Source organism: Lacicoccus qingdaonensis, assembly GCF_900101075.1.
Taxonomy (GTDB): Bacteria; Bacillota; Bacilli; order Staphylococcales; family Salinicoccaceae; genus Lacicoccus; species Lacicoccus qingdaonensis.
In genome coordinates this window covers 57,672-115,342 of sequence record NZ_FNFY01000005.1, presented here as the reverse complement: position 1 = coordinate 115,342, position 57,671 = coordinate 57,672, and the positions used below count along the sequence as shown (strand labels likewise).

The following is a 57,671-nucleotide window of genomic DNA, read 5'->3' as shown; positions in this document are numbered from 1 at the left end:
GGGCCGCTATCGTGCCGACCGCCGTTGTCGTCACGCCGTTGGCAAAGCCGTTAAAAAACCTGACGATGAGCAGCATCCAGAAGCTGCCGGCAAAAAAGTAGAGTCCGTATGTAAGGATGAACATGATTGTACCGATATACATGATTTTTCTTGCACCCATCAGGCTCAGTTGATGGCCTGTGACGATTCTGCCGATCAATGATCCAACAATGAAGATCCCTGCAGCGAGACCTGCATTACTTGTCGAGATGCCGAACGCTTCGATTGCGTAGCCGCTGATGGTCACCATCAAAAGAAACATGGCCAGCATGATAAAGAAATTAAATATGAAAACTATGATAAAATCACGGGTCCATAAACGCTCCTGCACGCTGCTTCCTCCTAACTGTCCGTTTCTGAATTACAGCCTCTCCAATATTGAGGCAGTCACTTCTTCCGTTGAAGAATTACCGCCGATATCCGGCGTCATGATACCTTCCCTCAAAGTATCTTCAATCGCTTTCAACAGCCGGCCGCCCAAATCCTCATACCCAAAATGATCCAACAGCATTTTCGCCGTCCATATCTGGCCGACCGGATTCGCAAGGCCGCGTCCGACAATATCCGGTGCCGAGCCGTGGACCGGTTCGAACATCGAAGGATATTTCCCATTAATATTCAAGTTTGCGCTTGGCGCAATACCGATGCTTCCCATGATTCCAGCACCGATATCCGATAAAATATCGCCGAACAAATTACTTGCCACCACGACATCATAACGTTCCGGACGTGTAACAAAAGAGGCGGACAGTGCATCAATATGCTCAGATGTTGTTGAAACTTCCGGATATTCCATTGATACTTCTTTGAACACGTCATCCCAGAAAGGCATCGCATGGTATATCCCGTTGGATTTTGTCGCACTCGTCACCATACCGCTGCGGGATCCGGCGAGATTAAAAGCATATTCCATCGCCTGTGAAGTCGCACGTTTTGAGAATACACTGCTCTGGATTGCGATTTCGTGTTCTTCATGGAACATGCGTCCCCCGACTGAACTGTACTCACCTTCACTATTTTCCCTTACGACGACCAGGTCGAAATCTTTTGGACTGCCGAGCGGGGATCTTACACCATCAAAAACCTTCGCTGGTCTGACATTGATTTCCTGCTGGAATTCCCGGCGTATTTTTATGAGCAGCCCCCACAGCGAAATGTGATCAGGCACTTTATTCACATCTCCTACAGCGCCAAGAAAAACCGCATCACTTTCCTTCAGTTTTTCCAGACCGTCTTCCGGCATCATCTCTCCATGCTCCAAATAATAGTCACAACCGTAATCATAATGTTCGAATTCGAATTTCAGACCGCCATGCAGTTCTGCAAGACGTTCCAGTATCTTCAGCGCACCCGGCACCACTTCATGGCCGATGCCGTCGCCCGGAATTACAGCAAGTCTTATCGTCTCCATCACTTCACTCCTTATCTTTTCATTCATCATGATTCCATTATAACAAGTTCCATTCCTGTATAGGCCGTTGTTAGAAATAAAATTAAATTTTAAATAATCTGAAAACGTATTGCTTTATTAGTGTTTCCTTGATAAAATAAACACTAATTTTCAAATCAAGTAAGTGGCTTGTTTTTAAAGTTAGAAGGAGGGTCCATTATGGGACAAACAATACAAATCGAGAAAGCAAATTCATTGAAAGAAAAACCAGATGTATCAACGGTGAAATTTGGTACGGTGTTTACGGACTACATGTTCACATCGGATTATACACCTGAGCATGGTTGGGAAGAGCCTGCCATTGTGCCGTATAAAAATCTCGAGATTTCTCCCGCTGCAAACGGCATCCATTATGGACAATCTGTTTTTGAGGGTTTGAAGGCTTACAGAAACGGCGAAGATATTCTATTATTCAGACCGGATGAGAACTTCAAACGGCTGAACACTTCATTGGAGCGGCTTGCGATGCCTAAGATCAATGAAGAAACAAGCTTGAATGCACTTTATGAATTGATTAAATTGGAACGTGACTGGGTGCCAGACGGTCCCGGGCAGTCATTATATATCCGCCCGTTCATTTTTGCAGATGAAGCCTTTTTAGGTGTCAGATCTGCGAGAACTTACAAATATAATATCATTTTATCTCCGGTTGCCGGATATTACGGCGGACAGCTGGATCCGACAAGCATCTATGTCGAGGATGACTATGTCCGTGCCGTACGCGGCGGTGTAGGTGACATCAAATGTGCCGGCAACTATGCTGCAAGTATCCTTGCCCAGCAGAAAGCTGCTGAGCTTGGCTATGAGCAGGTGCTCTGGTTGGACGGTGTTGAACAGAAATATGTCGAAGAAGTCGGCAGCATGAACATTTTCTTTGTCAGGAACAACGAACTGATCACACCTAAGCTGAACGGCTCGATCCTTTCAGGCATTACAAGAAAATCCCTGATCCAGCTTGCCGAGTATAAAGGTTATACAGTCAAAGAAGAAAGAATACTTCTTGACGATCTTCGTGACGGCCTTCGTGACGGCAGTATTTCAGAAATCTTCGGTTCAGGTACAGCGGCGGTCATCTCGCCTATCGGCCGCATGAATGTCCACGGTGAAGACTACGTTGTCAATGACAACCAGGTCGGTCCTGTAGCGCAAGATCTCTATGATCACTACACAGGCATCCAGTACGGCACTTTGGAAGATCCTTTCGGCTGGATCGTCAAACTGTAAAACATCAAAAAATCCTGCATCTCCCAAAATTAAGATGCAGGATTACTTTATCTTTATTTCACTTCAAGAGTTACTGTGCCTATATTTTCATATTCCGCCTCATACAGACCTTCTTCCAAATCAAGCGGTAAATTGAATGTGCCTGAGGAAACGATCCATCCAGCTTCAATCTTTTTACCCTCTTCATGCAATTTTTGGACCAGCCATTTCACCGCTTCGGCGGGATGTCCCATGACTTCGCTTGAACGCCCTTGTTTAATCACTTCACCGTTGTATTTCAGCGTCCCTTTAATATCATCCAGATCCTTATAGTTGAAGTACTCACTGTTTCCGAACGTGACACTGCCGGCAACCGCACTGTCTGAAACAACTTCATATTTCGATGCATGCGGGAACCAGTCTTCGTAGCGCCCGTCAGGTATTTCAAGACCCGGGGCAATCATACATTTACCTAAAATATCTTCAACAGTATCTTCAGCTGTCAGATCCTCCTGTACCAGAAACACCAGCTCCATTTCCAGTTTCGGTATATTATAATCCGACAGTGACGCATTATTAATTATGTTCTTCTGAGTATATGCACCATATAACGGTTCGTCGTGATCAAACATCTCCTGTGTTTCTTTACTCGTTAAACTGACCTTGTATCCTCTAAGCACTTCCTCATTATCTTCAGTTTTCAATTTCAGAACTTGATCCTGGATCTGATAAGCCTCTTCAATTGACTGAACATCAATACTGCCAAGTGCTAACGGCACTTTTTCTATATAAGCTTCATACAATTCATCAGCTGTTGACATGGAAATCCTCCTAAAATGTAGTTATATGAATGATATCATTTTATCCTTTAATTTTCACAATCACCAATAAAAAATACCGGACTGTCATCAGTCCGATATTCGGGTAATCATTCTACTTCCTTAAAACTTTGATCAGCACTGCTGAGGCAACTGCCAGTATCAGCAATATTACCGCTGCTATAAAAATAATGTAGTTGCTGTCAAAAGCCGGACTGGCTGCCGTTTCACTTTCTTCATCTGTTTCAACCTGTGAAGTTTCTCCGGTCTCAGATTCTTCCGATGAACCTTCCTCTGCTGTATTGTCACCTTCTGATGATGACTCTTCCGATTGAGTTTCCTCGGCAGTCTCCCCGCCGGTCTGTTCCTCTGACACCTCATCTTCAGCATTTTCATCTTCCGTTGAAGTCTCTTCCGTGGAATCTTCTGATTCAGACTGCTCTTCTTCAGTCGAATCTGTAATGTCTTCTTCAGGTCTCTCCGCTTCTTCCATCGAAGCCTCTTCTATTGCCGTCAGCAATGCTTCTGCAGTTTCATCAACAGATGACTGCTCCTCGACATTTCCTTCATCAGTTTCAGACAGCAATTCCTGTGCATCATCCAGTGCGCCGTTTAATTCGTCTGAACGTTCAGCTTCCGGAATCTCTTCGGCCTGGCTGATCGCTTCTTCCAATTTTGAAACATCAATATCCGGTGCCTCTTCTTCCTCTTCAGAATCATCCGGTTCCGCTGATGTTGCCGCATAACGGAAGAAAGATGTGAATAAAGCATCGCCGTCAGCATTTAACGGTTCAACGTAAAACTCATAGTTCGTATTCGTCTCAAGATCTGTCGCTTCGTATTCACTCTCAGACACATTGTCTACAAGCTCACCATTTTGATAAATATTGTAAGATTCAGCGTTGTCATGTGCATCCCAATGAATTGTCATCGTATTTCCGGTGATCTCTCCGAAGGATACAATCCTGTTATGCAATGTATCAATGTAGTCGTATGTCTGGGGGGCTCTCGACTGCAGTTTATCCCGTTCTTCCCCGCCGAGATAATACATTGCAAACACTTCTGCAAAGTATTCACTCGGTACATCAAAATACTGCGGCACCTCATGGTCTCCAAACAATGCATCTTTTTCAGCCGCCATCAGTTCATTGAATTCCGATGTTGAACTGAATGTAAACCCGGCAGTATAGCTGTCCACCGCATGTGCATATTCGTGCAGTTCCAGATTGATGGTCGAATGTCCATTCCCCGGGTCACTGTATCCTATTCTCGCTGCTGTCGTAAATCCTCCGGCTCCAGGTACATCATCCCAAGTGCTGGCGCTCTGTTCCCAGCCTCTCGGCACCGTGCCGGACAGATGCTGGAATTCAGGCAGGTCGGTCAAAGGCACATCCATTAAAATGATGCTCACTCCAGACCGGTTGGTTTCATATAAAATTCTTGAATCTACATTATTCAGCCTTTCTATCATCTGACGCGCTTCAGCATCATTTGAATCATCCGTTGTCCGCACTTCAATCATATCAGCCAGATTTTGATCCTGAGCCGAAATATTCTGATTTAAACCGATAAAAATCAATAATCCAATAATTAAACCTGTCATCAATTTCCCAGTGTATTTGTGCATGGAACAACCTCCCTTCGGAAGTAATTTTATTTGTTCATAATATTAATATATGAGTATAGAACATTCCCCGGTGACTTTCAAAGAATTTCATGCTCACTTTAAATAAAAAGCTCTATATTTTTCCGTTATATTTTTATTCCCTAAGAAGACGGCAGGTAATCTAAAAGTTTACATATCACAATAAAAATCTGTTAATTATTAATTTCCTTTTTTAATAGTGATATAATCGATGCTAACTAAAGCAAGGGGGTATATAAAATGGATGTTGAAGTGAATTCCTTGATTTCACCGGATCAGACATGGATTTTATGGGCTTTTCTAGTGGGATGGGCAGCAATCAGCATCGTACTTGAACAAAAGTTTACCTGGGCATCAAAACTGTCAGGTGCAATCATTGCTCTGGTCGGTGCAATGCTGCTCGCCAACATGCAGATCATACCGGTCGAATCACCTGTTTACGATGCTGTATGGAGCTACGTCGTACCTTTATCCATACCGCTTCTGCTCTTCCAATCGAATATCGTGAAAATCTGGAAAGAAAGCGGACGTCTGCTTTTGATTTTCCTGATCAGTTCAATCGGAACCGTGGCCGGTGCCATCGCCGGTTTCTACATCCTGCGGTCATTCATACCGCAGATTGACATGATCGGAGCAATGCTGACAGGGTCCTACACGGGCGGAAGCGTGAACTTTGCAGCAATGGCCGCCCGATTTGAGGTGCCTGAGGGAATAGTTTCATCCACAGTGGTTGCAGACAATTTATTAATGGCTTTATATTTTTTAGTTTTAATTTCAATACCGACCATCAGTTTCTTCAGAAATAAATTCGGCACGCCTTATATTGACGAATTGGAAAAGAATGCGGATAACGATAATCAAGCCGCTTCGTACTGGCAGAGAAAAGAAATTTCACTCAGTGATATTGCCCTGGCTGTCGGTACATCTTTTGCGATTGTTGCGGTTTCTTTTACATTGGCTGAATTTTTCACAAATCTGATTCCTGAAGATGCGAATGTATTCCTGACGATTTTAAGAGGTATCATCGGTGATGACTACTTGATGCTGACCACTCTGACGTTACTGCTGGTCACCCTGGTACCCAAGTATTTTGAAAGTATCAACGGTGCCCAGGAAATCGGCACGTTTTTAATCTACATCTTCTTTGTTGTCATCGGTGTGCCTGCATCCATTCCGCTGATCATCCAGAATGCACCGATCATTCTTGTTTTCGCAGCAATCATGGTCCTGGTGAACATGATCATTTCATTCGGTGTCGGCAGATTTTTCAAATTCAACCTTGAAGAGATCATACTTGCAAGCAACGCCAACATCGGAGGGCCGACAACAGCTGCGGCCATGGCGATATCAAGAGGCTGGGTCAAACTCGTCGGACCGATTCTGATCATTGGGACACTCGGCTACATTATCGGCAACTACCTTGGCACGATGATCGGTTTGTGGTTTGGCAGCATGATGTAAAAATTTTAGAAATGAAAAAAGCCTGGGACGCAGTAAAAAATCTGCATCTCCAGGCTTTTATTTATCAAAAATTATTCCTCCATGTTTGCAACTAAACGTCCGGTCACTTTGTTATCTTCCAGCATTTGAATACCTTCCGGTATTTCATCAAATGTGATTTCAGTGATTTTCGGACTGACTTTGCCTTCGGCCATCAGCGTGTACATATCTTCGATATCCTGTTTAGTACCGCCGTTGCTTCCGACAAGCGTCGCCTGTTTCGTAATCATGGAAGTGACATTGACAGTCGTTTCAAGTTTACCCATTCCGACCAGTACGACTTTACCCTGGAATGCTACAGATTCAAGCGCTTCACGTGTTGTGATGTCGAATCCTGCATAGTCGATGATAACTTCAGGTTCAAATTCTGCAATTTCTTTAACATTTTCATAAACGCCCGCTGCTCCTAAATCTTTTGCAAGTTCTCTTGCTTTAGGGTTTGTGTCGATTGCATACACTTCAATATCCTGTGCAATGGCCGCTTCCAGTGCAACCTGGCCAAGACCGCCGATACCGATCATGCCGACTTTCATACCCTTTTTGATGCCGCCTTTGTTGAACGCAGCATGATAGGAAGTCATACCTGCATCCGTTCCGGCTGCAGCAGCCGCAAATGAAACACCGTCAGGAATTCTGACCAGGTCTTCAGCAGGTGCCAGTACTTTTGTACCAAAACCGCCGTCATATGCATAGCCCGGTGCAGTGCCGCTCGGCCCTGTCGGACATACCGCGACCTTATCACCGACTTTATAGTCCGTCACACCATCGCCCACTTCGCTGATGACACCTGCAATCTCGTGGCCCATAATGACAAACAGTTCGCCGAGTAAAGCCTTCCAGCCTTCACCCCTTAAAACACCCACGTCCGAGTGGCAGAGACCCGCCACTTTCATATCGATGACAACTTTTCCGGCTTCAGCCTTTGGATCTTCTTTTTCAACGAGCTCCAACGGTTTATTTGTATCAACAAATTGCCAACCTTTCATTGATATCCCTTCATATTATGTTATTTTTTTCACAATTTAATTATATCAATAAAACCTGAAAATTACCAATATTTCGGGTTATGAGTAAAATAAAACAGGACACCGGAAATCAGTGTCCTGTTTTATGAATTTATAGACTCTCCAATTTTGTTTTGAACGCCTCTGCGATTTCGGCATCTTCACCTTTAACGGGGAAATCAAATTTTTCTCCATCAATGAACACTGTCGGTACCACTCTGACACCGCGCTCGGCCGCTTCAGCTAATATTTCTCTCGTACGGCCGGCCTGTCCAACTTGTTCAACAAGATCCAATGCTTCCAGTTTCATAAGCGTTTCTTCAAAACTGCCAGTCCATTCAGGTCTTGTTTCGAGCAGCTTCTTCATGTCTTTATATGCTTTTTCAGGCTCATCATAATTTAAATAAGTGGCCGCCACCGTACCTTTCAGCAATGCTCCATTCGTACGGTCCACATGCTTGATGACATGTTTGATCTTGCCTGATTCAATATACGGTGCATAAATTTCATCGATGACTTTGATATAAGTCGAACAGAACGGGCATCCTATATTGATATAGGATTCTATCGTCGTTTCAGCTTCATCTGAACCTAAAACCAAGTGTTTTACTTCATTTGACATAATCAATTCCTCCTCATTAATTCAAATTCTACCTATATACAAGGAATTATTGAAATTAAATGCTTGCCGTCTACATTTCATCAATCATTTTTGTCACTCTTAAAAATTCGTCTATATCTTCAGCATTGTGAACATGAACCGGGGAGACTCTTACAAGTGATTTAAGGCCTACCGCTTCCAGAATACGTTTCGAATAATGACTTGAGGCTTCTCTCGCAAATACCTGGATATTATTTTTTTTATATATTTCAACTGCCCTGTTGTTGGATATATTGCTGAAGGACATCGCTAAAATCAAATCCTGATTGATGCCATTCGCTTCTTCAAAATGAATCGTCACATTGTTAAGATGTTTCGTGCCTTTTATTGACTCAGAACCATTTAAAAGTCTGTTCAATATCGCCTGCTCCTGTAAGGTAATTCTTGTCATGCCTTCTTCAATCAACATTCTTCTGTCATCACTTTCATTGAAATAAAAACCGATCTCACAAATGTAATCCACAATCTTTGAGAACGATGCATAATGTGCAGGTGTCGCACTGCCGAGATCCCAGTTTGTTTCATCAGTGGCTAGAAGCCTGTGATGCGGCAGGCGCGCGAGCCTGTCCGACAGCCAGGCAAAGCCCACGCCGCGCAGTCCGAACATTTTGTATGGCGCGAGATTGATGCCGTCCACATGGCATCTGCTTAAATCGATCAGTTCATGCGGTGCACCCTGTACAGCATCCACTATGATGATTGCTTCACTGTTTTTCTCATGAATCGCTTTTGTGTACTTTTCTAAATCATGCATGGCACCTGTGATATTCGATGTCAGTATTAAAGAGACGATCCTTGTATCATCATCAATATGTGACAGCAATTCCTCTAAAAATACACTGCCTGTACTGTGATCCGCTTCAGCCACTCTTAACTCATGGCCGTACTGCTGCGATGAAAATTCACATGCATCGTAAGAAGATGGATGTTCTATCGCAGTCGTCACGATATTGCCCTTTGGTAAATCCATCGCTGCCACTGTAATCATTTCAAAAATGATTTTTGAAGCGGTCAAAGAGATTGCGATTTCTCCACCTTCTGCGTTCAGCAGTAAACGGATATCCTCCTTGCCGTCAGTGATATCCTGATTGATCTTCTGAGCAATATCATAATCTCTGACAGGAGAATCCGGTATCATTGATATCTCTCCGTATTTTTCCAGTGTGGATTTTAACCTTAACGCACCACCCGCATTTTCAAAAAATATTCTTCTGTTTCCATTTATATCATCATTTAAATAATAGAACTGCGCTCTTAATTTATTCTGCAGCTCATCCGGGAAAAATTTGGTGTTTCTCTTCTTCATCATTCCATCCCCTTTTTCATTTTTAATCCGCCCTTTATAAAAAGTTTATCAATCTGTCCAAATATAGTAAAAGTCGGATATTAAATATTTATTATTAACAAAATTGATATTATAATTGAATTTCTAAATTGGTTCCCTCATCGTTCAACTGGATTTTATTTTCAGTCAAACTTTTGTAGTTCAATATATCTTTATGAATGTTTCCTGCATTTTCATTATTTTGATCATAGATTATATAACAGATTCTATACGGTTTATCCTGACTGAATCTAATGATTTGCAGATTACTTTCCTTAGTAAACTGCTTTGCCATCGAGACAGGAATGATTGCCCAATATTCCTCTGATTTTAAAAATTCATTAATCAGTATACCTGTGTGGGTTTCTACACCCAACGTTCCGCCGTATCCGAAATGCTTTTCATGCCATAAGGTAAATACGTGCCCCCAATTTATATACAGTTCTTTTGTTGTATCGAGAGAATCCAAAGTAACTGACGTTCTGCTCCCCAGCTTTCTATTTAAAACCAATACCAGTTCTTCTCTGAAAAACTCTTCTTTAATTATTGATTCAGACACTCTTTCCTGAAGAATAAAACCCATATCTACAGTATTATCTTCCACTAATGTATAAATTTCATTGGACTGGTGAGTTCTGAAAAAATAGCTGATTGATGGATGATCACCGACCATACTGCGAAATACATCGTTCAAGACAAAATTGTTGATACTATCCACTCCGGCAATAGAAATACTTTGATTATATTCTTTTTGTTTCAGCATTTTTGAATCAGTCATCAACTGCTCCCATTTTAAAGCAATCTTATAAAAATTTTCTCCTTCGTTAGTTAAGTTGATCGAAGTGATGCCTTTTGATCTTTCGATAAGTCTGACTTCAAGTTTTGTTTCCAGAGCTTTTATTCTCTGACTGATTGTAGACTGTGATATAAATAAATTTTTAGATGCTTTTGAGATATTTCCAGATCTGACGACAGCCAGAAAAGCTTCAATTTCAGATGTATTCATTCTACCTCTCCAAATAACGTGTTTTATAATAATTAATTCCATTATATCGTATTTTACATTATATAAACGGTAATGCTACTCTAGTTGTAATAACCACGAAATTATTATTAAGGAGCGTGTCACATGTCTTCAGTAGAGGATCTATTTGATAAACTGAATGCCGATTTAGCACCGGGACAGGAAAAGCGTTTGAATTTTGATGATATTGAACTTAAGGGGGGAAACCTGCCGGGTGAGCCTGTCGATTTTTCACACGGCGATGTGGATGCCTTTGAACCCGTGCCGGGCGCCCTCGAAAACTTCAACTACGGTTTCAAAGAGATCGGTGGGACTCAAGCCTACACGGTTTACCGCGGCCGTGAAGATATTCTGGAAGATGTCGCTGCAAAGCTGGCTGATTACTCTTCAACTTCAATTGACGCTGAAAATGAACTGATCATCACACCGGGCACCCAGGGTGCACTATTCCTTGCGGTCGGTGCCACGATTACACGCGGCGATAAAGTCGCGATCATTGAACCGGATTACTATGCAAACAGAAAGCTCGTCCATTTCTTTCAGGGTGAATTGTACCCGGTTCAGCTGGACTATCTGAGTCATGAAGATAAAGCCGGCATTGATCTGGATGGATTGGAAGCGAGTTTTAAAGAAGGCGTATCGACTTTTATTTTCTCGAATCCGAATAATCCGAGCGGAGTCCTATACAGTAGAGAAGAAATCACGAAAATCGGCGAACTCGTTCGTGAATATGATGTGAATGTCATCGTCGATGAATTATATTCCAGACAGCTTTTTGACAACAAAACTTATACACATCTTGCAAGTCTGGATATCGTACCCAAAGAAAATATCGTGACAATCATCGGCCCTTCCAAAACAGAATCACTGAGCGGTTTCAGGCTGGGAGTCGCCTACGGTTCGAAAGCCATCATCGACAGGATGGAACAGCTGCAGGCAATCGTTTCACTGAGAGCTTCCGGCTACAGCCAGATTGTACTGAAGAACTGGTTCAGCGAGCCTGATGGCTGGATGGCAGAGCGAATCAAGGCGCATCAGGATATCAGAGATATCTTACTCACCTTGTTCAGGGATGCAGGCTTTGAAGTGAGAACAACCGAAGCAGGCAGTTATATATTCCCGAAAATCACAGATCTCTCCATCGATTGTGATAACTTCGTTAAAGTTTTAAAGAAACAGGCAAAAGTGACTGTCACTCCGGGCACGCAATTCGGCCCCCAGTTCACAGACTGCATCAGATTGAATTTTTCACAGGATAAGGAAAAAGCGGTTGATGCGGTGAAGAGAATCATTAAAGTTGCGGGGTATTATAAAAATGGAAAATAAAGTGACGCCAAACGGTAATTATAAACTGGCGACAAGAGATGCAGACAAAGTCTATACATCAGGCATTACACCAAAAATTAACGGCCAGCTTGTGAAGACGGGCAAACTTGATAATCAGACAGATTTGAGTGAGTATGAATCAGTGACACAGCAGGCGATTAAAAATGCGATACAGGTCATCGACCAGGAAATATCCGGCACGGAAGCAATAGACAGGATTATCATGATGACTGTCTATGTCAATGCATCTGTGGATTTTGAATCTCATTCCAAAATTGCAGATTTCGCTTCCGATTATCTGGTTGACCAGTTTGGAGAAACTATTATCGGGTCAAGGGCGGCGGTCGGTGTAAGCTCACTGCCGGACAACGCACCGCTGGAAATCTCTTTAATTGCAAATATTAAATAAAATAGAAAGTTGACCTGGGTCAATTTCTAAATTCCAATTCTCCTGTAATCTAAAGATAAGATAATTATCATATGGGAGAGGACGTAAATAAATGACAAATATAACTTTTAAAAATGTCGTGGCAGAGAATTTTCCAACGCTTAAAAAAATGACGCCTATCGTAGCACGGGTCCATGGAGCGGGACATCCGGAGCTCGCGGAAGTCAGAGATATCTTTCAGAACATAAACAAAAAAGTGCAGACTTCTGAAGCTCCGGATTTGAAAATGGATTTCGAACAGTTGAGAACCGTCACGGATAACTATGAAGTTCCTGCAGACGGCTGCGAGGCATATACTACAACTTATGAATTGCTGGAAGAAGCGGACAAGGTATATCATACTTCATAAAAAAATGACAGGATCCCCCATATCCTGTCGTTTTCTTGATTCTATTAAATTGCCCCGACATCGTTTTCGCACCCTGTCGGGAGAGCGTCCGGATCCTACAAAAACTTATACATATCTCTTCTTCTGCTTTTAAAGATCGGGATATCTTCTCTGACCTGGGCAATGTAATCCAGGTCTATATTTGTTTCCACAACTTCCTCTTGATCTGCACTGCCCTGGCCCAGCACTTCACCGAATGGGTTGATGATGATGCTGTTGCCTGCGAATGTCGTGCCGTTTGGCTGGGTGCCGAATGTATTGGAGCCCACAATATAGCACTGGTTCTCTATCGCCCTTGCCTTAAGCAGTGTCAGCCAGTGCTCCGTCCGTTCCGCCGGCCATTCTGCTACGACAAAGACGACTTTCGCATCATCCAGCGCAAGATCCCTGAACAATTCGGGAAACCTGAGGTCATAACATATGACGAGACCCGCCTTGTTGCCGAGCAGTTCAAATGTATCGGCAGATTCTCCGCCGCCTGTTAAATATTCCGGTTCATTCAGCATCGGTACGAGATGGATTTTGGAGTACTCGTAAACAAGCTCGCCTTTTTTATCCACTACAAATGCAGTATTCAAAACATCGCTGCTTTCTTTGATGTTCGGAACCGAGCCGGCAACGATATTGACTTTATATTCTGCAGCAAGCTCTGCCATCTCCTCTTTGACTCCGCCGAGATTGTGAAATGCCAGTTTTTCTATGTTTTTCAGATCATATCCACTCGTCCACATTTCAGGCAGGACGACTATGCTGTCCTCTTCCAATGCATGCTCCTGAAATAAACTTTGTACTTTGTTTAAATTCTTTTCATAATCGCCTTCCGTCACTTCAAACTGAAATATAACAGCTTTCATTCCATCATCTCCTGATTTTAATTCTGGCAGACATTATTGAATATTCTCATTATACCAAATGTAATATGCATATTAAAACCGTACAGCATATGCACTTTACATTTGACACCGCTTACAATCACGGCTAAGATTATTGGCAATAAGTGAATGACACAGGGAGGTGCTTTAATTGGTATCACTGAATTTAACTGCAGAAACGAATATTTCCTTGAATCACTATATACTCAATTCAATCAGCCTTTTCAAATATACTCCAAAAGAGCTGTACAAATATGTCATCGACAAGTGTAATGAAAATCCTTTGATCTATATTAAAGACGACCACCCCCTGCCCGATCATTCAGGAGTATACGCAGACAATGATATTGTCGACGAAATCACTGCTCATTTCAATTACACTTTAAAAAGCAGTGATAAAAAGATTATGGAAGTCATCATAGGTTCATTGTCCCCGAAAGGCTTCCTCGAATCATCTGCCGAGGATATTGCTGTACTTACAAATGCCGACCGATCCAATGTCCAGCTGTTAATAGATGCATTAAAAGACTATGGTTCAAAAGGCATCGGATGTACGGATGCGGTGGATTTTATAAAGTTCCAGCTGACAACCAATGATACATACGAAGAAACTATGTTCAGTGCTTTTAAAGATAATTTACATGATATACAATCCGGAAGCCTCAAATTTTTGTCCGATTTGGACATCGACCCCGACGACTTCAATTCCTATATGGAAAATGAAATTAAACAGTGCAGTCTTTACCCATTGGACGGTGATGAACAGATCGATATACTGCCTGAAGGTTCCATCATAGTAATCGAGGGCAGACTGCAGATTCAGATTGAGGATTACCTTGCTGAAGATATCGTATTCGAACCGCTTTACCTGACCGGGGAAGAAACCGATTTTTCAAATCAGATCAAGGCCTATCGGGAAGAATATTCAGAACTGGTATCGATGCTCAAGGCTCGTAAAATCTATCTTTTGAAATTATTGAATGCTATTTGTGATATTCAGGAAGAATATCTGACCGGCAATACAGAGTACCTGCGGCCGCTGGACCAGAGCATGCTTGCGGAACTCACCGAACTCAGTCCTGCGACGGTAAGCCGCCTGATTTCAAATAAATATATCTCCACACCGCGGGGCATACTGCCGATTCAAAGCCTTTTATCCAAAGAATGCTGCAAAGGCTTCTCGGTCAGCCAGGTGAAGTACGTTATCGGAAACATTGATGGTTACGACACACTTTCCGATAATAAAATCTCAATGATGCTGAATGAACTCGGCATTAAAATATCAAGACGCACCGTCAATAAATATAAAAATCAGATGCTGAAGCATAATTAAAGACCGGCCGTACGGCCGGTCTTATTGTCAGTCCAACTTTTCCATCAGGCTTTTCAGTTTTTCGGTTTCTTCATCCGTCAGACCGAGTCTCGGCTTTCTTGAAGGTCCCCCGTTCAGGCCTTTGAGGTCCATCGCCTTCTTGACGATCTGGACATACTTGCCGGAATCCTCAAGGAACTCACAAAGAGGCAGAAGATCTTTATTCAGAGTTCTTGCTTCTTCATATTTGCCCTCTTTCATCAGTGCATAAAGTTTTGAAGCACTTTTTGGCGCGATGTTTGCGGCAACCGATACCCAGCCGGTCGCACCCACTGCAAAGGATTCATAGGCGAGATCATCCGAACCGCAGAACATGACCAAGTCCGTGTTCTCCACAAGTGTCCTCACTTTTCTGATATCACCTGTCGATTCCTTGATATACTGCACTTTATCCAGTTCTTTATCTATCTTATAAATCGTTTCATTTTCAAGATCGACATTAGCCGTGAACGGGTTGTTATACATCATGACCGGTTTTGTCACCACGTCATTGACGTCTTTGAACTGGTGGAATGCTTCCTCCTCTGTCGGTGTCTGATAGAATGAGTTGATCAGAAGGTGCCCGTCCGCATTCGTTCCTTCCACGAATTTCGCATACTCGATGACTTTGTCCGTTCTTTCATCCGCGATGCCGACAAGCAGTTTTGTTTCGCTGCCTTTCACCTGTTCACTCACTTGTGTGATGATTTTTTCCTTCTCATCATCATCCAGAGATGCAAATTCTCCCGTACTTCCAACGATGATGATACCTGCGACTTTCAAGTCCAGATAATGCTGGACGTTCTCTTTCATGCCTTCATAGTTTACGCTGTAATCCTCATTCATTGGTGTAATCAGTACCGGGTATACGCCCTCAAATTTGTTGTTCATGTTCTTTATCCCTCTCAATTTCATATTTGTCTTTCTTCATTATAAATAATCCTGCATAACCATAAATCAAACTGATGATAATCACTAAAAATCCATACCAGAAGAATGGCAGATATGCGATGGTCGCCACGCCAAGTGTCGTTGCCATGAACACACCGCCGTCAGACCAGGGCACCATCGGAGTCGTTACCGTTCCTCCCGCTTCAACGTTACGTGATAATAAAGTCCGGCTGACATTTTTACGGTCATAGTTTTCTTCTGTGATTTTCGTTCCTGTCAGCAATGATACGTATGCCGCACCGCCGAAGAATACACCGAAGAATGATGCGAGCATTGTAGTGACAGTCATATTACCTGTATTTGTCGCCAATTTGGCAAACATATCCCCAATGACTCTGAATGCACCGATTGACTGTAATAACCCGCCGACGCCAAGCGCCAGAATGATGAGTAATATCACTTCAAGCATAAAGGTAATACCACCGCGGTCAAGCAGGGTATCGATAAATGAGATGCCCGTCGAGATGCCGCTGCCGGAATACATGGTCTGAATCGCTTCTATAAAGCCGTATCCTTGGAAAAATGTGGCCCACAAACTGCCCAGCAATGCACCGAAAACTATTACAGGTACCGAAGGCATCCTCAAAGCCAGCAGTACAATGACAATAGCCGCCGGTATAAGCATTACCCAGGAAATATTGAACGTTTCTTCGAGACTTGTCATCGTTTCCTGTGCAATCGTCAAATCTCCGCTGCCGCTCTGCAGTGATGCACCGACAATCCAATAAAGAATCGCAGCAATGACAAATGCCGGTATGGACACGAATGACATGGATTTAATATGTCTGAAAAGGTCTACTTTGGATAAGTACGCCGTCATTACCGTCGTGTCTGATAAAGGAGACATCTTATCCCCAACATAACAACCGGAAATAACCGCACCCGCCACTAAATATACAGGCAGGCCAAAACTTTCACCGATCCCCATCATCGCAATGCCCGCTGTCCCCGCTGAACCGAATGATGTTCCTGTTGCTAACGAAGTGATTGCACAGATGATCATTGCAGCCATTAAAAATATGCTCGGACTGATAATATTCAATCCAAAGTAAATCATCGTCGGAACAACGCCGCCTGCAATCCATGAACCGATCAGTGCACCCACTGCGATTAAAATGAGCGTGGCGCCCATACCTTCATGGATACCTTTCAGCAAGCCTTTTTCCATTTCATGATAAGTATATTTCAAATAAACACCGAACCCAATAATGACAAACCATACGGTCAGAAGTGCCAGCTGAATCGGCAATTCCAAAATGACTATGAAACTGAACATTATTATTACAAATAAAACCAGGATCGCTATCAGCATCGGTACACTTGGTAATTTCCCCTTACTTTTCATATACTGTCCCCCATCTTCATTTAATTATAAAACCCTTTGAGTAAATATCTGAGCCTTCGATGTAAAATTGCGAATTTGATATCAGATAATGTTCGAATGAGTATTGGCCGCTGACGATTTCCACTTCTGCAGTATTCAATGCAATGATTTTTTCCTTCTTATAAATACAGTTCAAGACAGAAACCGCTTCACTGACCGGATAGGCAAGAGCGACCTTGTCTTCATTAAACGTGATATGTCTGCCGTCGTTGACCAATATGAGATAGCCTTTAAAAACTTTATAAGCTTCTATATAGTTTTTTATCTCCGTAATATTTTCAATGGACAGTTCGAAGTCCACCGCTTCAACCAATACATTCTTACCGTTTACAACATACACACCGTCCTCACCTTCGACTTCATAAATCTTTTCGATTCCAAGGCTGTCATGCGGATAAGTGTATGTTTCTCCCTTTTCTTTGATTACATAACTGTCATCCTGATTGATCGTGCCGCGTTCAAGCAGCGAACGTATGAAACTTTTCAACAGGATGTCTTTATTGTCCAAAACCGAGTTCGAATAAATTTCAACATCAATTGCTGATTCGTCAGACTTATAGATGATCAGATTGACGTACTTGCTGCCTCTAGGTTCATTCAGCAGGAGGTCGATATTGTTAAATCCTTCCACACTGCCCGTAAGCTCATCTTTTTGTACGATTCTGAGCTGCTGCCCGTCCACATGAATATCATGGCTGTTGATCACTTTTCTTATCACCTGCCCACCTCCTTATATTTCAGGTATCAGCAGATACCCGTGATTAAGCGGATCATCCTCATCCAAATAAAGATCATGACGCCCCATGATCCAGGCAGAACCCGTTATGGAAATTCTGTTGTATGAAATGCCTTTCTCTTCACGCGTACTGAGTAGATGCGCTCTGAACTCTGAACCGGTAATACTTTGATGGATGAATGCTTCATTCAGGCCGAGTACGCCTTCCTTGTGCAGCGTTGATACCTTTGCACAAGTACCCGTGCCGCATGGCGACCGGTCGATGCCGCCAGGCGGTACGACGACGGCATTTTTGGTGATATCTCCTTGTTCATAAAGCTCCATATGCGTCATCTTATCGATGAAGGGAAAGTCCGGATGCCGGATTTCATGCTGCCGGTTGATTTCATCCCGGATTTCCATTGCTGTCGCAACTATTTTCTCCGATTCACCGACGTCAAGTGCGAGGCCGAGGTCTTCGGCTTTGATGATGCCGTAAAAATTGCCGCCGTATGCGATATCACATTTGATATTTTTCTTATCTTTGTAATCGACATGCACCGTTTTTAAATGAAAGGCATCCGTACTGACGAATGTCACTTCCTCAACTTTGCCGTCAGTCACTTTACATTTTGCTTCAACCACGCCGGCCGGAGTATCCAATACGACCGTCGTGTAAGGCTCAACCGTTTCCACATAGCCGAGTTCGACAAGAGCCGTGCATGTGCCTATGGTGTCATGCCCGCACATTGGCAGATAACCGCCGGTTTCTGCGAAAATTACGCTGAAATCTGCTTCTTCCTTCAAAGGCGGCAAAACAATCGTGCTGCTCATGACGTCATGGCCTCTCGGCGGATAGACAAGGAATTTCCTGATATGATCATGATTTTCTTTCATATCCAGCATCTTTTCCTGTATCGTCTCCCCGTTCAGCTCCGGCATGCCTGTCAGCACTGTTCTGGTCGGGTTGCCGCCCGTATGTGTGTCAATCGTCAAAAATTGTCTCGTATTTATGTTCATACAGCCGCCTCCTTAAACCTCGATAAACTGAGCGGGGTGATGTCATCATTGAGTGAATCGGTGATCATTTCACTCATCCACTTGCCTGTAATGGCACAAAGTCCGATGCCGTCACCTTCGTGGCCTGCCGCAACATAATAATTTTTAATCCCGGTATCGGAGATGATTGGCAGATGGTCCGGCGTCCATGGCCTGAGCCCCGCATATGACCGTATAATATTCAAATCCTTCATCTTTGGAAAATACTCTATCGCCCGTTCTGCAATGAGACGGATGATGCCCGCATCCACCTTCGTATCGAAACCGGTAAACTCCCGGCTGCTGCCCATAAGGAAGTTCTGGCTTTCAGTCGCTTCATGGACCAGTGCGATGCCGTAATCATTCATCGTCTTAGGAGCACTTCGTTCTTTGCCGAACTTCGTCATCAAATATCCGAATTCCTGAATTTTACGTGTGCCCATCAGTTCCGTACGGGATGCGACGAGTATGTGTCCTTTACGCGGATGGATCGGCAGATCAATCTCCAGCATTCTGCTGATTTCCTGTGCATATATGCCGCCGGCGTTGATCACTTTATTCGCCGTAAAGGTACTTCCACAGGAATATACTTTAAATGTTTCCGCATCCGTTTTTTTAATATCATCCACAGGTGAATGTTCATATAAGGTGAAGTCGTACTTCTTCGCTTCATTAATCAGCGAAAAGGTCAGCATATATGGATTGACGGTCGAATCGTTCGTACATTCAAGACCCCCGGTCAGATGATCGGCAAAATATTTCGAGTCATTCTTCAAATCTTCCTTCGTCAGTTTTTTGAAAAACCGGTCATCCCCGTTCGCTTCGTTATGACGGTCGACCCAGATGTATGCCTGTTCCAGCTCCTCATCATTTGCACAAAGGAATATACTGCCGGGATGCCTGAACTCGAACGGTATTTCCAGCTCTCCGGACAATTCTTTGATGAGCGCCTGGCTTTTGATCGCCATCCTGCTGTCAAAGCCCGGTTCTTTATCTATCAGCAGGACATTGCCGTCACATTTTGAAGTCGTTCCCGAGGCGACCGTATTCTTTTCAATCAGTCCCACATTCAATCCTTTTTTCGACGAGTAGTAGGCAATGCTTGCACCTATGATTCCACCGCCGATGATCATTACGTCAAAGTGATTATTCAATAACCTCTCACCCTCCTCTCTTACTTGCATATAAGAAATAAGCGTGCCAGCTTTTCTGGATGAAACCATATTATAGTTTGTAATAAAGTGTAAAGAAAAATATAATGATTATATTAAAGTTTACAAAAGGAGATATTATGATTGAGAAAAAGTTAATTGAAATACTGATCAATTTTTATAATCATTCTTTTACGATCATCGACAATGATGAGAAAGTCATCTACTGGAGCAAGCGTGCGTCAGAAATATTCAACTTGAAAAATGAGGATGTTGTCGGAAAAGACATAAAAGAAATTTTTTCGGAAGATCAGCTGCTCATTCTCGATTCCCTCAGAAAAAATCAGTCGTTTGAAAAGAAACGTCATCAGGCGACCCCCGATATTTATGTGGATATAAAAGCGGAACCGATCCACCATGACGGCAAAGTGCTGGGCGCCGTGGTGTCGGAAATCGATGTGACTGCACAGATCAAAAGGGAAAAAGAATTAGAAGACCTTAAAAATAAAGTCAGCATTTTGAGTGACAACGTCAAACATCTTCATAATGACAATCATTTTAAAAACATCATTTATAAAAGTTCCATCATGGAGAATTTAAAGAATCAGATTGAAAAAGCTGCGAAAACGAATGCCAATATTTTAATTACCGGGGAAACCGGTGTCGGTAAAGAGCTGTTCGCCCAGGCCATCCATAACGTAAGTCAGCTTGATGGTGACTTCATCCCGCTCAACTGCGGCGCCATCCCGAATGACTTATTCGAGTCGGAACTATTCGGCTATGACCGCGGCGCCTTTACCGGAGCGAACAAGGAAGGCAACCAGGGAAAGATCGAGCTTTCTGAAAACGGAACTTTATTCCTCGATGAAATCGGAGAGATGCCGCTTGAGATGCAGGTCAAATTTTTGCGTATTCTGCAGGAAAGAAAGTACTTTAAACTGGGCGGGAAAAAGGAGCAGACGACCAACTTCAGACTGGTTTCCGCTACAAATAAAGTGATTGCAGAACTGCTGTCATCGGATGATTTCCGTTCAGATCTGCTGTACCGGATCAATGTCATCAATATACATATCCCGCCCCTTCGTGAGCGTCCGGATGATATTGAATCATTGTTTTACTATTATCTTTTCCAGCTGTCGGAAAAATATCAGACTAAACTGCTGTATGCCGATCAGCAGCTGCTTCAGGAAATCAGGCAATATGAATGGCCGGGTAACGTGCGGGAACTCATCAATGTTGTCGAAAGGCTCGTCATTTTTTCAAGCGGCAGTACTCTGGATAATAATATCTTCCATCAGTATCTAGAGGAAGTCGGTCAGAGCAGGAATTTTAGTACTTACAGCCTGCCGCCGGACGACCTTCAGTTAAAGGATTACATCGATCAGGTGGAAGCGGATTATATCCGCCAGGTCATCGAATCCAATGACAGCAACATTGAAAAATCAAGCCGGATTCTCGGCATCAGCCGTCCGACACTGTATGCGAAGATCAAAAAGTTCAATCTGTAACTGGCACGGTTATTTCTTATCTCATGTAAGGATAATTATTTGGGGTGATCACTATGATGAAAAGCGAAGATTTTACAGTATGCAGATGTGAAAACGTCACATACTCGGAAATATTGGCAGAAATGGACAAAGGCGTTAATGATTCAAGGGAAATGAAATTAAAAACGAGAGCCGGCATGGGATTCTGCAACGGCAGGACATGCGGGCACATGATCAATAAAATTACAGGGGATACTGAAGATGAGTCACCGGTCTTTATTCATCTGAGGGCACAGCCCCCGATACGCACGGTATCATTTGAAGAACTTTCAGGAGGGCTGCTTGATGACGAGAAGAATATTAAACCATAAAATACTCGGGCCGAAAAAGCATCATATTGTCCCGTTCATATGGAACGGCAGGACATACTACGGCGCTGAAGGTGAAAGCATTACCGCTGCTCTCTTGGCAAATGATATACGGACGCTCCGCTACCATGAAAGCGACGGGGCGCCGCGCGGCCTCTACTGCAATATCGGCCACTGCTCCGAATGCCGGGTCACCGTCGACGGCAGAAGAAATGTCCGGGCATGTCTGACACCGCTTCAAAAAAATATGCATGTGGACAGGCAGGGTGCTCTCCCCCATCTGGTGAAAGGAGGCGGCGCAAATGACTCATTATGATGTCATCATCGTCGGTGCCGGCCCTGCCGGGATGAGTGCCGCGAACATATTGAAGGATAAGAAAAGCGTTCTGATTGTCGATGAATATTATCATTACGGCGGCCGACTGCTCGGCCAGCTGTATGAGGAATCGAAAGACAGCTGGTGGAACGGCATGGATGTGGCCCGCCGTCTCCATGATGGATTGGATGAGAAAATAACTTTGAGGCTTGAAACGTCCGTCTTCAATGTCGATCGGAACGATGGGGCGTTTACTGTCTATACGAATAAAGGGAATTTTACATCTGATTACCTGATCGTTGCGACTGGTGCCAAAGAAAATTCCTATCCGCTCCCTGGCTGGGAGCTGCCGGGCGTCATGACCGTCGGTGCCGCCCAGGTTCTGACCAACTTTCACAGAGTCGCCCCCGGTGATGCCGGCGTCATCATCGGCATCAATCCATTGTCGATGGTCATCGGCATGGAGCTCGGTTATGCCGATATCGATGTCAGAAAAATCTGTTTGCCGGCAGAGAATAAATTTAATAAGGTTACGCCGAGGGATGCACTTGAGACATTAATGGGGCTCGGCACATCCGCACCGTCAAAATTTCTGTCCATCTCTGCAGATATCGGCAGCAGAATGTCGATGCTGCACGGACTTGCTCTGAAACTATTTCCGTCGAAAGGCATCAAAGCTCTCGGACTGCCGATCTCCATCAAGGAAAAAGTCGTTAAAATCAACGGGGCAGAAAAGGTCGAATCTGTCACTACCGTGAAAACAAGAGCTGACGGCAGTGTGATCAAAGGAACCGAACAGGACATAAAATGCGATTTTGTCTGTATTTCAGACGGCCTTTCTCCAGTCAGCGAAATCACTTCGCTGTTCAATTTGAAACACGCCTATCTTGAATCCCTTGGCGGATACGTGCCGATTCACAGCGAACAGATGGAAACCGAAATCGATAAACTGTATGTCGCAGGCAATATCACCGGTATTGAAAATGCCAAAGTTGCCATCCTTCAGGGCGAAATGGCCGCACATCACCTGCTGGGCAATGAAGATGCCGTCAAAATTACATTGAAACGCATTGGCGATGAACGTAAAAATGCCAAAGTGAAATTTCATAAAGACCTCGATCAGGCCCGGGACAAGCTTCAGCTGTACTGGCTGGCAAAATAAAAACCACACAGCTGTGTGGTTTTTATCGTTTCTTCAAACATTGTTTTTAACCTCTTCTGCCCATACAAAAGGACCGGCGACATTTACTTTGTCTCCGGTCCTTTTTGTATTACGCAGAACTATCCCGAGTTGGATGATACGAGCAGTATCTCTGTCGTTTCAGCGGTATTGTTATACCATTCATGTTCGACTCTCGAATCGATATGAATGGATTCGCCGGTTTCCAGTGTTTTTTGTTCACCGCTTACAATCACTTCCAGTGAACCGGCCAGGACATAGATGAATTCCTGGCCTCTGTGGGTATACGGTGAATGCTGGGTCTCTCCTGCTTTCAGCTCTACAACAGCAGGGGTGAATATCGGATTCACCATATCTCCCGACAGGTCTTTATACGAAAAATTACCATTCAGAGAGGAAGTGTCGACCGGGTCTGTCCCGTTATCATCAAAGAAGAAATTCACATTGACATCGAGTGCTTCGGAAATTTTTTTCAGCGAAGTGAACGTCAGTGTTTTCAAATCACGTTCAATCTGTGAAATAAAACTGATGGATAATCCGCTCTTTGCACTCAGTTCTTTCAATGTCATCTTTTTATCTTTGCGTAATTTCTTCAGCTCTTCTCCCAGCGTCGCGCTCATATCATTACCCACTCTCTTATGATCTGTCCATGTTAACGAACACACTCTTCACTTCGATGTAGTTTGAAATACCGTAATCCCCGCCCATATCGCGGCCGATACCGGATTGTTTATAACCGCCGAACGGCATTGTTTCAAGTTCCAGACCGAAGTCATTGATCCATACTGTACCCGCCTCAAGTTTAGAGGCGATATAATGACCGTCTTTAATATTCTCGGTCCAAACACTTGCAGCAAGACCGTAATTGCTGTCGTTCGCCCGCTTTATGACTTCTTCGATATCGTCAAACGGCAGGACAGACATCACCGGTCCGAATATCTCTTCTCTCGCAATCGTCATATCATCCGTTACATCAGCAAAGATTGTCGGTTCAACGAAAAATCCTTTGTCACCGATACGCTTGCCGCCTGTGATCAGCTTCGCACCTTCTTCCTTGCCTTTCTCGATATATCCGAGAACAGTGTCCAGCTGTTTTTTGGAAACCAATGGTCCGATATCCGTATTTTCATCCAGACCGTCTCCTACATTAATTTCTTCCGCTTTATTTTTCAACGCTTCGACCACTTCATCATAGATGTTTCTCTGAACATAAATCCTTGTCGTCGCACTGCAGTTCTGGCCGGAATTGTACATTGTCCCATCTAAGATACCTTCAAGACCGGCCTCGATATCAGCGTCTTCCAATACGACAGCCGGTGATTTCCCGCCGAGTTCCAAAGTGATGGACTTGATATCTTCAGCCGCTTCTTTCATGATGTTACGGCCTGTATTTGTTGACCCTGTAAATGCAACTTTCGCCACATCTTCATGAGTGACAAGTGCATGGCCTGCCTTATCACCATAGCCCGGCACAAAGTTGACCACACCGTCAGGAAATCCTGCTTCTTTGAACAATCTGGCAGTATACAGTATTGATAATGGTGTATCTTCCGCAGGCTTCAGAACGATTGTACAGCCTGCCGCAAGTGCTGCGCCCATTTTCCAGGCAGCCATCAGTAGCGGATAGTTCCATGGAACGATCTGGGCAACAACGCCCATCGGCTCGTGTACAGTGTACGTGACATAATTCGGATCAATGTTTGTCGTCCGGCCGAAAATTTTCGTCGCCCATCCGGCATAATATCTGAAATGCTGCACAGTGCCGTCGACATCATCTTCGAGTGCCTGCTGATATTTCTTGCCGTTGTCCAGTGCTTCAAGCTGCGCCAGCTCCTCACGGTTTTCGTGAAGCAGTTCTGAAAACTTATATATCAGCTGAGATCTTGAATCTGCATCCATCTTTGTCCACTCTCCGTTGTCGAATGCATCTTTCGCCGCTTTTACAGCTTTATCCACATCTTTCTCTGAAGCTTCACTGACATTCGCAATGACCTCTTCAGTCGAAGGGTTTTTCACTTCAAATGTCTTACCGCTTTCAGAAGGCACATACTCCCCGTTAATATAAAGGCCCTTGTCCCCTTCTAAAAATTCCCTGACTTTCGGTTTTAACTCAATCAATGACATTCAATCCCACTCCCCATTTTTTTATGTGATATTTTAAGTCTAAATATTCCGTTAACTGAATCATATGTGATTATAAATAAAAAATCAATCAAAATTTCACTATCAGTGAAATTTTGATTGATTTTCTTGTTTTGATCATTCATTTTCAAGTCTGGAAAGTGCGACTTCCCCAAGCACTTTTGCGCTGATCAATAATGATTTCTCATTAATATCAAATTTCGGGTGGTGGTTGATGTAGGCATTTTCCACACCGTCAGGTTTTGCACCGACATTGATGAAAGTACCCGGTGTTTTCTGTAAATAATAGGAGAAATCTTCCGAGCCGCTCGAAGGGTCATGATGGGCAATATTGCTGATGTGTCCGCCTTTACTGTTCTTCAGAATATCTTCTGCAGCCTGTGTTTTCTCCGGGTCATTGTACAAGACCGGGGAGTCATAAATATAGTCCAGTTCGCACGTTACACCGAATGCAGTTTCCAGTCCGTTTAAAATTTTGACCATTTCATCATGGATGGGCACTTTATTCTCCTCTTCCATATAGCGCACCGTACCGCGCAACGTCACTTTATCCTGGATGACATTCTGTCCGCCCGGTGCTTCGAATGCCGTCACCGACACCACAGTGGTATGCTTCGGATTCATTCTTCTTGATACGATCGACTGCACCTGGGTGACGAAGTGTGAACCTGCAACAATCGGATCTATCGTCGTTTCAGGCATCGCGCCATGGCCGCCGCTGCCCTGGATATGAAGATTGAAATTAGAACGTCCGGCCATCGCATTCCCTTCGACAAGACCGACTTCACCTGTTTCATACATCGGGAACAGGTGGATGCCGTAAACTTCATCCAGATCATCCAGTATTCCGGAAGCGACGATACTTTTCGCCCCGCCCGGCGGCACTTCCTCTGCGTGCTGGTGAATCAGTTTGATCGTACCGTCCCACTCATCTTTAAGTTCAATCAAAGTTTCGCCAAGCGTCAGCAGGTAAGCTGTATGTCCATCGTGGCCGCATGCATGCATCACCCCGTCATTTTTAGATTTGAAAGGCACATCCGTTTCTTCCGTAATCGGCAGCGCATCGAAGTCCGCACGGAGCCCGATTGTCCTGCCCGGATTCCTGCCGTTGATTTCAACGACAATTCCATTCTCTCCTTCAATGCCTGTCGTCACTTTCACGTCTTTATCTTTATAGAAATCCGCAATATACTGCGCTGTCTTTTCTTCTTTGAACGACAGTTCCGGATTTTCATGAAGATAACGTCTGATTTCGATCATCCGGCCTTCTTTCTCTTCCAGTCTGCTGAACAGCTTTTCTGTAATTGACATGACTATCCCTCCATTTACTATTCACTTTATTTTAAACCTCTGCAGGCATTAATTCAATTAATACGTTACAATATTCACAAAATCAGCTGTGCCGCTGCTCAAATTTCTGTGATAAGATTGTAGTTGTATAAAACTTAATCACTTAGGGGTAGCTAAAATGACTGTCAATAAAAAACCGATGAGCTTTTCCAAATCCATTAAATCAACACAAGTTTTTCCTGAGCATACCAATCACTTGAATACCATGTTCGGCGGAAAGATTTTGGCAAATATCGATGAGATTGCCTCCATCGCTGCGATGAAACATGCTGAAACGGACTGCGTCACTGCTTCCATTGACTCTGTCAACTTTTTAAAACCGATACGCGCCGGTGAAATCGTGACTTATGAAGCGTACATTTCGCATGCCGGCACATCTTCTTTGGAGGTATGTGTACAGATTAAAGTCGATAATCCTTATACACATAAAAGTGACCTGGCAGTGCTCAGTTTCCTGACATTTGTCGCTGTTGATGAATCAGGAGAAAAGGTTGATGTTCCAAAAGTATATCCTACAAACCAGCATGAGGAATGGTTGTTCAAAACTGCTGAAGACCGCATTCAAAAACGTCAGGATCAACGGTTGAAAAGTAAGGAAACAATCGAGTTTTTAAAGAGTATCGAAGAATAGACAAGAAGCCGACAATTTGCCGGCTTCTTATTTATTTGGACCGAAAACTCTAGGCTCTATATTTTCAGGGATTCCGTCGAGCCGTTTCTGCAAAGACTTCTGCCAGTTTTCAGCCAAGAGGTTTACATCTCTCAAACTTGCAGTGAGCCCGTAATTTTCTTCCTGCTTGTACATTACTTCGTTACACGCATCTATCGTCCATTCCGGATGCGGCCGCTCCAGCAGACTGAACCTGTCGCCGGCCTTCACTCTGCCTTCTTTGATCACTCTGTAGTACCAGCCTGTTCTCCCCGAATCCTCAATCTTCAAGGCCAGGTCAATGATGCGGTGTTTCCTTGCCGGCCGCCAGCATGGTCTTCGGGGCTGTGATACTTGTATTTGGGCTTCGCCCAATTGATAAACGTCACCGATGCAGACATTTGATTCATCCAGACCGACTACAGCAAGGTTCTCGCCGAAAGCGCCGGCCTGCATCTCCTGCCCAAGCTCGTTCGTCCACTCTTCATAATGATCGATATTATAACAGAACACTGCTTTTTCCGGCCCCCCGTGGTTGCGTTTATCCCCGACTTCATCATTTTGAAAACCGGTTTCTGTCAGATACACTTCTTCATCTGTTTTTCCGCGGTAAATTGCAGTCGTCCATTCCTGGTCCATTTTGTCCTGTGCGTTATTATCTCCATATGTCTTCGCTTTACCCACAAATAGATATTTCAACTTTCCGAGTTCCATGTCAGCCCCCCCAATGAATGTCATTTATCTACATTATACAACTTTAAATTCATCTGTTAACCAGAACACTTTCGTATCATCATGATATCTGAAAGCTTTTACGATACGATATTCACCGCTGTCCGGATTTAAAGAATAATCCGCAGGGTCGATTTCAAGTGTTCTCGTTTCATCAGGCGGTATTGCCTGCCCGTAATTATCAAAGGCAGAAAAATCCTTGAATACCCCATCATCAAAAGTGAGCATATACCATAATCCATCGACCTTTTTTTCAAGATAGAAAAATTCTCCGTAGCCAAATATCGACTCACTGGAATTATTAATGGTCACTTCAATTTCCACTTCGGATTGTTCCTGTACAGATGGTATGACACTCATTTCAAGACCATTATCTGAACCGGGAAGATCCTGTCTCGGACTCGGATCATCAAGCAGTTCTGGAGTGACAGGGCTGATGACCGCGTTTAAAATAAATGGAGTCAGAACCAGCAGGATGAATATTGAAAACTTTTTCATTTTCAGGCACCTTCTTCACTCCAATTATAATATACATACAAAAAAAGACGAAGAGACCTTCGCCTTATTTATCCGCCAAATTTGGCTCTTCATCATTAAATTCTGTCAATGCATGCTGTCTCGAAAATATCCGTTTAAGCTGCCGGTTGATGGCACTTTTAGGATATCTTATTTTATAATTTGACATCCTTGCAAACTCTGCCGTCTCCTTATACTTCGGGTTGTCTTTATCCTTTAATATTAAATGAAGCCTGTCAAACTCCTCTATTCCTTCGGCCATTTCTATCGGACTCGGCCCCCCGTAATCCACAATTTCAGGATAGACTGCCTCATCCTTCGAGATGAACTCCACCAGCTCGACTTTGTGATGCCAGTTCGCTTTATAATTATACACATAGCTCACCGTACCGAATTCTGATAAAAATGCATCCACCTGGGTGTAACTGGAAAGAAGGACCTGTTTCTTTTTCGTTTCACCCGTCTTATCTTCAGAGTAAACACGTATGACGTAATTGTCATTTAAAAATTCTGCATAAAACTTTTTGCTCCACCCGAATGCAATTTGAATGATCAGGTGCATCTCATAAAAATTCAGCCGCGCTGGAATGATCATTTCCCGGAAAATAATATCACTGCCGCCGACCAGGGAAACCCTTATCCTGTAGGCATTGTAGGAGGACTGGTTTTCTTTATTCCTTAATATATTATTTTTGTAGCGTTGGCTTTTCACCTGTTTCAAGTTTGTGCTCCTGATGGTTTTAAGCACTTCCGGATGTGATATCCCATAATCATTTTCCATGACAATCACCAGGCCGTAGCTGATCAGTTCCTGATATTCCTTAATGTTATTGTAAAAAGGATAGTCATTTTCGGCATGCTTTCGTATCACCTGAAAAGCCTCGTCAGACAGAGACAGCAGAATTTCCCTGATTTTTTCTTTATCTGTCAGCAATTTTTTCAGATCGTTGACATAAACCTCTTTCTGGAGAGATGCCGGCGAGTGTGAAAGCGCTTTCGAAATTTCCTTCAGATGAGTAATTGTGATACCCATCAACAACTCTTTAAGATGCATCTCTGAATAGGACATAAGAATCGTCTTCTTAAGCGGACTCAAATCCTCCAGCCAGACGAGATCCTTATCATTTTTATTAAGTTCTTCAATCAGACTTCTGAGAGTCTCCTCATGCACCGCTCCCTCTCCATCATTGAAAGGCACGATAAGATATTGCTCAATTAAAAACGGATAATCCTCCTCCGTCAGTTCAATTGTGTAATATCCGTTTTTAGCCTTGGACGACTTTAATGTATCAATCAGTTTAAGCTCTTTAGGACTCAGCTGTTCAACCACCCAGCTGACATGATAAGGATTCGTAATTTCCCGGTACCGGTAAACTACGAACTCATCAATCGACTGATATGCCCTCTTTCTCGTTTTGCTCAGCTCCTGCAAAACATCTTCAGTTATAAATTGTCGGTAAAATTCTTGAATCCCCATAATTTGGCCCCCTTTGATGCATCTAACGTCCCCTTGTACAATCGCTTAATATAAATGTATCACAAATTGTAATGATACACTACAGATTTTTGTCTATTATCTGTTAATTCTGATTATTTATGGAGTGTCGATGTGAATTGCGCTGATTTGTGAGCGTCTCGTGCCTTCGTTTCACATGATTATACCGACATCGCTTCTGCGCCACGTCGGGAGAACGCCCCCCCGCCCGACATCGTTTTTGCGCCATGTCGGGAGAACACACCGGGCCCGGCATCGTTTCTGCGCCATGTCGGGGAAACGCTTAAATCACTTAAAAAGCTTAAGGCCCAGATGATATTTGGAGTTTCTCGGCTCTTTATTAACAGCATCATCATAATCATAGTATTTGAACTTATAATATATCGATACCCCCGTTGAAAAGGTCTCACAATATTTCTTTAACATCCTCTGCAGCATACGCTCACTCACCTGATCCCCGAGCAGCACCTGCAGTTTCTGCCTGGTCATTTTGTCGTGACGGAATAAGGCCTTGAAATCACTGAGACCGCGGATGATGTGGCTTTCTTTTGATTCACGGCACTTGCACTGCATGCAATAGGCATAATATTTTTGAATGTCCAGGTCGAAGCTGCCGCATGAAATGCAGTACAGCCCGCACCTCAGGACTGTGATATCGGCCGTCTTATCGAAATATGGGTTTTCAATGATTTTCCTATATATTACCCGGGCAATTTCTTTTGACTGTTCCGAAATCCCGCCGGACCTGAAACTCTCCAGGTATTCCTTAAGCTGATTTCTCATCACAACCATCGATCTTGCCCGTTCATCATCACAGTCAAACTGCAGATCGAGGTTTGGAAAAATGATTTTCCCCCTCACATCAAAATTCATCTTGGCATCATACCTTATCTTCTTAAGTTTCCCCATCGCCAGCTTCAACTGGCTGATCGCATCTTCTGTCACTTCGAACTTTCCGCTGAACCACTGGCCGTCCACATAGGAATAAAAACCGCTGTAGTTTTTTATTTCGTTAACGGTTACAGAATTGCCGTCAATGATAATCGAATCAAACTGAGCTACTGCATCACCGGCCTTCACATAAATATCTCGAAAAACAATCAGTCCTTCATGCCCTGCTGCCTCGAGTATTTTGTCATACTGCTGTTCACCTTCATACCCGCTTTCCAAAACAGACAGCATCCTTCGACCTTTTAAATCCATTTCGACCCTTCTGCTGAACGCACGTATATACATCAGTTCGAACGGCACTTTTCTTTCTGTTAAAATCATATCTTCCTCCTTTGAATAAAGTTTCCCTCACTATATATATGCCGGAAAAATACGATTTTGATTTTTTCTCACTTAATATCACAGATTTTCAATTTCTGCGACAGTAATTCAGCTGCATTGAAGTTTATTGGCAAAAGATGACAGTTACGAAAAATAGGACGGATGATATAATGAAGGGTAAATCAAATGACAGGAAAGGACGTTTCTCATATGGAACAAGGTTATACTTCAGAAATAGAAGTTCAGGTGATGTACGCAGATACAGATATGATGGGCGTTATTTACCACGGGAATTATCCTAAATGGTTTGAGATGGGCCGGATGCAGCTGATCACGGATATCGGTTATGATTATCTCGCAATGGAACGTGAAGGCTATTATGCACCGGTTTATAATCTGGATATTACTTATGTAAAGGCTTTGAAATACGGCGACCGCGCCATCGTCAGAACATGGGTCAAAAAGAACACGGGAATGAGAACGGATTACGGCGTCGAGATCGTCAATGGCGACGGTGAACTGTGCACATACGGCACGACGACGCACGTCGTGGTAAAGAAAGTGGACGGCGAATTCAAGCCGGTACCGTTTAAACGTGTCTTTCCTGAATGGTTCCAAATATATGAAAAAATCAAAGTGGACGATTAGAACTTCATCAATAATACACGTTAAATGAAACCCAGTTGAATAGACCAGGGGGCTTAAAAAATTTGATTGAATCCATCTTTGTTTAAGTGCGTCTTTTTTTAGCGATAATGATTATGGACATCCTCTATAAATTGATATCTTCTTATTATTCAGGATTTGGACTGGATGACCCAAACCAATGATAAGGGGTTTTTATGCCTTTAAAGCCTGAGTCGGGGGCGCCGTGTAAAAATCACCGAATATTTTACCTGGTAACCATCGAATTTTTTCAAATAATTTTATGCAATGCCAGTGAATTTATATGTTGTATGAAAGTATATATTCTTGACAGGCATCTCGGCCTGTATTCTAATAAACGTACAACAAAAAGTGAAAAGGAGGAGGATGGTTGTGGTTAAAGAAGAACAAGGTAAAAAATTAATTACGATTTTGATTCCTGCTTATAATGAAGAAGAAGTTTTAGATCAACTGATTAATCGTTTAGAAAATCTTAAAGACGCAAATACACGTTATAATTTTGAGTTTTTGTTTGTTAATGATGGAAGCGAAGATCATACACTTCAAATGTTGAAGGAATATAATGCCGCTAGTCAATATATACGATATATAGATTTGTCCAGAAACTTTGGCAAGGAAATTGCAATGCTTGCGGGTTTTGATTATTCAAGAGGAGACGCAGTGGTTATTATTGACGCTGATTTACAGCAACCGCCAGAACTTATCAGTGAAATGATAGAATGCTGGGAATCAGGATATGAAGATGTTTATGCCGTGCGTGAAAAGAGAGAAGGAGAAGGACTCCTGAAAAAATGGACCTCAAAATTGTATTATACACTGCTGCAAAGAATGTCGAGTGAAAATGTATATCCCTTTGCAGGTGATTTTCGATTGCTTGATAGAAAATGTATTGAAGCATTGCAAGAGCTGAGAGAATCGGAACGCTATACAAAAGGCATGTATGGGTGGATTGGTTTTAAGAAAAAAGAACTGACCTACATTGCGGATGACCGTGCTGCAGGTGTTGCCAAGTGGAGTTGGCTGCAGCTGTTTAAGTTGGCGATTAATGGGATTACGTCTTACAGCACCGTTCCGCTGAGGGTATGGTCCTATATCGGGTTTATCATATCATTTTTAGCATTTTTCTATTTAACATATGAAATAGGTAAAACAATTATTTTCGGAACAAATGTGGAGGGCTATCCAACATTGATTGCTTCCATTCTGTTTCTGGGTGGACTTCAATTAATTTCTTTGGGGATTATTGGAGAATACTTAGGAAGAGTTTTTATTGAAACGAAAGGCAGACCGCCTTATTTTGTCAGAGAAAAGTCTGTCGAAACGATAAATTTAAAGGAATAAATTTCATGAATTGGTTAAAAAAAATATTTATAAAGGATCAGGAAATATTAAAATATATCCTATTTGGTGTGTTGACGACAGTTGTTAATATAGCTGTCTTCTTTCTATTTGATACTGTTTTAAATTTTTCTTATATGATAGCAAATGTCATTTCAATTATTGCTGCAATTCTATTTGCTTTTTTTACAAATAAAAAATATGTTTTCAAAGCCAAATCCCAGTCATGGAAACTTGCTTTTAAAGAATTTTATTTGTTTGTAGGTTTAAGATCGGTTTCAGGTTTATTTGATATGTTGAGCATGTTTATGCTCGTTGATTTCATGAATTTAGAGACTAATCTCTCCAAAATTCTCACACAATTTATAATTGTTGTTTTAAATTATATATTTAGTAAGTTATATATTTTTAGATGAAAAGGAGGGGTGTAAAATCTCTTTTGACAAGCAGTTATTAAATAAACCTGTTTCAAAAATAACATTCGGCTATTACACCCTATTCTTCAGTATCATGTGTATTGTTATTTACAGTTGGTATTTCATATTGGGCGGATCGTTTATATGGGAAAGCGATGGTTTCACACAACATTTTCAGTTATTTCATGAATATGTGAATATTTTGCAAGGTGCGCTAAGAGGAGAAGGCTTCCCGGAATGGGATTGGTCAATTGGAGCAGGCGCGGATACGATTACTTCGTACGGCTATTATGTAATAGGAGACCCGTTCGTTTATCTGGGGGTGTTTTTCCCGGAAAGTTTGCGTGAATTTTCTTTTCATTTAATAATGTTTGTGAGAATGTGGTGTGTTGGACTCAGCTATCTCATTTTCGTGAGGAAATTTAAAGTTTCACATGGTGCTGCTTTACTGGGTGCGTTGATGTATACATTCAGTTTTTTTGTGATTTATAATACAGGCCGGCACCCCTTTTTTATCCTGCCATTAATCTGGTACCCTCTGCTTTGTCTGGGTGTAGAAAAAATATTGAGTAGAGAGTCAGGCCTGCTGTTCAGTATAATGGTAGGAGTCAGTGCAATTGTAAATTTTTATTTTTTCTACAAGTTGACCATATTAGTCTTTATATATGGAATTGTACGTTACGGAACGCTTTATAGATTCAAAGACTGGAAACAATTAGGGTATTCTTTCGGCCGATGTTCGTTACATTACCTTGTTGGTGTGTTGTTGGGAGCAATAATCTTTTTGCCAATGGTTGATGGCTTTTTAAATTCATCCAGAAATACAGATGAAATAGCAATTAATCTCTTTCTTTATCATGGCGGTTACTATTTATCTTTAATACATAATCTCTTTGTCCCTGAAATATATTTATGGACTGCCGGCGGACTTTCTATTTTCACTATATTTACTGTTGTCTTTTTATTCAAAACTAGAAAGAACAAAACATTTTCAGGTCTGATGCTTCTAATTTTAGGTATTTTTCTATTGTTTCCTTTCTTTGGTTCATTTATGAATGGCATGTCCGGCCCTTATAATCGCTTTAGTTTTGCCATTCCTTTGTTTATCGCTCTAGCAAGCGGTAAACTTTTGGAAGAACGGGATAAGTTGCAGGTAAAAGATTTGCGAATAGTTAAATATATCTTGATCGGTTTCACTATTTTTTATGGAACGGCAGCAATTATGGAAAACATGTACTTGTATTATGCTTTCCCGATAATTTCAGGATGGCTCATCTGGTTCATATTGATGTATGAGAAAAAAAAGAAACTAAAGAATAAAAGTGCAAATAAAATTTCTGTAATTTTAATTGGCTTAGTTATGTTAAATTTGGTGACTAACGCAACGAATTTGTATTACCCATATGGCAATAATTCAATATCAAAAATGGTTGAATTAAACACTTCAGCAGATCGTTATGAGAATTTATTCGGCGGTGTTCAAAATCTTCTGCCTGAAGATGATTTGTATCGAACAGGCGTCACATCACAGGACAATCATGTACGTAATCAATTTATTTATCACGATTTAATGGGTTTAAGTTCTTATCTCTCCATTACCAATGGTTCTCTGTCTGAATTTGCTGAAGAGATGGAGTTCTCCTCCTATCAAATCATTCAACCGCTTCGAAATGGTGTGGATGATCGTCGAATAGCGAATCATTTTTTTAACATTGAATATATCCTGACGGAGGAAAAAAACGCATCATATCTTCCATATGGCTACGAAGTTGTGCACCGGTCAAATGATGATCCAGCTTATATCATTGCAAAAACAGAATCTGAATTCCCATTTGCATATGTTGAAGACAGATTCATCACAAGAGAAAACTTTTCGAAGTTAAATCCGGTTGAAAAAGAAACTTTTCTGACACAAGGTGTTGTATTGGAAAACAATCAAGATGTTGAAGGAAGAGAAATTGAGAAAGCAACAAATGAACAGATCAAAGAAGTTGAATACCAAATCGAGGATACTGACCCCGGTCTTTTGGCACAAGATAAAAATCTAATAGAGGTTACAGAGAATGGAGCTCGTTTAAACATCAACCTTGAAAACGAAGATGAACTTGCGGGTCAAGAGATATTTATCTATCTGCAGGGTTTAGAATATGAAACTGCTGACACCCCTTTTTATATAGCTGAAGATACAAGTTATGATATTGGTTTTTTATATGAAGACCGTGAAAAAACTTTACGTCAATCTGATAAATATTCATTCAGTACATATTTTCACAGGGAAAATATGTTTGTTAACCTTGGACATACTGATTTGGGCACCGATGAGATGTCTATTCAATTCGAGGATACTGGAAGATATAATATCAATGACATTACGATTTATGCATTGCCTGCAGATAAAGAAATTGATCAGCAGATTGCTGAAGAAAAACAGGAGAATGAATTAGATATTGAAGTTTTTGAAGATGAACGTATTGAAGGGACTGTTCAAAGAAAAGAACCAGGTCTCCTGGTTACAACAATTCCATATGAAAAAGGATGGAATGTAACGGTGAATGGAGAAGAAAGAGATATAGTCCAAGCCAATATCGGATTTGTCGGCGTCCCTTTAGATTCAGGAGATTCTGAAATCGTATTTTCATATCAAAATCCGTACTTGAAATCAGGCGGTATACTAAGCTTGATCGGTATCTTTTTATTAGGATTAATTCAATTCATTCGTAAGAGGAATAATACATTTTAATTGATATTCTTTATAGATATCTTCACTATAAAGGTTCCAAATATACGAAAAAAAATCAAAGCAGACGGGTAAAACCGCATCAATGATACACCGACGTTTATACATCGGTGTATTTTATACTCATATTTACTTGTGTAAACGGTTCCTATATGTATAATTGAAAACAAAAGGGGGTTTTTACATGTCCGATTCAAATAATGAACTATTCGAACATAAGACGAAAAAAGAATTTAACTTTTTCCTGGCAGTCATTCCACTCATTGTCATGGTCATCTCGATGCTGTATGCAATCGTGGTGCTTGAAACCGACCCGCACCTGCCTCTCATCATCGGTACAGCGACAGGTATGATTGTTGCGGCTTTTGTCGGATTCAAATGGGATGATCTGGAAGAGATGATGTATAAGGGGATCCGTCTCGCATTACCGGCTGTCGTAATCATTATGCTCGTCGGTCTGATCATCGGTTCGTGGATCGGCGGCGGTGTCGTCGCTACGATGATCTATTACGGCCTGATGATTATCAGCCCGCAGTTTTTCCTTGTGACAATACTTGTCATCTGTGCGATCGTTTCACTTGCTATCGGAAGTTCATGGTCAACGATGGCAACGATCGGTGTTGCCGGCATGGGAATCGGCATGAGCATGGGGATCAACCCTGCAATGATTGCAGGCGCTGTAATTTCCGGTTCATATTTTGGTGATAAGATGTCACCGTTGTCCGACACTACAAACCTGGCAGCAGGACTGACTAACACCGATCTATTCATACATATCCGACATATGCTCTATACTACGGTACCCGGTTTGATTGTTGCATTGACAGTGTTTTTCTTCATCGGAATAAACGTCATCGGATCCGCTACGGCTTCCCCGGAGGATATCGAGGCGATGATGGCCAGCATGAACGAAAACTTCGTGATTTCTCCATGGCTGCTGCTGGTACCTGCACTGGTCATTTTATGTATCATTTTAAAAGTGAAAGCACTACCAGCTTTAGTCATCGGTGTTCTGCTCGGGTTCATATGTAATATATTTGTTCAGGGCGATGCATTTGCCGATGCCGCATCAATTTTGATGAACGGCTATGTATTGGAATCAAATAATGAAATGGTTGACTCGCTCTTTAACCGCGGCGGCCTGATGGATATGATGTATACAGTTTCATTGACTATAGTCGCCATGACATTTGCCGGTGTTCTGGAATATACAGGCATGCTCAAAGCGATCATGCAGCAGATTTTAAAAATTGCAAAAGGGACTTTCGGCATTATTACTGCAACAATTGTATCCTGCTTTGCAACAAACGCGACATGTTCGGAACAGTATATTTCAATTGTCGTGCCTTCAAGAATGTACTTGAAAACTTTTATAGAAAACAACCTGCATTCCAAAAACTTATCACGTTCACTTGAAGACGGCGGTACATTGACCTCCGTGTTCATTCCATGGAATACATGCGGGGTATTCATCTACGGTACACTCGGTGTTGCTGCGTGGGAGTATGCGCCATTTGCGATTCTTAACTTTACGGTGCCTGTAATTGCAGTGATACTAGCTGCGACAGGGTTCGGTATTACTAAGATTTCTGATAAAGAGCGTGATGCCTATCTGGCCAAACACTATCCTGAAGAACATAAAACTGCAGAAGCATAAAAATAAGTCCCGGCAGACCGCCGGGACTTGTTCTTTCTTATTTACTTAGTCATCCTGTTCAACTTTGATCACTTTACCGGTTGTTGCGTGGATTTCAACTTCGAATTCAGAACCGTCATAATCTATTTCAATATCATATTCATTATCATCTTTATCTAATTCCCACTCACCCACAGTGCCGCCGCCGACAGCATCAAGGGCGATGTTCAGTGCTTCTTCTGATGAAATGTAATTACCATCGAATTCGATGTTGTTCGTATACTCACCGCCGGATTTATTCTCCTGGTCGATATCTGTCACTTCACCTGTTGTCGCATTGATTTCAACATCATATTCAGAACTCTCATACTCTAATTCTATTTCATAATCATTGTCATCCCTGTCGAATTCCTTGTCGGTCACTTCTCCGCCGCCGACTTTATCTTTGGCAATCTGGACCGCTTTTTCCATACCTATGAAATCACCATTTGCTTCTGTGGTATTTTCTGACTGAGTCTCTTTGTTTTCTTCTCTGTCATCATCTTCACGGTCAATTTCTTCTTCTGAAATGCTCAGGTCATCGGCGTTGATTTTCACTTCATATTCATCTTCGCCATTCTCCATTTCAATTTCATAATAATAAACGTTGTCGTCCTCATCAAGTTCCACTTCGGTCACAACACCGGAAAAACGTTCGCTCGCCGTGTCAACCGCTTTTTGCACCGAATACTTGAACTCATTCGTCTCTTCAGTCTTTACAGTTGCAACACCGTTGTTATCCTCATCCGTCCATTCCAGGTTTTCATCTGCACTTGCCGTTGTACAGGCGCCCAACACCAGCGCCGAAGCCAAAGTACCCGCCATCAAAGTATTTTTTGTCAGTTTCATTTTCTAACTCCTCCTTGTTATCTTACTTATATAATAACCTTCCAAAACTAAAGGCCATTTAAAACAAAGTTAAAGAACAATTAAAAAATGAAAAATTCATTTTAACCGGATACCTTTTGTCTGCTTTTCAGTCTGATTGCCACTGTAACGAGCACGAAGCAGAGAAGAGCCGCGATGAGGTTTACAAAGACGACACCCGGCCAGTAATGGCTGACCCAGAACAGACCCGCGAATGTACCGAGTAGAGAAGCACCGACATAATAGAAGAACAGATACAGCGACGAGGCCTGGGCTTTATTCTTCTGTGCATTCCTGCCGACCAGCCCGCTCACTACAGAATGGCTCGCAAAAAATCCGTAAGTGAACAGGGATAACCCGAGTATGATTGTCAGGACACTTGGTATGAACAATATCAATATACCGGCGGTCAGTATCGTTAATCCGAGATAAAGCACTTTTTCCTGCCCCAGGCGGACCACCAGACTGCCGTTGACAGTCGAGCTCACTGTGCCGATCAGTAAGATGAGAAATATCCAGCTGACAATCGACTGGTTGATGTAGAACGGGTCGCCCAATAGGACGAACGTCACGTAGCTGAACAGTGCGATATTCATTCCCATCAATAAAAACCCGACACTGAAGAGACTGACCAGCACAGGATTTTTCATGTGACCGATGAGTGTTCCGAGCAGCGAACCGGCAGACAGTTTTTGTGCCCTGAAATTTCGTGAAGGATTCAACAGTTTCCAAAATATGATTGTAGCGATGACGCTGATCAGACCGATGCTTAAAAAGGCGATCTGCCAATTGAACACGTCCCCCATCAATCCGGAGAAAACACGTCCGAATACCGCACCAAGTGAATTGCCGCTTATGTAAAGCCCCATCGCAAGCGGCATGCTTCTGGGATGGATTTCCTCATTGATATACGCCATGGCTATTGAAGGCACCCCGGCGAGTACGACACCCTGCAGCGTTCTTAAAATAAGCAGCATCGTGAAACTTTCGCCGCTTAGCGGCGTGAGCACACAAAGCAATGATGCCGCAAACATGGACCCTACCATGATCTGTTTACGCCCGACCGCTTCTGAGATCGAGCCGAAAATAATCATGCTGACGGCTAAAGCAAGCGTCGTCAATGTCAGTGAAAGGCTCGAAGTTGCAGGGGTGACGTTGAATGCCTCGCTGAATTCAGGCATGAGCGGCTGTGCAGTGTACAAAATTGCAAAGGTGTTAAAACCGGCGGCAAAAAAAGCGATGGACACCTTGTTGAATGCCGGCGTCCCCTTTTCTATAAAATCCATTGGCAGCATCTCCATTAGTCTTCTGTTATTTATAATGCTACCACTACAGACTTTTTTAGTAAATTGCCGCCGCCTGCGACATGTCCGGATATTCTGCAGTCTATCGATAAAAACCGGCAGATTCCCCTTGGAATCTGCCGGTCTGTGTTATTTAATCATCGTATTCAATTTCCAGTATTGCACCGTTCAGCGCACTGATTTCCATTTCGACTTCCAGCCCGTTTGAAATCAATTCAATTTCATATTCAAAATCGTCATCATCATATTCCCATTCGACGACGGTACCCCCGACTTCGTTCAGGGCAATGTTGATTGCAGCTTCAGCCGTCAATACTCCATTTTGATAATCAGGATTTTGCTGGCTGTCAGGCTTCTCACTCTCTTCGGCAGTCTCTTGATTCTCCTGAGTCTGCTCCGGTTCTGCAGTTTCTTGTGCCGGCTCTGTATCTTGTGCCGCTTCAGCGGTCTCCATCTTACTGCCATCCACTTTTTCATCAGCAGATTGTGACTCTTCACCGTCCGCCCGGGAAGCTTTTTTGGATTTACTGTCGGCAGCTTTCACCTGTTCTTCTGTCGTATCATCCCAAGACGCTTTATCATCTTTTTCCTCGTCCCCTCTGCCGCCGGAACCATCTGTGTCTTTCTTCTCTTCTTCAGTCACTTCCTTGTTAAGTATATCGGCAGTCAATGCATCGATTTCTACAATGACTGGCTGACCGTCCGTTTCAATGACGATTTCATATTTGTCATTCTCCAGTTCCCATCCGGTTATTTCACCGTCCACTTCACCATCGGCAATTTCCAGTGCGGCCTCCGGAGTGATTCTCTTCACACTGTTCAGGGACTCTTCACTGTCCGCCCCGTCCTTTTCCAGCTTGATCACTTCCAGATTGTCGGCATCCACTTTGCTGTCATACTTGATGTCACCGTTCACAATCTCTATTTCATAATAATAAACACCGTCATCTCCATCGAGTTCAACTTCAACCACTGTGCCTTCATACAACGAATTGATCTTATCCACCGCATCCTGCGGCGAGTGCTTCAAGTTGTTGATTTCTTCCGCCACATGGTTTTTAGCCTCGCCCTGGTTATTATTATGCGACCATTCCAAATCTGTATCGGCATTGGCAGTCGTACAGGATGCAAGCAGAACCACTCCTATCAAGACCGAACCCAAGTAATATTTCATGTCCTTTACTTACCTCCCCAATTATAATCCATTGATTGTATTATACTGTTTATGTCCTAAAGAAGACTTAATAGTTTATTAAAATTCGATTAAAAATACCGAGGATTTTGATTTTTCAAAATATTTTATTTATATTTATTTCGGTTTATGAGATAATTAACAATAAGTTAACAAACGTCTATGAATTACAGCAGGTGATGGGAAAGGAGGAACATGATGATTCGTGTTTCCTGGGGGATGCTGGTTTTCCTGGTCACCATCATTTTTACAGGCTGTAGCAGTGATGATGACTTCAGCGGCCGTACATTTACGATCGTTGACGCTTCTAGTCTTCTTGAAACAAAAGAACAGGAAGATATACAGGAAAAGACCAGAAGAGTTTTATTGTCACTCACATTCGATTCAGGAGAAGTCACCATTAATTCGAATCAGGATTTAACCGGAGAGTATGAAACAATTGATGACCGTCTGGAAGTTACTTTAAAAGATGGCAAGGGGGATATCACTTTAGTTTTTTCAGACCTGGCATCAAGTGTTGAGAAAGACGTCAAATATACAGCTGAAATTTCAGATATAGATTATTCTTTAAGCGGTACAGACGAACTTTCTCAATTGGAGTTCATCGCTTCAGACAATACCGAGGGTATGATGGTCTCTTTTGAAGAGGACACCGAATGACAATAGAAAAACGACCTCATCCGGGGTCGTTTTTAATATGCGTCTTCAAACGCCATAAATTTATCTTTCCATCTTCCAATTCAACTTGAACCGGACATTCAGCACAGTGCCCGAATCCACAAATGTAATCGCACTCTGCTTTTTGCCTTCCAGATAATGGCTCAAAATATGTTCGCACCGTCTGATTGTGCTGTTTTCGACCTTGCCGTCCGAACCCGTGCCGCTGCCGAGTTCCAGCGGTTTGAATATATACGGCGACTCTTCGTATTCATAGAGGTCCATATTATCCGAGTGCCATGAACAGTCCAGATAGAAAGTCTGGTGGTCTGCACAAATCAAATCTTCATATAGTTGTTCTGAAATCTCAATTTTACGGTATGATTTTATGCCATCCTCTTCATTGCATAAAGTCACAAAAATTTTATCATTCTCCAGTTCTATCGATGATGATTTCAAATTTTTTATCTCTGAATAATCATCACCTCTGATGCCTTCGAGCAGGGCTCTGTAAATTGCGATATCAGAATCATTTTCGACTGTTAATACGAAGTTATTGAAATCATCCAAGTGATACTTATAACTTTTATTCATCAAAATTCTGATCCTCCGTAACATTTTTATTTATACCACCATATATTATATATTAATTCACAATGATTTTATACATCTATGTATGGATTTCACGGATTTATCACAATAAAATACCGCCGTCCAAAGCGGATGGCGGCATTTCATCATGGGAACAGCTATTTGTTCAATATTATCTCATCTATCTCTTTTGGGAATTTGTTGAAGTTATGTGTTTCCTCCCCGATATATAAAGCATCTTCGATTCTGACACCGCCGAAGCCCGGCTGGTAGATGCCCGGTTCCACCGTCACGACATGACCGATTTTAAGTTCCTCTTTATTTTCACTGTCGAGTGACGGCTGTTCGTGCAGGCCGTAGCCCAGCCCATGGCCGATTCTGTGAGTAAAAAACTCACCGTATCCGGAATCATTGATGACATCTCTTGCCTGTTTATCGACGATGTTCATTGCTGTACCGTGAACCGCCGCTTCAATGCCTGCCAGATTAGCTTCATATACCGCATTGTAAACATCTCTCTGCTCATCCGTCGGCTCGCCGATGATGAATGTGCGTGTCATATCAGAGACATAGCGGGATTCCGAGATGATGCCGAAATCGATCAGCAGATAATCACCCCGCTGCACTTCTGTATCACCCGGGGATCCGTGCGGCAGTGCCGAGTTTTCACCGGTCAGAACGAGCGGACCGAAAGAAACATCCATCGCTCCATATGATTTCAGCCTTCCGACAAGATAATCCGCAATGTCCTTTTCAGTTTTTCCGATGACACCTTCCTCTTTCAAATCGAACAGCGCTTTTTCTGTAATATCCACCGCTTCCTGCAGATGTTCCCTGTCTTCTTCATTTTTAATGCCCCGCAGTGCATTGACCTCGTTATCTACAGGACAGATGCTGTCGGCAGAATATTCTTCCCGCAGTTTCATATAACGGTCATATATAAGATGTCCGCCTTCAATCCCTATGGATTTGTCCTGGCCCTGGCCAACCTGTTCAAATAACAGTCTGAAAGGGTCCTCACCGTCCCTATGTGCCAGATGATTGACGACGGTCGCCGTATCATTGACAATTTCCTGATCCAGGGCCGGATACATCATTGTCGTTTCCTCTGACTCCGCATCTATGATCAATGCGAGCAGCCTTTCGTGAGGGTCTATGAAACATCCCGTAAAATAAAAAATATTAACCGGATCTGTCAGTATGACCGTATCAACCTTTACACTTTTCACCAGTTTTGAAACTCTCTCTTTAAAAATTGACATCAGTATCTTCATCCTTTGCTTTATCATTTTGATAAGTGTTCCTTATTCATATTTAAAACAATTTCATGTTATCATTGTCAAATAATGCTACTAATGAACGGTGATGACAAATGAAGCGTTTTTATCAAGCACTCAACAATCTGCACTTTAAAATAAACGACAATTTCAAACTTCCGTTTTTGTTCTCATTCACACTTCTGACCGGCTATGTCCTGATCGTCGGATTCAGCGGGTACTTAATCGGTTACGATCTTATCAGTGATAATAACACTTCGGTAACAGATAATCTGTCAGTCATGTTCCTGAGAATGTTGCTGATCATTATATTTATAAACTTTAATATTCTGTTCCTGTATCTTTTAATCCGTTGGTTCAGACATAAAAAACTGCCGCTCCGGGTGATCTATTCCTACTATGCCGTTTTCAGCACCTTACTTTTCTTAATATCCATCATGCTGTTCATCAGTATTTTATTATCATACTATGCTCTTGGCATACGGACCGATCACCTGTTACTGTTCTTCGGGCTGACCATCATCATCATACTTGCCTCTGCCAACCTTTATCCGGCATATTTTCTGACCCTTGCGTTAAAAGATGAGCCGGTCGATATTTTCTGGCCGATCATACTGTGCATCGTCGGGATTCATACTTTCACTTTCATCCTGTTCAATATCTGGAACAGAATCCAAATCATCCAGTTGTGGCTGTAGTGTTCCACAAAGAACTTATCTTACTTTATGATCCAGATGCTCATCAAACCACGATGTCAGATGTTCTAGCCTTTGTACGCGTAAACTCGGCTTTCCCGTCCTTGATAAATTGTGATCCGCAGCAGGAAACCTGACAAACCGGGTTTCCTTTTTTCTGTACTTCAGTGCGATGAACAGCTGCTCCGCCTGCTCCACCGGACAGCGGTAATCGTGCTCACTGTGGAGAATCAGCAGCGGTGTTTCCATCTTATCCGCATATTTTATCGGTGAATGATGCCACATCGTATCGATATCATTAAAATCCGCCTTAATCTGCCAGTCGCTGAAATAATATCCGATATCGGAAACCCCTCTGAAACTGACCCAGTTGGAGATGCTCCGCTGTGTGACAGCCGCTTTGAATCTGTCCGTATGACCGATGATCCAGTTCGTCATAAAGCCGCCGTATGAGCCGCCCGTGACACCCAGATTTTCCGTATCTATCCAATCATACATGTCGGTGACATGATCGACACCCGCCATAATATCCTTGTAGTCACCATTGCCGTAGTCACCTCTCACGGCATCGACAAAGTCCTGCGAATAGCTGTGCGATCCTCTCGGGTTTACATAAAGGACAGCATATCCCTTTGCTGCGAGCACCTGCATTTCATGGAAATAGGTATTTGCATAAAATGCATGCGGTCCGCCGTGGATATTCGTAATCATCGGGTACCTGGCACCTTCTTCATAGCCGGCAGGTTTCATGAACCATCCATGTACAGTCGTATCATCGAAGCTCTTATATTCAACCGCTTCCGGTACGACAAGGTCTGTTTCCCCTACATACTCCGAATTGATTTCCGTCACCCGCTTCAGCCTGCGGTCTTTAAGATCGAACTGATAGAGCTCCCCCGGATTGTCAGGCTTTGAAATCGTCAAATATGCATAATCCTCTCCTGCATCCATCCCGTATATATGATGTGCGTCCTGCAGCAGCGGTGCCGTTTCCCCGTTTACATTGCCTGTATACAGGTTCACACTGCCGTATTCGGACACAAGGAAAAGAAATTCCGTATTTGATATCCAGACTGTCGGGTTCATTTCCACAGACTGCTGTGTGTCTGCCGCAACATAATCCCCGACCGGTTTATCCAGCCCTTTAGTCAGTGATACCGAGGTTTCATTTTCCAAATCGTGTAGTATGACCTCGGCATGTGTGGCATTCTCGAACTCACGGCCAAGATGTGTCATCAGCATATATCTGCCATCCGGACTGATATCCGTTTTTATGACATACCCTTCATCTTTGACGATTTCCTCACTGTTTCTGCTTCCTTCTTTGATGAACAATTTCTGTGAAAAATTAAAGTCCCTGTCCTCACTCTCATCAGATGAAAAAATGACCGTATCCCCGCCTGTGCCTGCATGCAGAGTGTAGTTCTCCTCCCCTGAAAAAAGTGTAGCCTCTTCTTTTGTCTCCAGATCCACAGACTTGACCGACTGGTATTTCTCTTTAAGCAGCCCGACACTGTCTGCCTTATATTTCATGCGGTCAATGACGACCGGTTCAGGAAATTTCTCTTTATCTTCCTGTTCTTCGGATTCATCCTTTTCGTTTTCCGCCTGCGGCTCACCGGACACATGGTAGTATATTTTTCTGCCGTCCTTTGAGAACAATGCACTGTTGACACCCTCTTTCTCACGGGTCAGCTGCTCCCTTTCCCCGCCGGAGAGGCTGATGAGGAAAATCTGCGGTTTATCATGCTCACCCTTTGCGATAAATAAAGACCGTCCGCCCGCCGGTGAGTGCACCACATTCGAAATACGTTCTTTCTTATAACTGGTCTGCCTGTTTTCTTTTCCGTCGAACATGAACAGATTCGTCACATAGTCATTGGATTTTTCATCCAGATAAGTCACCGAATACGTAACGCCCCCGCCATCCGGAATCACTGCAGGAGATGACACCGATTTTATTTTAAATATGTCTTTTATTTCAACTTTTGACACAAAAAATCCCCCTTATCTGTTTTCTTCATTCTAACACTAATAAGAGGGATGTTTGAGCGATAAGCCGGTCAGCGGGTCAGGCACTCTGAAATTGCCATCATGCCTTCTGTAATTCTCGGCCCCGGCCTTGTGACGAGATCAGGATCGACTGCACACTGTCTGTCTTCGGATTCTATTGTCATATTTTCAATTCCCGGGAACTGAGCCACTTCTTCGTTCAGTCCGTCCGTATCAACACCGCTGACCGATATTATGTAGTCCGGATTTCTCTCTATCACGTTTTCCATACTGACACTTGTAAATCCTTCCAGATCTCCGAAAGTGTTTTCGAGGTTCACTTTTTCCACAACGTCATTCAGGAAAGTATTGTCTCCTGTCGTATAAAACTCGGGACTTCTGCTTATTTGTATGAAAACGTCATACGTCTCTTCCCCTGACATATTTTCAGTGATGAGATCAATATCCTTTTCCAGGTCCTCTGCAGTTTCTTCCGCTTTATCGGTTTCTCCGATGAACTTCCCGATGTCCATAATGGTTTCCGGAATGCCGTCGACGGTTTCCGTTTCCCTCACATAAAACACTTCTGCACCCGTTTCGGTTTCAAACTGTTCCAGAACACTTTCATGCATTGCACGAGAGGATTCGTGTGAAAGTATATGTGTCGGCTCCAACGCCAGCAGCTGCTCGATATCAAATTCAAACGCATCAATCTTCTCTACATCCGGATTTTCGGCGAGTGCCTCAGGATATGTATCCACTGTGGTGATGCCGACGATTTCATCATTCATGTCCATGGCATGCAATATTTCTGTATTGCTCGGAATCAGCGATACGATTCTCCTTTCATCAGAAAAAGACTCTGAGCTGTTTTGCTCAGAGCCTGCGTCGCTGCTTAAATCTGAATCAGATGATGTCGGTTCCTGCTGTTCGGAAAAATCATTCTGTTCCTGCTGTTGTTGCTGCATCATCATCATGCCGCAGCCCGACAGGTTCATAATCAGGAAAATCATGACCAGTGGCTTCAATACTTTTTTCACATTAACACTCCTAAGTGATTACATTTTTTCCGGTGCTGAAACACCGACTAGCTTAAGTGCGTTTTGCAATGTTTGTCTGACTGCTTCTATCATCAATAAATATGCTTTTGTTTTATCTTCATCGTCGCTGAGTACTTTCTCCGCATTGTAGAACTTATGGAAAGTACTTGCAAGCTCCTGTATATAAGTCGCAATTCTGTGGGTCGCACGGTGCTGTGCAGAGCCTTTGACGATATTCGGGAATGCTGCCATCTTTTTGATCAGATCCAATGCCTGTTCATTCATGATGACCGAGACATCTGCATTTTTATCGGTTTCATGGCCCGATTCTTTCGCCTGTCTCAAAATACTGCAGATTCTTGCATGTGCGTACTGGGCATAATACACTGGGTTATCACTTGATTCCGATTTTGCCAGGTCCATATCAAAATCAAGGTGGGAATCCGAACTTCTCATCGCCAGGAAATAACGGCAGGCATCGACACCGATTGTATCAATCAGTTCACGGAGTGTCACCGCTTTACCTGTACGTTTGCTCATCTTGACCTCTTCGCCATTTTCAATCAGACGGACCATCTGCATAATTTTAATCTCAAGCATCTCGGGATCTTTTCCGAGTGCACCGAGAGAGCCCTTCAGACGCTGGATATAGCCATGATGGTCAGCACCGAAAATGTTGATCAGTTTTTCGAAACCTCTCTCTACCTTATCATAATGATAGGCGACGTCCGGCATCAGGTAAGTGTATGTGCCGTCACTTTTACGCAGTACACGGTCTTTGTCATCACCGAAGTCGGTTGTACGGAGCCACAGGGCACCGTCCGCTTCAAATGTATAGCCATTCTCAATCATTACATCGAGTGCCGCATTCACTTCTTTATTTTCATAGAGTGATGTTTCACTGAACCAGTTGTCGAAGTTCACATTGAAGTCATCAAGGTCTTTTTTCAGCTTTTCCATCTCATAGTCCACACCGAGTTTTCTGAACATACCGATACGGTCCTCTTTTGTCGTGTCGATGAGCTCCGGAGATTCCTTGGCGATCTTTTGGCCGATATTCTGAATATCCCTGCCCATATAGCCGTCTTCCGGCATTACCAGTTCCTGCCCCAAAGCTTCCAGGTAGCGGGCATCTATGGACAAGGCCAGATTATCAATCTGATTCCCTGCATCATTGATGTAATATTCACGTTCCACATCATGTCCCGCAAAATCCATTATGTTGGCAAGTGTGTCTCCGACACTCGCATTTCTTGCATGTCCGATATGCAGGTCTCCGGTCGGGTTCGCACTGACAAATTCAATGAGTACCTTTTCTTTCACTTCAGGTGTCGAGCGGCCGAAGTTTTCACCCTGTTCCAGCACCTGAGGAATAACCTGCGCCACGGAGGATTCATCCATGAAAAAGTTTATAAATCCAGGGCCTGCAATCTCGACAGATTTAATGCTGGCTGCTGATTCGTCCAGATGTTCGATGATCGATGCCGCTATGTCCCTCGGATTTTTCTTCGCCTGCTTTGTCAATGTCATGGCAACATTCGAAGAAAAATCCCCGTTCGCTTTATCTTTTGGTGTTTCAATTTTAATTTCGGGCATCTCAGATACTATCCCGGACTTTTTCACTGCATTTTCCAGCGCTTCTGACAATCCAGCTTTTAAATTCATCATTGACCCTCTCTCTCTAATTTATATTGGTAGCTGCCTAATAATTGACCTTGTTCAAACAATTCATAGTCAATAAAAATCTCATTCTCCAAAGCTTTAATCTCATGGGTGTATATGGTGAAATGGTGTCTTCCGGCAGGTGATTCATAAAATGTATCCGTTTCTCTGCCTTCTGCAAAATGGAAATTCATGCTCACTACGCCACTTCTTTTAATCTTGATAAAATCATCATTGATTCTTAATGTTACATCCAGTTCATGCACGTCCATCTGCTCCCGGTATTTCAAATAACGGTCACGTTTGATTATTTCCGTCACTTCAACTTCCTGGGAGAAGGACTGCTTTTCATCATTCATATTAAATTTTTGAGTGAGTAAAAATCTCAATTTTTCATCCTTCATATAATCACCTGCAAGTAAGGTAAATTATAACATATTCACAGTTATAAAGAGATTATAAATGCAAAAAAGACAGGGAGTCACCCTGTCTAAATGTCCTAGTTATATTTTATATAACTATCTAGTATTTTATAGTCGTTTGACGAAATCTGCAAGTATCATTTATAAAAGTCTTATTTTAGACAAATTCGAACTGTGATCTAATCGTCTTTCATGACTTCTTTCAGTTTCTCCGAGTTGTCCCACATCTCAGGGTTATGATTCATCAAGAATTTCTTCAATGAGCTTCTGCTCTCCTGATCCATGTCGTCTATGATGATGTGGCCTTTCATGGAACGGTCCATCTGGTTGACGTGTTCATGCATCATCTTATAACCTCTTTTTTTAGTCTTATTGATCATTTCATAACATGAAGTAACGCCTTCATAGACAGGGCCGTCCTTGGTTCTTTCAACTGTCACCCAGATCAGCCAGAACTCTCTTTGGCCTTCCCCTTTCGGTTCCTCGATATCATTGACCCATTTCACACGTCTTTCCACATCAGCACGTCCGTGCAGTCCGCCGACATCGATGAAAGTTTCTTGTGTATCAATATCGATATAGACAGGTGCAACATTCTCCACACTGATTGCCCCGAAGTTCTGGCCTTTGTGGCCGGTCAACGGGTCGTCCTTGATAATATTAAACTGAAAACCCGGTTTCTTTTTGCTGGAATCATTCGACATTTTATCCTGCTCCTATGCTAATTGATTCAAAATATTTATTATTTCACCTTTAATTTCAAGATCTTCTATCGCCAATATCTTCTCTTTTGGATAATATAACTTGGACTCCATACGGTGCACTCCTGTAATGGAATGGATGATCGCAGACTGGCTGCTGATTTCACGCAGTTCGCCGTTACTTTTTTGAAGGTGGATCGGTTTACGGTTATTATTTGTCCCGGGACGGTCATAATCATACGGCAAATCGGAAAAAGAATCGCTGAAAAAGTAGTATTCCGGATCGATACCCGCTTTTTCAAACAGGTCTTCCAATTCACTTTTAGTTATATAGGAACCGTCAAACGGCAGATACTTGAAAAGTTCACGGTTGACAAAACGGTTCGCAAGGTCCGACAGGATTTCATCATCTTCATGAATCCATTCCTGAAGATAGAAATTGACCACCATTTCATCCAGCCTCAGGTAATCATGGACTGTAACATCCTCTTCGAAGAAAGGGATGAAATATTTTGGCGCCTGTTTAAATGTATGGCCATTTTCGTGCAAATATTTCGCCCGTTTCAAAGCCAGGTTCAACAGCACTTCCCCGCCTCTTGACACCGGGTGGAAATAGACCTGCCAGTACATCTGATAACGGCTCATCAAGTAATCTTCCACGGCATGCATGCCGCTTTCTTTTATGATGACTTCTTCTTTCGTCGGCCGCATGACACGCAGTATCCGCTCCATATCGAATCGGCCGTAGCTGACACCTGTATAGTAGGAGTCCCGCTGAAGATAATCCATACGATCCGCATCTATCTGGCTGGATATCATACTGATGACAAGCTTATTCTCATGTGTCTGATCGATCACCTGTGCCACCTGCAGAGGGAAATCAGGACTGACACGTTTCAGAACCGCATTGACATCGGTGTCCCCGAGTATTATTTTACGGGTGTACTCTTCGTGATCGGTATGAAAAATCTTCTCGAAACAATGGGAGAACGGCCCGTGGCCGAGGTCATGCAGAAGAGCTGAAGCAAGTGCGAGCAGCCGGTCATCTTCTTCCCACTCATCATGATCCTTGAAGTTTTCCGTCATGCGTCTCACAATTTCATACACGCCGAGCGAATGGTTGAAACGTGTATGTTCTGCGGAATGAAAAGCCAAATACAATGTACCCAGCTGTTTTATCCTGCGGAGGCGCTGAAATTCTCTTGTCTTTATCAAGTCCCATATCAACTGGTCCCGTACATGGACATACCGGTGCACAGGGTCTTTGAAGACCTTTTCTTCCACAAGCTGTTTTTTTGAATATGGTGATTCAGTTAACATAAATCATGCCCCCTCCACTCTCAATTCCATATTATCATAAGTGCTGTTATCAAGTACAAAACACCGGCCTGTATAACAATCATACACAGAAATATACGGCAGATGAATCCATCATCTGCCGTATATCCGGTCATATCTATTCATTGGAAGATTTTTTATCGCTTTTTTGCTTTCTCACTTCTTTTTCCTGTTCGAAATCTTTTTTAACTTCTTCATCCGGCGGCTGGTCAGGAGGTACCTGCTCTTCAAATTCATCTTTTTTCACTTTCTTTTTCTTTTCCAGTTCCTGCTCTTCTTCGCGTGTTGTCATCCGTCTATGCTCATCATTTCTGTTATCCATGCATCATAACCCCCCTCGTACGGTATCAATTCCCATCTTGCACAGGGGTTTAAACTAAATTTCCGGTTTTTTCTCAGATCTGCCGTAAACAAAGTGATATATGACCAGGGCGGTAAATATTGATAATACCAGCAGCTGGTACAACCCGTCGTAGCCGACGGCAGGGACGAGCATACCGAGGAAAAACGGACCGAAGCCGAGACCGATTTCGAGCATTATGAAAAAGGTGGATGTTGCGAGTCCAACGTTTTCTTTCTTCGCGATATTTACACAGACCGCCTGGGCGACGGATTGGAAGTTGCCGAACCCGAGGCCGATCAGGAAGCCTGAAAGCAGCAGCACAATACCTGCTTCAGCCATTCCCAATATGAAAAATCCGACAGCCATGATAATAAACGCCGGATACTGGATGACGTTGGCACCGAAAGTGTCGAGTATTTTTCCTGTGACCGGTCTCGTCAGCAGGATTGCTGCAGAGTAAACCAGGAAAAACATGCTGGCTGCCGTCACCAGATCTATTTCTATCGCATACAGGTTCAAAAATGATAATACTGCAGAATAGGCGATGCCCATGAACAGTACCACTGTACCCATCGACAGCACTTCCCTGTCGATCATGACGAATTTCGCTCTGTGAGCCCCTTTGTCTCTGACCGTGTTGTTTATCTTAATGAACGGCAGCATGAAAGAAATGGCGAGAACGATAATACCGATATAGATCAGCATCGTATTGAAACTGATATGCTCCAGCAGCAAGAACGACAGAAAAGGACCGACGGCTGAACCCAGCACCATGCTCAGACTGAAATGGCTGATGCCCTCACCGCGCCTCTCCGGCGGCACTGATATGGTTGCCAGTGTATTTAAAGCTGTACTGATGATTCCTGTTGCGAGACCGTTCAACAGCCGGACGGCGATTAAAAAGTAAAGTCCGCCATCTATGAAGTATAAAATATAAGTGATGAAGAACAGCAGTGTACCCATGTACATTATTTTCCGGGCACCGATATTATTGATCTGGTATCCCGACAGTGCCCGTCCGATCAGAACGCCGACGATGAATATACTTGCGACAAAACCTGCAATGCCGGGTGCTGCTCCATATTTTTCGATGGAGACGTTCCCGACGGTCACAAGGGTCGAATACATGGAAAACATCACTATAAAATGAAATATGAATATGATAGTAAATTCACGTGTCCATATTTTTCCTTTGTGTCTGCTCTTGGACAAAACACCCTCTCCTTTCAAATCCAATTATAAAAACCAGTGACGGGCGTCACTGGCTGTTGTGTGAAAATATATCCAGGTCTTTATTGGCCCGGATTTTTTCATTGCGTTTGATCATACGCTGAATATACTGCTCATATTTGTCTGCGTATTCTGGCTGCAGATGATAAGTATTTTCAGGATCGATATCCAGTACATTCAAAAACTTGTTGAGAATATCTTCAACCGTCCAGTTTTTATCCAGTAATTCGTTCAGTGATGCCATCACTTCAGGCTGGATCAAAGGATAATCAAACTTCGTTTCAGCGTCTTTTTTGGCATGACGGTAAAACTCTTTCATAATTTCTGCACGGTCGGCGCCTGAACCGGAAACCGACAGATAAATCTGTACGGCCACGCCGTTTTTAATGCGTCTCTGGGAAACGCCGGCAAACTTTTTGCCGTCTATGCTCAGATCATAGCTTCCAGGACAGTAACTGCCGTGGATCTCATACGCTTTGACATCCGCGCCGTCAAGTGCAGCATCCACCAGATCGAGCATCAGATCATAGCCTTCATCGATCAGAGGCGCCTTGTCCCTTTCCATGATCAGAGAAATGTTCAAGATGCCGTCATCCAGGACAACCCCGAGTCCTCCGCTGTTTCTGACAATATAGTCATAGCCGATCGAGGATAAATAAGAAAGTCCGTCTTCCAGATGCGGCAGTCTCGCATCATGCAGTCCCAATATGACAAACGGATCATGTACCCAGGCACGAAACTTGAGCGATTCATCCCCGCCCGCTATTTCCTGTAAGACATCATCAATCGCAAATGAATGATAAGGATGAGCGGTCTCTGATGCCGGTATATAATCCCATTGTTCGTTGAATAATTTATTCATGTTCCGCTTTTGTGGCGAGTGCCTGGGTAGCTGTAAATAATGCCAGGTTAAAGACTTCGTCTGTTGTACAACCGCGTGACAGGTCATTTACCGGCTGGTTGAGTCCCTGGAGAATCGGTCCGTATGCTTCAAATCCGCCGAGTCTCTGTGCAATCTTGTAACCGATGTTCCCCGCTTCCAAAGTAGGGAAAATAAAGACATTCGCATTTCCTTTTATTTCTGAATCCGGTGCTTTTTTCTCTGCTACACTCGGGACAAATGCCGCATCAAATTGGAACTCCCCGTCAATCGGCACTTCAGGCAATTTATCTTTGGCATGCTGCGCCGCAGTTCTTACCCGTTCCGTCTCTTCAGTTTTTGCAGATCCATGCGTCGAGAAGCTGAGCAGTGCAACAACAGGATCCACATGGAAACTTTGGGCCGTCCTGGCAGTTTCCACCGCGACTTCTGCAAGCTCTTCAGCATTCAATACCGGGTTGATGGCACAGTCACCCATTACGTAAAGCTCATCTTCACGGAGCATGAAGAATATTCCGCTTGTGCGGGATACACCCGGCTTTGTCTTAATGATCTGCAATGCCGGACGGACGGTATTCGGTGTGGAATGCATCGCACCAGAAACAAGACCGTCTGCTTTGTTGGCATAGACAAGCATGGTGCCAAAGTAATTCACATCGTTCAAAATTTCTTCTGCCTGATCTTTTGTGACTTTGCCGTTTCTTCTTTCAACAAAAGCATCTACCAGCTCTTCTTTATCTTTACAGTCGGCAGGATTTATAATCTCCAGATCACCCATATCCAAAGACTCTTTTTCAGCCAGTTCTATAATTTCATTTTCATTGCCTAAAACAATAGGATGAACATAAGATGTTTTGTTCAATTCAATCGCAGCTGTCAAAATTCGAAGGTCGACACCTTCAGGAAAAACTACTCTTACATTTTTTCCATCCAAGTTCGCTTTTAGTTTATCTAAAAATTGACTCATAGTTTCCTCCTTGAAAAACCTATGTACGAAATAATTATACCTTTTCTGTCACATGATTTCATCCCTAAATCCTTTTAAAACGTTTTCAGATAGAGTAATATAGATATGATAACAATAAAAAGAGAGGTTTTTTAAGATGAGCGAAGCTGTTTCAACATTAGATGGATGGTGGAGTCTGCATTTATTATATAATGTTGACTGGACATCTCTGAGATTACTCGAAGATTCGGAGAAAGACCAGCTGATTGGGGAATTACAATCATTTCTGGAACGTCAGGAAGAAGTTCATAAAAATAAAGAAGGCAGCTATTCATTTTACAATATCACCGGACAGAAGGCAGACCTGATTCTTTGGATGCTGCGTCCGACTGTCGATGAGCTGAACAAGCTGGAACTTGAATTCAACAAACTCGGTATCAGTGATTTTCTGATTCCGTCCTACTCATACGTTTCAGTAGTGGAAATGAGCAGTTACCTGGCCAAAGATTCAGATGAAGACCCATACGAGAACCCTTATATTAAAGGACGTCTTTACCCTGAAGTACCAAAATCCAAGTACATCTGTTTCTATCCGATGGATAAGAAACGTGATCTGGATGATAACTGGTATATGCTTCCAATTGAAGACAGAAAAAGGCTGATGAGAGATCACGGCATGATCGGCCGCCAGTATGCAGGTAAGGTAAAACAGTTCATCACAGGTTCACAGGGACTGGATGAATATGAATGGGCAGTCACTTTGTTCTCAGATGATATGCTTGAATTCAAGAAAATCATTTATGAGATGAGATTTGACGAAACATCTGCACGCTACGGGGTGTTCGGCGACTTTTTCGTAGGCATACACCTGCCTGCGGCGGAACTGCCGGCGTTCTTCAAGTAGCCTGATCATGTTTGAACACCACAGGAATCGGCTATAATATAATGCTCGATTAAACTAATTGAAGGGGTGTTTATATGGGGAGATTGATCAGAAGACTCGCTATAATTATTGCGCCTATAATCATTAAAAAGATATTCAATAAGAATAAGTCTGATAAACGACGTTAATATAAAAACCTGCTGCGTTATATAATTCAAATAACCGGCAGGTTTTTTTATAATAGTTTGACACGCCTTTATATGGGCTATAACTTATTAATATATAAATTTTTTAGGGGGACTTCATATGTCTAGAATCATTCGCAGACTCGCATGGATTTTAATCCCGATGGCGATTCGCAGGGTCACACGCGGCAAAGGCAAGAAATAATGCAGATTCAGCACGGTTTGTTAGTATTGATAAAAACGTAAACGAGGAAAATATATGTTGACTGGTAACAAACAAAAAAGGCTCATCCTCATTTTTACAGGATCGGTAACGTCTATCGTCGCCCTTTCTTTATTAGTAGTCGGCCTTATCTTTTTAATTTCCGAAGGCGAACTGTTTGGCCTGGCCATCATTTTATTCGGGCTGGTCTCAATCTGGTTTGCGCTGAGGGAATTTAAGGAGTATCATCAATTGAAGAGAGAAGCAGAAGAAGCGCAGAGTCAGAGTGATATTACACAAAAAAAGTCAGACTAAATGAGTATTTTATCCAAGTTTTCAGAAATGGTTTGAATTATCTTTAATATTCACTTACTATTCAATTATAACCAGTATTAGAGTTCAACCTGAATTTAAGCGAATTAATCCATATATAGAAGGAGGTCATTCTAATGGCATTTGTAATCACACAACCGTGCATTGGCGAAAAATCTGGTGACTGTGTTGATGTATGTCCTGTAGATTGTATAGAAGAAGGTAAAGAAATGTTCTATATCGACCCGGATATCTGCATCGACTGCGGCGCATGCGTAACAGTTTGCCCGGTAGACGCAATCATTGAAGAATACGATATGA

57 protein-coding genes (2 of these 57 cut by a window edge) are annotated in these 57,671 nt (G+C 42.8%); 21 read left to right on the top strand and 36 right to left on the bottom strand.

Features of this window, described 5'->3' with window-relative positions:
• Positions 1-370, bottom strand: partial view of an MFS transporter gene (locus BLR15_RS04895; RefSeq protein ID WP_245696603.1) — the start only. Its footprint begins 797 nt before the window's first position; only the first 370 of its 1,167 coding nucleotides appear in the window; the start codon lies at positions 368-370; its stop codon lies off the left edge, out of view.
• Positions 371-400: 30 nt separating this feature from the next.
• Positions 401-1,450 carry a tartrate dehydrogenase gene (locus BLR15_RS04890; RefSeq protein ID WP_092985262.1) on the bottom strand — a complete coding sequence of 350 codons (1,050 nt, stop codon included), beginning with the start codon at positions 1,448-1,450 and terminating at the stop codon, positions 401-403.
• Between the two features lie 198 nt (positions 1,451-1,648).
• Between BLR15_RS04890 and BLR15_RS04885 the strand changes: the two genes are divergently transcribed.
• Entirely contained in the window at positions 1,649-2,713 is a 1,065-nt protein-coding gene (locus BLR15_RS04885) for a branched-chain amino acid aminotransferase (protein ID WP_092985260.1), read from the top strand.
• A 53-nt stretch (positions 2,714-2,766) separates the two neighbouring features.
• On the opposite strand, the gene BLR15_RS04880 is transcribed toward BLR15_RS04885, so the two are convergent.
• The gene (locus BLR15_RS04880) at positions 2,767-3,513 is read right to left on the bottom strand and encodes a 2-keto-4-pentenoate hydratase (RefSeq protein WP_092985258.1); all 747 of its coding nucleotides are present in this window, start codon (positions 3,511-3,513) and stop codon (positions 2,767-2,769) included.
• Between the two features lie 112 nt (positions 3,514-3,625).
• Complete coding sequence (locus BLR15_RS04875) at positions 3,626-5,137, bottom strand: anthrax toxin lethal factor-related metalloendopeptidase (protein ID WP_092985256.1); 1,512 nt, start codon at positions 5,135-5,137, stop codon at positions 3,626-3,628.
• A gap of 258 nt (positions 5,138-5,395) precedes the next feature.
• On the opposite strand from BLR15_RS04875, the gene BLR15_RS04870 reads away from it, so the two are divergent.
• Positions 5,396-6,616, top strand: coding sequence for a DUF819 family protein (locus BLR15_RS04870; protein ID WP_092985254.1), 1,221 nt, complete (start codon positions 5,396-5,398; stop codon positions 6,614-6,616).
• A gap of 71 nt (positions 6,617-6,687) precedes the next feature.
• Here BLR15_RS04870 and BLR15_RS04865 read toward each other — a convergent pair whose 3' ends face one another.
• The 4 genes from BLR15_RS04865 to BLR15_RS04850 all read right to left on the bottom strand — a co-directional run bounded on the left by BLR15_RS04865 (position 6,688) and on the right by BLR15_RS04850 (position 10,692).
• Positions 6,688-7,641 carry a zinc-binding dehydrogenase gene (locus BLR15_RS04865; protein ID WP_092985252.1) on the bottom strand — a complete coding sequence of 318 codons (954 nt, stop codon included), beginning with the start codon at positions 7,639-7,641 and terminating at the stop codon, positions 6,688-6,690.
• Between the two features lie 130 nt (positions 7,642-7,771).
• Positions 7,772-8,281, bottom strand: coding sequence for a thioredoxin domain-containing protein (locus BLR15_RS04860; RefSeq protein ID WP_092985250.1), 510 nt, complete (start codon positions 8,279-8,281; stop codon positions 7,772-7,774).
• Positions 8,282-8,351: 70 nt separating this feature from the next.
• Positions 8,352-9,626, bottom strand: coding sequence for an aminotransferase class V-fold PLP-dependent enzyme (locus BLR15_RS04855; RefSeq protein ID WP_176754059.1), 1,275 nt, complete (start codon positions 9,624-9,626; stop codon positions 8,352-8,354).
• Between the two features lie 109 nt (positions 9,627-9,735).
• Positions 9,736-10,692, bottom strand: coding sequence for a LysR family transcriptional regulator (locus BLR15_RS04850; RefSeq protein ID WP_092985246.1), 957 nt, complete (start codon positions 10,690-10,692; stop codon positions 9,736-9,738).
• A gap of 81 nt (positions 10,693-10,773) precedes the next feature.
• On the opposite strand from BLR15_RS04850, the gene BLR15_RS04845 reads away from it, so the two are divergent.
• From BLR15_RS04845 to BLR15_RS04835, 3 genes are all read left to right on the top strand, one after another.
• Entirely contained in the window at positions 10,774-11,994 is a 1,221-nt protein-coding gene (locus BLR15_RS04845; protein ID WP_092985244.1) for a pyridoxal phosphate-dependent aminotransferase, read from the top strand.
• Positions 11,984-12,403: a RidA family protein gene (locus BLR15_RS04840; protein WP_092985242.1), complete on the top strand. Its 420-nt coding sequence runs from the start codon at positions 11,984-11,986 to the stop codon at positions 12,401-12,403. Before BLR15_RS04845 ends, BLR15_RS04840 begins: the two co-directional genes overlap by 11 nt.
• Before the next feature lie 91 nt (positions 12,404-12,494).
• Positions 12,495-12,791 (top strand): iron-sulfur cluster repair di-iron protein, ric, encoded by a 297-nt coding sequence (locus tag BLR15_RS04835; RefSeq protein WP_218118658.1) that lies wholly within the window; start codon positions 12,495-12,497, stop codon positions 12,789-12,791.
• A gap of 95 nt (positions 12,792-12,886) precedes the next feature.
• Here the strand turns inward: BLR15_RS04835 and BLR15_RS04830 are convergent, their stop codons facing one another.
• Entirely contained in the window at positions 12,887-13,684 is a 798-nt protein-coding gene (locus tag BLR15_RS04830; RefSeq protein WP_092985240.1) for a carbon-nitrogen family hydrolase, read from the bottom strand.
• 169 nt (positions 13,685-13,853) lie between these two features.
• On the opposite strand from BLR15_RS04830, the gene BLR15_RS04825 reads away from it, so the two are divergent.
• Positions 13,854-15,035 (top strand): RNA polymerase factor sigma-54, encoded by a 1,182-nt coding sequence (locus tag BLR15_RS04825; protein WP_092985238.1) that lies wholly within the window; start codon positions 13,854-13,856, stop codon positions 15,033-15,035.
• Between the two features lie 27 nt (positions 15,036-15,062).
• Here the strand turns inward: BLR15_RS04825 and BLR15_RS04820 are convergent, their stop codons facing one another.
• From BLR15_RS04820 to BLR15_RS04800, 5 genes are read right to left on the bottom strand one after another with little or no spacing between them, the layout of a single operon-like run.
• Entirely contained in the window at positions 15,063-15,944 is an 882-nt protein-coding gene (locus BLR15_RS04820) for a dihydrodipicolinate synthase family protein (RefSeq protein WP_092985236.1), read from the bottom strand.
• Positions 15,928-17,349: a Na+/H+ antiporter NhaC gene (nhaC, locus tag BLR15_RS04815; RefSeq protein WP_092985234.1), complete on the bottom strand. Its 1,422-nt coding sequence runs from the start codon at positions 17,347-17,349 to the stop codon at positions 15,928-15,930. The genes BLR15_RS04820 and nhaC (BLR15_RS04815) overlap by 17 nt, the downstream gene beginning before the upstream one ends.
• Before the next feature lie 16 nt (positions 17,350-17,365).
• Positions 17,366-18,106, bottom strand: coding sequence for a hypothetical protein (locus BLR15_RS04810; RefSeq protein WP_092985232.1), 741 nt, complete (start codon positions 18,104-18,106; stop codon positions 17,366-17,368).
• A gap of 12 nt (positions 18,107-18,118) precedes the next feature.
• On the bottom strand, positions 18,119-19,123 hold the full coding sequence (locus BLR15_RS04805; RefSeq protein WP_092985230.1) for a proline racemase family protein: 1,005 nt from the start codon (positions 19,121-19,123) through the stop codon (positions 18,119-18,121).
• On the bottom strand, positions 19,120-20,325 hold the full coding sequence (locus BLR15_RS04800; protein WP_092985228.1) for an NAD(P)/FAD-dependent oxidoreductase: 1,206 nt from the start codon (positions 20,323-20,325) through the stop codon (positions 19,120-19,122). Before BLR15_RS04800 ends, BLR15_RS04805 begins: the two co-directional genes overlap by 4 nt.
• Positions 20,326-20,432: 107 nt before the next feature.
• Here BLR15_RS04800 and BLR15_RS04795 point away from each other — a divergent pair, with 107 nt between their 5' ends.
• Genes BLR15_RS04795 through BLR15_RS04780 form a run of 4 tightly spaced genes read left to right on the top strand, consistent with a single transcriptional unit; the run spans position 20,433 to position 23,625 of the window.
• Positions 20,433-21,800 (top strand): sigma-54 interaction domain-containing protein, encoded by a 1,368-nt coding sequence (locus BLR15_RS04795; protein ID WP_092985226.1) that lies wholly within the window; start codon positions 20,433-20,435, stop codon positions 21,798-21,800.
• A gap of 53 nt (positions 21,801-21,853) precedes the next feature.
• Positions 21,854-22,150 carry a (2Fe-2S)-binding protein gene (locus tag BLR15_RS04790; RefSeq protein ID WP_092985224.1) on the top strand — a complete coding sequence of 99 codons (297 nt, stop codon included), beginning with the start codon at positions 21,854-21,856 and terminating at the stop codon, positions 22,148-22,150.
• Entirely contained in the window at positions 22,125-22,463 is a 339-nt protein-coding gene (locus BLR15_RS04785; protein ID WP_092985222.1) for a (2Fe-2S)-binding protein, read from the top strand. The genes BLR15_RS04790 and BLR15_RS04785 overlap by 26 nt, the downstream gene beginning before the upstream one ends.
• The gene (locus tag BLR15_RS04780) at positions 22,450-23,625 is read left to right on the top strand and encodes an NAD(P)/FAD-dependent oxidoreductase (RefSeq protein ID WP_092985220.1); all 1,176 of its coding nucleotides are present in this window, start codon (positions 22,450-22,452) and stop codon (positions 23,623-23,625) included. Before BLR15_RS04785 ends, BLR15_RS04780 begins: the two co-directional genes overlap by 14 nt.
• A gap of 119 nt (positions 23,626-23,744) precedes the next feature.
• Here BLR15_RS04780 and BLR15_RS04775 read toward each other — a convergent pair whose 3' ends face one another.
• The 3 genes from BLR15_RS04775 to BLR15_RS04765 all read right to left on the bottom strand — a co-directional run bounded on the left by BLR15_RS04775 (position 23,745) and on the right by BLR15_RS04765 (position 27,096).
• Complete coding sequence (locus BLR15_RS04775) at positions 23,745-24,263, bottom strand: helix-turn-helix domain-containing protein (RefSeq protein WP_092985218.1); 519 nt, start codon at positions 24,261-24,263, stop codon at positions 23,745-23,747.
• Between the two features lie 16 nt (positions 24,264-24,279).
• A complete protein-coding gene (locus tag BLR15_RS04770) occupies positions 24,280-25,767 on the bottom strand; it encodes an aldehyde dehydrogenase family protein (protein WP_092985216.1) in 1,488 nt (495 codons plus the stop codon).
• Between the two features lie 135 nt (positions 25,768-25,902).
• Positions 25,903-27,096, bottom strand: coding sequence for an amidohydrolase (locus BLR15_RS04765; RefSeq protein ID WP_092985214.1), 1,194 nt, complete (start codon positions 27,094-27,096; stop codon positions 25,903-25,905).
• Positions 27,097-27,253: 157 nt separating this feature from the next.
• On the opposite strand from BLR15_RS04765, the gene BLR15_RS04760 reads away from it, so the two are divergent.
• A complete protein-coding gene (locus tag BLR15_RS04760) occupies positions 27,254-27,766 on the top strand; it encodes an acyl-CoA thioesterase (protein ID WP_092985212.1) in 513 nt (170 codons plus the stop codon).
• Positions 27,767-27,793: 27 nt separating this feature from the next.
• On the opposite strand, the gene BLR15_RS04755 is transcribed toward BLR15_RS04760, so the two are convergent.
• The 4 genes from BLR15_RS04755 to BLR15_RS04740 form a co-directional block, all read right to left on the bottom strand.
• A complete protein-coding gene (locus BLR15_RS04755) occupies positions 27,794-28,498 on the bottom strand; it encodes an MOSC domain-containing protein (RefSeq protein WP_092985210.1) in 705 nt (234 codons plus the stop codon).
• A gap of 33 nt (positions 28,499-28,531) precedes the next feature.
• On the bottom strand, positions 28,532-29,014 hold the full coding sequence (locus BLR15_RS04750) for an immunoglobulin-like domain-containing protein (RefSeq protein ID WP_092985208.1): 483 nt from the start codon (positions 29,012-29,014) through the stop codon (positions 28,532-28,534).
• Between the two features lie 64 nt (positions 29,015-29,078).
• On the bottom strand, positions 29,079-30,509 hold the full coding sequence (locus tag BLR15_RS04745) for an IS1096 element passenger TnpR family protein (RefSeq protein ID WP_092985206.1): 1,431 nt from the start codon (positions 30,507-30,509) through the stop codon (positions 29,079-29,081).
• A 306-nt stretch (positions 30,510-30,815) separates the two neighbouring features.
• The gene (locus BLR15_RS04740; RefSeq protein WP_092985203.1) at positions 30,816-31,799 is read right to left on the bottom strand and encodes a nuclease-related domain-containing protein; all 984 of its coding nucleotides are present in this window, start codon (positions 31,797-31,799) and stop codon (positions 30,816-30,818) included.
• 210 nt (positions 31,800-32,009) lie between these two features.
• Here BLR15_RS04740 and BLR15_RS04735 point away from each other — a divergent pair, with 210 nt between their 5' ends.
• From BLR15_RS04735 to nhaC (BLR15_RS04710), 5 genes are all read left to right on the top strand, one after another.
• On the top strand, positions 32,010-32,447 hold the full coding sequence (locus BLR15_RS04735; protein WP_092985201.1) for an acyl-CoA thioesterase: 438 nt from the start codon (positions 32,010-32,012) through the stop codon (positions 32,445-32,447).
• A 384-nt stretch (positions 32,448-32,831) separates the two neighbouring features.
• On the top strand, positions 32,832-33,806 hold the full coding sequence (locus BLR15_RS04725; protein WP_092985197.1) for a glycosyltransferase family 2 protein: 975 nt from the start codon (positions 32,832-32,834) through the stop codon (positions 33,804-33,806).
• A gap of 5 nt (positions 33,807-33,811) precedes the next feature.
• Positions 33,812-34,219: a GtrA family protein gene (locus tag BLR15_RS04720; protein WP_092985195.1), complete on the top strand. Its 408-nt coding sequence runs from the start codon at positions 33,812-33,814 to the stop codon at positions 34,217-34,219.
• 94 nt (positions 34,220-34,313) lie between these two features.
• Complete coding sequence (locus BLR15_RS04715; protein WP_092985193.1) at positions 34,314-36,959, top strand: YfhO family protein; 2,646 nt, start codon at positions 34,314-34,316, stop codon at positions 36,957-36,959.
• A gap of 181 nt (positions 36,960-37,140) precedes the next feature.
• Positions 37,141-38,613, top strand: coding sequence for a Na+/H+ antiporter NhaC (nhaC, locus tag BLR15_RS04710; RefSeq protein ID WP_092985191.1), 1,473 nt, complete (start codon positions 37,141-37,143; stop codon positions 38,611-38,613).
• Positions 38,614-38,658: 45 nt separating this feature from the next.
• On the opposite strand, the gene BLR15_RS04705 is transcribed toward nhaC (BLR15_RS04710), so the two are convergent.
• The 3 genes from BLR15_RS04705 to BLR15_RS04695 all read right to left on the bottom strand — a co-directional run bounded on the left by BLR15_RS04705 (position 38,659) and on the right by BLR15_RS04695 (position 41,976).
• Positions 38,659-39,480, bottom strand: coding sequence for a PepSY domain-containing protein (locus BLR15_RS04705; RefSeq protein ID WP_092985189.1), 822 nt, complete (start codon positions 39,478-39,480; stop codon positions 38,659-38,661).
• 101 nt (positions 39,481-39,581) lie between these two features.
• Entirely contained in the window at positions 39,582-40,784 is a 1,203-nt protein-coding gene (locus tag BLR15_RS04700) for an MFS transporter (RefSeq protein ID WP_092985187.1), read from the bottom strand.
• A gap of 151 nt (positions 40,785-40,935) precedes the next feature.
• Positions 40,936-41,976: a PepSY domain-containing protein gene (locus BLR15_RS04695; RefSeq protein WP_092985185.1), complete on the bottom strand. Its 1,041-nt coding sequence runs from the start codon at positions 41,974-41,976 to the stop codon at positions 40,936-40,938.
• Positions 41,977-42,192: 216 nt separating this feature from the next.
• Here BLR15_RS04695 and BLR15_RS04690 point away from each other — a divergent pair, with 216 nt between their 5' ends.
• Positions 42,193-42,654 carry a hypothetical protein gene (locus BLR15_RS04690; RefSeq protein WP_092985183.1) on the top strand — a complete coding sequence of 154 codons (462 nt, stop codon included), beginning with the start codon at positions 42,193-42,195 and terminating at the stop codon, positions 42,652-42,654.
• 60 nt (positions 42,655-42,714) lie between these two features.
• Here BLR15_RS04690 and BLR15_RS04685 read toward each other — a convergent pair whose 3' ends face one another.
• Together BLR15_RS04685 and BLR15_RS04680 are read right to left on the bottom strand one after the other, a co-directional pair.
• Positions 42,715-43,245, bottom strand: coding sequence for a hypothetical protein (locus BLR15_RS04685; protein WP_143003929.1), 531 nt, complete (start codon positions 43,243-43,245; stop codon positions 42,715-42,717).
• Positions 43,246-43,400: 155 nt separating this feature from the next.
• Positions 43,401-44,504 (bottom strand): M24 family metallopeptidase, encoded by a 1,104-nt coding sequence (locus BLR15_RS04680; RefSeq protein WP_245696594.1) that lies wholly within the window; start codon positions 44,502-44,504, stop codon positions 43,401-43,403.
• Between the two features lie 110 nt (positions 44,505-44,614).
• Here BLR15_RS04680 and BLR15_RS04675 point away from each other — a divergent pair, with 110 nt between their 5' ends.
• On the top strand, positions 44,615-45,217 hold the full coding sequence (locus BLR15_RS04675; RefSeq protein ID WP_092985179.1) for a hypothetical protein: 603 nt from the start codon (positions 44,615-44,617) through the stop codon (positions 45,215-45,217).
• 15 nt (positions 45,218-45,232) lie between these two features.
• On the opposite strand, the gene BLR15_RS04670 is transcribed toward BLR15_RS04675, so the two are convergent.
• The 10 genes from BLR15_RS04670 to pta form a co-directional block, all read right to left on the bottom strand.
• A complete protein-coding gene (locus tag BLR15_RS04670; RefSeq protein ID WP_092985177.1) occupies positions 45,233-47,209 on the bottom strand; it encodes a S9 family peptidase in 1,977 nt (658 codons plus the stop codon).
• Positions 47,210-47,277: 68 nt separating this feature from the next.
• A complete protein-coding gene (locus BLR15_RS04665) occupies positions 47,278-48,246 on the bottom strand; it encodes an ABC transporter substrate-binding protein (RefSeq protein WP_092985175.1) in 969 nt (322 codons plus the stop codon).
• Between the two features lie 18 nt (positions 48,247-48,264).
• The gene (gene argS / locus BLR15_RS04660) at positions 48,265-49,914 is read right to left on the bottom strand and encodes an arginine--tRNA ligase (RefSeq protein ID WP_407927546.1); all 1,650 of its coding nucleotides are present in this window, start codon (positions 49,912-49,914) and stop codon (positions 48,265-48,267) included.
• Positions 49,911-50,312: a YwiB family protein gene (locus BLR15_RS04655; RefSeq protein ID WP_092985171.1), complete on the bottom strand. Its 402-nt coding sequence runs from the start codon at positions 50,310-50,312 to the stop codon at positions 49,911-49,913. The genes argS and BLR15_RS04655 overlap by 4 nt, the downstream gene beginning before the upstream one ends.
• A gap of 197 nt (positions 50,313-50,509) precedes the next feature.
• A complete protein-coding gene (locus BLR15_RS04650; RefSeq protein ID WP_092985169.1) occupies positions 50,510-51,034 on the bottom strand; it encodes a YwhD family protein in 525 nt (174 codons plus the stop codon).
• Positions 51,035-51,046: 12 nt separating this feature from the next.
• Entirely contained in the window at positions 51,047-52,351 is a 1,305-nt protein-coding gene (locus tag BLR15_RS04645) for an HD domain-containing protein (protein ID WP_092985167.1), read from the bottom strand.
• Between the two features lie 136 nt (positions 52,352-52,487).
• Complete coding sequence (locus BLR15_RS04640) at positions 52,488-52,691, bottom strand: hypothetical protein (protein ID WP_092985165.1); 204 nt, start codon at positions 52,689-52,691, stop codon at positions 52,488-52,490.
• A gap of 54 nt (positions 52,692-52,745) precedes the next feature.
• A complete protein-coding gene (locus BLR15_RS04635) occupies positions 52,746-53,924 on the bottom strand; it encodes an MFS transporter (RefSeq protein WP_092985163.1) in 1,179 nt (392 codons plus the stop codon).
• Between the two features lie 46 nt (positions 53,925-53,970).
• Positions 53,971-54,804 (bottom strand): lipoate--protein ligase family protein, encoded by an 834-nt coding sequence (locus BLR15_RS04630; protein ID WP_092985161.1) that lies wholly within the window; start codon positions 54,802-54,804, stop codon positions 53,971-53,973.
• Complete coding sequence (gene pta / locus BLR15_RS04625; protein WP_092985159.1) at positions 54,797-55,789, bottom strand: phosphate acetyltransferase; 993 nt, start codon at positions 55,787-55,789, stop codon at positions 54,797-54,799. Before pta ends, BLR15_RS04630 begins: the two co-directional genes overlap by 8 nt.
• Positions 55,790-55,925: 136 nt before the next feature.
• Between pta and hemQ the strand changes: the two genes are divergently transcribed.
• From hemQ to BLR15_RS04610, 3 genes are all read left to right on the top strand, one after another.
• Positions 55,926-56,672 carry a hydrogen peroxide-dependent heme synthase gene (hemQ, locus tag BLR15_RS04620; RefSeq protein ID WP_092985157.1) on the top strand — a complete coding sequence of 249 codons (747 nt, stop codon included), beginning with the start codon at positions 55,926-55,928 and terminating at the stop codon, positions 56,670-56,672.
• 423 nt (positions 56,673-57,095) lie between these two features.
• Positions 57,096-57,353, top strand: a complete 258-nt coding sequence (locus BLR15_RS04615) for a hypothetical protein (protein ID WP_092985155.1) — start codon at positions 57,096-57,098, stop codon at positions 57,351-57,353.
• A gap of 134 nt (positions 57,354-57,487) precedes the next feature.
• On the top strand, positions 57,488-57,671 hold the 5' portion of the coding sequence (locus tag BLR15_RS04610; RefSeq protein WP_092985153.1) for a DUF362 domain-containing protein. Its footprint extends 56 nt past the window's final position; the window shows 184 of its 240 coding nt (coding positions 1-184); its start codon is at positions 57,488-57,490; the stop codon falls past the right edge of the window.

Excerpts from the sequence above, each read along its gene's own strand:
- BLR15_RS04890 (WP_092985262.1), bottom strand. The coding sequence starts at position 1,450 with ATGGAGACGATAAGACTTGCTGTAATTCCGGGCGACGGCATCGGCCAT.
- BLR15_RS04885 (WP_092985260.1), top strand. The coding sequence starts at position 1,649 with ATGGGACAAACAATACAAATCGAGAAAGCAAATTCATTGAAAGAAAAA.
- BLR15_RS04880 (WP_092985258.1), bottom strand. The coding sequence starts at position 3,513 with ATGTCAACAGCTGATGAATTGTATGAAGCTTATATAGAAAAAGTGCCG.
- BLR15_RS04875 (WP_092985256.1), bottom strand. The coding sequence starts at position 5,137 with ATGCACAAATACACTGGGAAATTGATGACAGGTTTAATTATTGGATTA.
- BLR15_RS04870 (WP_092985254.1), top strand. The coding sequence starts at position 5,396 with ATGGATGTTGAAGTGAATTCCTTGATTTCACCGGATCAGACATGGATT.
- BLR15_RS04865 (WP_092985252.1), bottom strand. The coding sequence starts at position 7,641 with ATGAAAGGTTGGCAATTTGTTGATACAAATAAACCGTTGGAGCTCGTT.
- BLR15_RS04860 (WP_092985250.1), bottom strand. The coding sequence starts at position 8,281 with ATGTCAAATGAAGTAAAACACTTGGTTTTAGGTTCAGATGAAGCTGAA.
- BLR15_RS04855 (WP_176754059.1), bottom strand. The coding sequence starts at position 9,626 with ATGAAGAAGAGAAACACCAAATTTTTCCCGGATGAGCTGCAGAATAAA.
- BLR15_RS04850 (WP_092985246.1), bottom strand. The coding sequence starts at position 10,692 with ATGGAATTAATTATTATAAAACACGTTATTTGGAGAGGTAGAATGAAT.
- BLR15_RS04845 (WP_092985244.1), top strand. The coding sequence starts at position 10,774 with ATGTCTTCAGTAGAGGATCTATTTGATAAACTGAATGCCGATTTAGCA.
- BLR15_RS04840 (WP_092985242.1), top strand. The coding sequence starts at position 11,984 with ATGGAAAATAAAGTGACGCCAAACGGTAATTATAAACTGGCGACAAGA.
- BLR15_RS04835 (WP_218118658.1), top strand. The coding sequence starts at position 12,495 with ATGACAAATATAACTTTTAAAAATGTCGTGGCAGAGAATTTTCCAACG.
- BLR15_RS04830 (WP_092985240.1), bottom strand. The coding sequence starts at position 13,684 with ATGAAAGCTGTTATATTTCAGTTTGAAGTGACGGAAGGCGATTATGAA.
- BLR15_RS04820 (WP_092985236.1), bottom strand. The coding sequence starts at position 15,944 with ATGAACAACAAATTTGAGGGCGTATACCCGGTACTGATTACACCAATG.
- nhaC (WP_092985234.1), bottom strand. The coding sequence starts at position 17,349 with ATGAAAAGTAAGGGGAAATTACCAAGTGTACCGATGCTGATAGCGATC.
- BLR15_RS04805 (WP_092985230.1), bottom strand. The coding sequence starts at position 19,123 with ATGAACATAAATACGAGACAATTTTTGACGATTGACACACATACGGGC.
- BLR15_RS04800 (WP_092985228.1), bottom strand. The coding sequence starts at position 20,325 with ATGCAAGTAAGAGAGGAGGGTGAGAGGTTATTGAATAATCACTTTGAC.
- BLR15_RS04795 (WP_092985226.1), top strand. The coding sequence starts at position 20,433 with ATGATTGAGAAAAAGTTAATTGAAATACTGATCAATTTTTATAATCAT.
- BLR15_RS04790 (WP_092985224.1), top strand. The coding sequence starts at position 21,854 with ATGATGAAAAGCGAAGATTTTACAGTATGCAGATGTGAAAACGTCACA.
- BLR15_RS04785 (WP_092985222.1), top strand. The coding sequence starts at position 22,125 with ATGACGAGAAGAATATTAAACCATAAAATACTCGGGCCGAAAAAGCAT.
- BLR15_RS04780 (WP_092985220.1), top strand. The coding sequence starts at position 22,450 with ATGACTCATTATGATGTCATCATCGTCGGTGCCGGCCCTGCCGGGATG.
- BLR15_RS04775 (WP_092985218.1), bottom strand. The coding sequence starts at position 24,263 with ATGAGCGCGACGCTGGGAGAAGAGCTGAAGAAATTACGCAAAGATAAA.
- BLR15_RS04770 (WP_092985216.1), bottom strand. The coding sequence starts at position 25,767 with ATGTCATTGATTGAGTTAAAACCGAAAGTCAGGGAATTTTTAGAAGGG.
- BLR15_RS04765 (WP_092985214.1), bottom strand. The coding sequence starts at position 27,096 with ATGTCAATTACAGAAAAGCTGTTCAGCAGACTGGAAGAGAAAGAAGGC.
- BLR15_RS04760 (WP_092985212.1), top strand. The coding sequence starts at position 27,254 with ATGACTGTCAATAAAAAACCGATGAGCTTTTCCAAATCCATTAAATCA.
- BLR15_RS04755 (WP_092985210.1), bottom strand. The coding sequence starts at position 28,498 with ATGGAACTCGGAAAGTTGAAATATCTATTTGTGGGTAAAGCGAAGACA.
- BLR15_RS04750 (WP_092985208.1), bottom strand. The coding sequence starts at position 29,014 with ATGAAAAAGTTTTCAATATTCATCCTGCTGGTTCTGACTCCATTTATT.
- BLR15_RS04745 (WP_092985206.1), bottom strand. The coding sequence starts at position 30,509 with ATGGGGATTCAAGAATTTTACCGACAATTTATAACTGAAGATGTTTTG.
- BLR15_RS04740 (WP_092985203.1), bottom strand. The coding sequence starts at position 31,799 with ATGATTTTAACAGAAAGAAAAGTGCCGTTCGAACTGATGTATATACGT.
- BLR15_RS04735 (WP_092985201.1), top strand. The coding sequence starts at position 32,010 with ATGGAACAAGGTTATACTTCAGAAATAGAAGTTCAGGTGATGTACGCA.
- BLR15_RS04725 (WP_092985197.1), top strand. The coding sequence starts at position 32,832 with ATGGTTGTGGTTAAAGAAGAACAAGGTAAAAAATTAATTACGATTTTG.
- BLR15_RS04720 (WP_092985195.1), top strand. The coding sequence starts at position 33,812 with ATGAATTGGTTAAAAAAAATATTTATAAAGGATCAGGAAATATTAAAA.
- BLR15_RS04715 (WP_092985193.1), top strand. The coding sequence starts at position 34,314 with ATGTGTATTGTTATTTACAGTTGGTATTTCATATTGGGCGGATCGTTT.
- nhaC (WP_092985191.1), top strand. The coding sequence starts at position 37,141 with ATGTCCGATTCAAATAATGAACTATTCGAACATAAGACGAAAAAAGAA.
- BLR15_RS04705 (WP_092985189.1), bottom strand. The coding sequence starts at position 39,480 with ATGAAACTGACAAAAAATACTTTGATGGCGGGTACTTTGGCTTCGGCG.
- BLR15_RS04700 (WP_092985187.1), bottom strand. The coding sequence starts at position 40,784 with ATGGATTTTATAGAAAAGGGGACGCCGGCATTCAACAAGGTGTCCATC.
- BLR15_RS04695 (WP_092985185.1), bottom strand. The coding sequence starts at position 41,976 with ATGAAATATTACTTGGGTTCGGTCTTGATAGGAGTGGTTCTGCTTGCA.
- BLR15_RS04690 (WP_092985183.1), top strand. The coding sequence starts at position 42,193 with ATGATTCGTGTTTCCTGGGGGATGCTGGTTTTCCTGGTCACCATCATT.
- BLR15_RS04685 (WP_143003929.1), bottom strand. The coding sequence starts at position 43,245 with ATGAATAAAAGTTATAAGTATCACTTGGATGATTTCAATAACTTCGTA.
- BLR15_RS04680 (WP_245696594.1), bottom strand. The coding sequence starts at position 44,504 with ATGTCAATTTTTAAAGAGAGAGTTTCAAAACTGGTGAAAAGTGTAAAG.
- BLR15_RS04675 (WP_092985179.1), top strand. The coding sequence starts at position 44,615 with ATGAAGCGTTTTTATCAAGCACTCAACAATCTGCACTTTAAAATAAAC.
- argS (WP_407927546.1), bottom strand. The coding sequence starts at position 49,914 with ATGATGAATTTAAAAGCTGGATTGTCAGAAGCGCTGGAAAATGCAGTG.
- BLR15_RS04655 (WP_092985171.1), bottom strand. The coding sequence starts at position 50,312 with ATGAAGGATGAAAAATTGAGATTTTTACTCACTCAAAAATTTAATATG.
- BLR15_RS04650 (WP_092985169.1), bottom strand. The coding sequence starts at position 51,034 with ATGTCGAATGATTCCAGCAAAAAGAAACCGGGTTTTCAGTTTAATATT.
- BLR15_RS04645 (WP_092985167.1), bottom strand. The coding sequence starts at position 52,351 with ATGTTAACTGAATCACCATATTCAAAAAAACAGCTTGTGGAAGAAAAG.
- BLR15_RS04640 (WP_092985165.1), bottom strand. The coding sequence starts at position 52,691 with ATGGATAACAGAAATGATGAGCATAGACGGATGACAACACGCGAAGAA.
- BLR15_RS04630 (WP_092985161.1), bottom strand. The coding sequence starts at position 54,804 with ATGAATAAATTATTCAACGAACAATGGGATTATATACCGGCATCAGAG.
- pta (WP_092985159.1), bottom strand. The coding sequence starts at position 55,789 with ATGAGTCAATTTTTAGATAAACTAAAAGCGAACTTGGATGGAAAAAAT.
- hemQ (WP_092985157.1), top strand. The coding sequence starts at position 55,926 with ATGAGCGAAGCTGTTTCAACATTAGATGGATGGTGGAGTCTGCATTTA.
- BLR15_RS04615 (WP_092985155.1), top strand. The coding sequence starts at position 57,096 with ATGTTGACTGGTAACAAACAAAAAAGGCTCATCCTCATTTTTACAGGA.